34 protein-coding genes and 1 pseudogene (1 of these 35 cut by a window edge) are annotated in these 52,974 nt (G+C 34.2%); 27 read left to right on the top strand and 8 right to left on the bottom strand.

Annotation, left to right across the window (positions count from 1 at the left end):
• On the bottom strand, positions 1–730 hold the 5' portion of the coding sequence (locus tag LPB88_RS21565; RefSeq protein ID WP_230717730.1) for an ROK family protein. It extends 197 nt beyond the left edge of the window; only the first 730 of its 927 coding nucleotides appear in the window; its start codon is at positions 728–730; its stop codon lies off the left edge, out of view.
• Between the two features lie 463 nt (positions 731–1,193).
• On the opposite strand from LPB88_RS21565, the gene LPB88_RS21570 reads away from it, so the two are divergent.
• On the top strand, positions 1,194–5,321 hold the full coding sequence (locus LPB88_RS21570; RefSeq protein ID WP_255673729.1) for a hybrid sensor histidine kinase/response regulator transcription factor: 4,128 nt from the start codon (positions 1,194–1,196) through the stop codon (positions 5,319–5,321).
• A 228-nt stretch (positions 5,322–5,549) separates the two neighbouring features.
• On the opposite strand, the gene LPB88_RS23900 is transcribed toward LPB88_RS21570, so the two are convergent.
• The gene (locus LPB88_RS23900; protein ID WP_370635898.1) at positions 5,550–5,612 is read right to left on the bottom strand and encodes a hypothetical protein; all 63 of its coding nucleotides are present in this window, start codon (positions 5,610–5,612) and stop codon (positions 5,550–5,552) included.
• Positions 5,613–6,077: 465 nt separating this feature from the next.
• Entirely contained in the window at positions 6,078–6,266 is a 189-nt protein-coding gene (locus LPB88_RS21575; RefSeq protein ID WP_370635894.1) for a transposase, read from the bottom strand.
• Between the two features lie 896 nt (positions 6,267–7,162).
• Between LPB88_RS21575 and LPB88_RS21580 the strand changes: the two genes are divergently transcribed.
• From LPB88_RS21580 to nagB, 10 genes are all read left to right on the top strand, one after another.
• A complete protein-coding gene (locus LPB88_RS21580; protein WP_230717733.1) occupies positions 7,163–8,377 on the top strand; it encodes a glycoside hydrolase family 88 protein in 1,215 nt (404 codons plus the stop codon).
• A gap of 92 nt (positions 8,378–8,469) precedes the next feature.
• Positions 8,470–10,446: a sulfatase gene (locus LPB88_RS21585; RefSeq protein ID WP_230717734.1), complete on the top strand. Its 1,977-nt coding sequence runs from the start codon at positions 8,470–8,472 to the stop codon at positions 10,444–10,446.
• Entirely contained in the window at positions 10,376–13,027 is a 2,652-nt protein-coding gene (locus tag LPB88_RS21590) for a DUF4962 domain-containing protein (protein ID WP_230717735.1), read from the top strand. Before LPB88_RS21585 ends, LPB88_RS21590 begins: the two co-directional genes overlap by 71 nt.
• Before the next feature lie 299 nt (positions 13,028–13,326).
• Positions 13,327–14,457, top strand: a complete 1,131-nt coding sequence (locus LPB88_RS21595; protein WP_230717736.1) for a DUF4861 family protein — start codon at positions 13,327–13,329, stop codon at positions 14,455–14,457.
• A gap of 65 nt (positions 14,458–14,522) precedes the next feature.
• Positions 14,523–14,741, top strand: a complete 219-nt coding sequence (locus LPB88_RS21600; protein WP_230717737.1) for a hypothetical protein — start codon at positions 14,523–14,525, stop codon at positions 14,739–14,741.
• Between the two features lie 100 nt (positions 14,742–14,841).
• Entirely contained in the window at positions 14,842–15,015 is a 174-nt protein-coding gene (locus tag LPB88_RS21605) for a hypothetical protein (RefSeq protein WP_230717738.1), read from the top strand.
• Between the two features lie 111 nt (positions 15,016–15,126).
• Positions 15,127–15,267, top strand: coding sequence for a hypothetical protein (locus LPB88_RS21610; RefSeq protein ID WP_230717739.1), 141 nt, complete (start codon positions 15,127–15,129; stop codon positions 15,265–15,267).
• Positions 15,268–15,287: 20 nt separating this feature from the next.
• The gene (locus LPB88_RS21615) at positions 15,288–15,506 is read left to right on the top strand and encodes a hypothetical protein (protein WP_230717740.1); all 219 of its coding nucleotides are present in this window, start codon (positions 15,288–15,290) and stop codon (positions 15,504–15,506) included.
• A 2-nt stretch (positions 15,507–15,508) separates the two neighbouring features.
• Positions 15,509–15,691: a hypothetical protein gene (locus LPB88_RS21620; RefSeq protein WP_230717741.1), complete on the top strand. Its 183-nt coding sequence runs from the start codon at positions 15,509–15,511 to the stop codon at positions 15,689–15,691.
• A 63-nt stretch (positions 15,692–15,754) separates the two neighbouring features.
• Positions 15,755–17,680 carry a glucosamine-6-phosphate deaminase gene (gene nagB / locus LPB88_RS21625; protein WP_230717742.1) on the top strand — a complete coding sequence of 642 codons (1,926 nt, stop codon included), beginning with the start codon at positions 15,755–15,757 and terminating at the stop codon, positions 17,678–17,680.
• Between the two features lie 682 nt (positions 17,681–18,362).
• On the opposite strand, the gene LPB88_RS21630 is transcribed toward nagB, so the two are convergent.
• From LPB88_RS21630 to LPB88_RS21645, 5 genes and pseudogenes are all read right to left on the bottom strand, one after another.
• The gene (locus LPB88_RS21630) at positions 18,363–18,560 is read right to left on the bottom strand and encodes a hypothetical protein (RefSeq protein ID WP_230717743.1); all 198 of its coding nucleotides are present in this window, start codon (positions 18,558–18,560) and stop codon (positions 18,363–18,365) included.
• A 76-nt stretch (positions 18,561–18,636) separates the two neighbouring features.
• Positions 18,637–18,768 (bottom strand): annotated as a pseudogene (locus tag LPB88_RS23905) (hypothetical protein); the annotation flags it as partial.
• 572 nt (positions 18,769–19,340) lie between these two features.
• Positions 19,341–19,517 carry a hypothetical protein gene (locus LPB88_RS23910; protein ID WP_370635895.1) on the bottom strand — a complete coding sequence of 59 codons (177 nt, stop codon included), beginning with the start codon at positions 19,515–19,517 and terminating at the stop codon, positions 19,341–19,343.
• A 255-nt stretch (positions 19,518–19,772) separates the two neighbouring features.
• Entirely contained in the window at positions 19,773–21,317 is a 1,545-nt protein-coding gene (locus LPB88_RS21640) for an alpha-L-fucosidase (protein ID WP_230717745.1), read from the bottom strand.
• 12 nt (positions 21,318–21,329) lie between these two features.
• Positions 21,330–22,859 carry an alpha-L-fucosidase gene (locus LPB88_RS21645; protein ID WP_230717746.1) on the bottom strand — a complete coding sequence of 510 codons (1,530 nt, stop codon included), beginning with the start codon at positions 22,857–22,859 and terminating at the stop codon, positions 21,330–21,332.
• Positions 22,860–23,528: 669 nt separating this feature from the next.
• On the opposite strand from LPB88_RS21645, the gene LPB88_RS21650 reads away from it, so the two are divergent.
• From LPB88_RS21650 to LPB88_RS21725, 16 genes are all read left to right on the top strand, one after another.
• On the top strand, positions 23,529–26,711 hold the full coding sequence (locus LPB88_RS21650) for a TonB-dependent receptor (RefSeq protein WP_230717747.1): 3,183 nt from the start codon (positions 23,529–23,531) through the stop codon (positions 26,709–26,711).
• Positions 26,712–26,733: 22 nt separating this feature from the next.
• Positions 26,734–28,437 (top strand): RagB/SusD family nutrient uptake outer membrane protein, encoded by a 1,704-nt coding sequence (locus tag LPB88_RS21655; protein ID WP_230717748.1) that lies wholly within the window; start codon positions 26,734–26,736, stop codon positions 28,435–28,437.
• A 32-nt stretch (positions 28,438–28,469) separates the two neighbouring features.
• Positions 28,470–30,770 carry a hypothetical protein gene (locus tag LPB88_RS21660; RefSeq protein WP_230717749.1) on the top strand — a complete coding sequence of 767 codons (2,301 nt, stop codon included), beginning with the start codon at positions 28,470–28,472 and terminating at the stop codon, positions 30,768–30,770.
• Positions 30,770–33,520 carry a DUF4962 domain-containing protein gene (locus LPB88_RS21665; protein WP_230717750.1) on the top strand — a complete coding sequence of 917 codons (2,751 nt, stop codon included), beginning with the start codon at positions 30,770–30,772 and terminating at the stop codon, positions 33,518–33,520. The genes LPB88_RS21660 and LPB88_RS21665 overlap by 1 nt, the downstream gene beginning before the upstream one ends.
• Positions 33,504–35,930: an alpha-N-acetylglucosaminidase gene (locus LPB88_RS21670; protein WP_230717751.1), complete on the top strand. Its 2,427-nt coding sequence runs from the start codon at positions 33,504–33,506 to the stop codon at positions 35,928–35,930. The genes LPB88_RS21665 and LPB88_RS21670 overlap by 17 nt, the downstream gene beginning before the upstream one ends.
• Before the next feature lie 3 nt (positions 35,931–35,933).
• Positions 35,934–37,406, top strand: a complete 1,473-nt coding sequence (locus LPB88_RS21675) for an alpha-L-fucosidase (protein WP_230717752.1) — start codon at positions 35,934–35,936, stop codon at positions 37,404–37,406.
• A 21-nt stretch (positions 37,407–37,427) separates the two neighbouring features.
• Positions 37,428–37,580: a hypothetical protein gene (locus tag LPB88_RS21680; RefSeq protein ID WP_230717753.1), complete on the top strand. Its 153-nt coding sequence runs from the start codon at positions 37,428–37,430 to the stop codon at positions 37,578–37,580.
• A gap of 257 nt (positions 37,581–37,837) precedes the next feature.
• Positions 37,838–38,287, top strand: coding sequence for a sulfatase/phosphatase domain-containing protein (locus tag LPB88_RS21685; RefSeq protein ID WP_370635899.1), 450 nt, complete (start codon positions 37,838–37,840; stop codon positions 38,285–38,287).
• Positions 38,288–38,446: 159 nt separating this feature from the next.
• Positions 38,447–40,738: an alpha-N-acetylglucosaminidase gene (locus LPB88_RS21690; RefSeq protein ID WP_230717754.1), complete on the top strand. Its 2,292-nt coding sequence runs from the start codon at positions 38,447–38,449 to the stop codon at positions 40,736–40,738.
• 55 nt (positions 40,739–40,793) lie between these two features.
• Positions 40,794–43,424, top strand: a complete 2,631-nt coding sequence (locus LPB88_RS21695; protein ID WP_230717755.1) for a DUF4962 domain-containing protein — start codon at positions 40,794–40,796, stop codon at positions 43,422–43,424.
• Between the two features lie 41 nt (positions 43,425–43,465).
• The gene (locus LPB88_RS21700) at positions 43,466–45,706 is read left to right on the top strand and encodes a hypothetical protein (protein ID WP_230717756.1); all 2,241 of its coding nucleotides are present in this window, start codon (positions 43,466–43,468) and stop codon (positions 45,704–45,706) included.
• Positions 45,707–46,859: 1,153 nt separating this feature from the next.
• On the top strand, positions 46,860–47,324 hold the full coding sequence (locus LPB88_RS21705) for a T9SS type A sorting domain-containing protein (RefSeq protein ID WP_230717757.1): 465 nt from the start codon (positions 46,860–46,862) through the stop codon (positions 47,322–47,324).
• A gap of 81 nt (positions 47,325–47,405) precedes the next feature.
• A complete protein-coding gene (locus LPB88_RS21710) occupies positions 47,406–48,269 on the top strand; it encodes a DUF1566 domain-containing protein (RefSeq protein WP_230717758.1) in 864 nt (287 codons plus the stop codon).
• A 153-nt stretch (positions 48,270–48,422) separates the two neighbouring features.
• A complete protein-coding gene (locus tag LPB88_RS21715) occupies positions 48,423–51,212 on the top strand; it encodes a DUF4962 domain-containing protein (RefSeq protein ID WP_230717759.1) in 2,790 nt (929 codons plus the stop codon).
• Positions 51,213–51,410: 198 nt separating this feature from the next.
• On the top strand, positions 51,411–51,587 hold the full coding sequence (locus tag LPB88_RS23915; RefSeq protein ID WP_370635896.1) for a hypothetical protein: 177 nt from the start codon (positions 51,411–51,413) through the stop codon (positions 51,585–51,587).
• 139 nt (positions 51,588–51,726) lie between these two features.
• Positions 51,727–52,071 carry an L-rhamnose mutarotase gene (locus LPB88_RS21725; protein ID WP_230717760.1) on the top strand — a complete coding sequence of 115 codons (345 nt, stop codon included), beginning with the start codon at positions 51,727–51,729 and terminating at the stop codon, positions 52,069–52,071.
• Positions 52,072–52,974: the final 903 nt, after the last annotated feature.

Here is a 52,974-nt window from a genome sequence, read left to right on the forward strand (position 1 = left end):
TAGGATTGAATATATTCACGTATCCGGCGAGTCCCATTGCGATATATTCGGTGAAAATATTTACAGTTTCTAATGCAATTATATTTCCTTTATTATATTCATTTGCAATATATTTTCCATTTATTTCTAACGATAAGTCGGTAATCCCTAATTTTGATTTATATAGCTTAACAAGTCCTGTTGTTGAGGCTAGATCTTCCCAGTAATAATGTTGATTTCCAATTATAATTGGTATTACACCAAGTTCACCACCTAAACCATTATGGCCCTGAAATAAATTACCATTAATAAATATAGCTCCCCCAATTCCCGTTCCTAAGGTGATATAAATGTTAGTCTCATTATCTTTGAAAGAAAGTTCATATTCACCCATAGCCATTGCGTCTGCATCATTACAAACCTTTGTTAGAATTCCAAAACGATTAAAAATGATTTCCCCCAAGGGAATATTATTCCAATCTTTTATATTCTCGGCTCCTCCAAGTATAACATTATTATTGTTTATTAATCCCGGACTACCCACTCCAATTGATAGAATATTAAGTTTCAGTGAATCGGCAATACCTATGCAATCTCTAATAATCTCTAAAATATTATTTATAACTTTTTTTTTTGAGGTTTTAGCATTTGTAGGTTTATTTGAAGCCCAAATAAGTTTACCACTCGTATCAATCAAACCATACTTAATTATCGTTCCCCCGATATCGACTCCTATTGAACTATTTTTCATTTTTAAATCAATAATTATTGTTTTTTTATTTAAGCCTTTGCAAATGTGTACTCCGATGGATATACGATGGCATATTTATTTGGCAAAAATATTTGTTTATTTAGAAGATCATATAAATTCATGTTACACTCTTAAGGGGTATATGTTACCTATGTTAATTTCTTATTTCTAATTAGTAACAATAAAAACATTGAAAATAATTTTCAGGGAATTTATTTTCTAAATAAAACTTATATGTTTTTATTTAGAGTTAAGAAAGGTTTTAAGGATAGAGTAATTAAATATCATATGTTACATTTTTAGAGGTTATATGTTACATCCTGATGTTTGTTTTTGGTGGGTGAGTTTTAATGTTTATTTTTAAAAATTAGAAATTTTATTATTCAGTCTTATGTGCGGAATTTATTTGAGTGAAACTTATGAACATACAATTTTCAAATTTTACAATTTGAAGCGTTTCTGGATGAACTGCACTTTTTTATGCCTATTATTTTTTGTTGTCAATAATGTTTCTGGTCAATCTGAAGCAAATAATATAGCATTTAATTATTTGTCAATTAAAGACGGGCTGTCTCAAAACAGTGTTATGACAATTTTTAAAGATAGCAAAGGGATAATGTGGTTTGGAACCAGAGATGGAATTAATAGATATGATGGATATTCATTTGAGGTCTTTAGGCACGATTCGAAAGATTCAACCAGTATTAGTAATAATTCTATTAGAGCTATTTCCGAAGACTTATCTGGAAGACTTTGGATAGGTACAGCCCATGGACTAAACGTTTTTGATCCATCAACGGGAGAATTTAAAGCTTACTTTAATGTGAATAATAAAAAGCATTCTCTTTCAAATGATGCAGTACTATCTATTTTATGCGCTAAAAATGGTGATTTGTGGATTGGTACTGAAAATGGACTTAATCTTAAAAAGAGAAATGATGAAAAGTTTATAAAATTTTTGAATAATCCAAAGTCTCTTAGTACAATTAGTGATAATCATGTTTATACGCTTTTTCAAGATAGTAAAGGTGGTATTTGGGCTGGAACTAGATTTGGAGGCTTAAATAAATATAATAATATTGATGGTAGTTTTGAAAAATTCAAATACAGTCCAAAAATAAAAAATTCTATAAGTAGTAATTTTATAACTTGTATAGCGGAGGATAAAGATGGGTTGATTTGGGTGGGGACATCTATGGGATTAAATGTTATGAAAAAAGATAAATCATTTGATCATTTTTATCATAATATGGAGAATTCAAGTTCTGTATCAAATAATATGATTAGAGCACTAACCTTTGACAATTTGGGGAATTTATGGATTGCAACTTATCAAGGTTTAAGCTATTTAGAAATTAAAAAGAAGCATTTTCAAGTTTACAAGCATGTTGATGGGGGGTATAATAGTTTAAGTCATAACTCGATACGATCACTTTTATTTGATAAAAATGGATATTTGTGGGTTGGGACTTATTTTGCAGGTGTTAATATTTTTAATAGTAATTCTTCTAAATTCTCTTATTTTAGTTATAATCCAATGAATAAGAATAGTTTAGGTTTTAATATTGTTGGCGCAATGTGTGAGGATGATAAAGGGAACATATATTTAGGTACTGAAGGTGGTGGCCTTTTTTATTTTGATAAATACAATCATTCTTTTTCATCCAAAAACATCTTTTTTGGAAAAAAGATTAATTTTTATACCATTAAATCTATTCTGTTTGATTCAAAAAAAAGATTATGGATTGGCACATACGAAGATGGTTTATATATGGTTGACTTAAATAAAGGGAAATATAAATCTTTCAAAGAAACACCAAATAATAGCGAAGGATTATGGGATAATACAATATTGTGTATGTTAGAAGATAGAAATGGTAATATTTGGGTAGGAACAAATCAAGGGCTTAACTTATATAATTCTACAAATAATATTATAACTAAAAAACATATTACAAACTCTTCTTCGGATTCATTTCAAGATTCAATTATAAACTGTTTGTACGAAGATGAAGAAAAAACAATTTGGATTGGAACGAACTCAAATGGATTAATTAAATATATAGATGGATCTATTAAATATTATGTTCTTGATTCCAAAGATAACAATAGCATAAATAGTAATCATATATATAGTATTTCTCAAGATTCGGAAAAAAGATTATGGATTGGAACTTATGGTGGGGGACTAAATTTAATGAACAGAAAAAATGAAACTTTTAAAAGTTTTACTATAGCAGATGGCTTGTTAAATAATATCGTATATGGATTGGTAGAGGACGTATATAATAAATTATGGATTTCAACACCAAGTGGTATGTCAAGTTTTGATTATAAATTAAAATTATTTAAAAACTATACTGCTAATAAAGGGCTTCCTATAGAAGAATTTAATGAACATTCTATTCTAAAGCATACAGATGGAACGATTTATCTTGGAGGCTTTAACGGATTAATGTCGTTTAAGCCAAAAGAAATGAAAAATAATTTTTATCGGCCTCAAATTGTATTAACAAAACTTAAATTATTTAACAAAATCATTAAGCCTAATGATGAAAGTGGTCTATTAAAAACCTCTTTAGATAAATCAAAAGAGTTAATATTTAGCAGTAGAGATAATGTTTTTACTATAGAGTACACGGCTTTTAACTATCCTTTAACTGGGCAAAACAAGTATGCTTATAAATTAGAAGGATTTGAGGATAAATGGAACTATGTAGGAGATATGAGATCCGCAACATATACAAATTTAGATGCTGGAAGTTATGTCTTTAAAGTTAAGGTTTCCAATGGTAATGACGCTTGGAGCGATAATATAGTTTCAATAAATGTTATAAAAAAACCTCCTTTTTGGAAGACATTTTATGCTTATTTTATTTATTTGGTTTTTTTCGTATTTGTTTTTTATACAATTAGAAGATACATTTTAGTTAAATTGCATTTAGAGAATAGTTTGAAATTAAAAAAGTTGGAGCATAAGGAATTAGAGAAACTTACCAAATTAAAACTGAACTTTTTTACCAATATATCTCATGATTTTAGAACACCGCTAACTCTAATAGATGGCCCTTTACAAGAAATTTTAAAAAGTTCGAAAAATACACCGATGCATGATCAATTATTATTGATAAAAAAAAATGTATCTTTTATGTTACGTTTAATAGATCAATTAATGGATTTTAAAAAAATAGAAAGTGCAAAAATACCGCTGAATCTGTTGAGTGAACCATTGGTGCCATTTGTTAAGGAAGTCGTTTATTCTTTTGAGGAATTTGCTAAAACACAAAATATTAAATATGTATTTACAAGTAGGTTTCCAGATAAAAAGATTTTGTTTGATAAGTCTAAATTAGAAAAGGTATTGTATAATGTGTTGTCAAATGCTTTTAAGTTTACACCTGAAAAAGGTGAAATAAAGGTAGAGCTATATGCTGTAAATCAAAATAAATTTGGTCCTAACTATAAATTTGAAATTACTGAATACATAGAAATAAGGGTAATGAACACAGGTTCATCAATAAATGAGAAAAATATAGATAAAATATTTAAACGTTTTTATCAAGAGAAAAATCGTAATGTATATAGCCCGTCAGGAACTGGTATTGGATTGACTGTAGCTAAAGGACTTATGGAGTTGCACAAAGGTTATATTAATGTAAAAAGTGAAAAGGATAAAGTTGTGGAGTTTTTTATAGGTTTGCCATTGAACGATGTATACACTTCAGAAGAGAAAATAAACGAAATTCAATACTATAAGGATCAAAAAGATATAAATGAGATATCTAAAATATCTAAAACAAAAAAGTCATTAACTCATCAATATAATATAATGATAGTTGAAGATAATCACGATTTACTAAATTTTCTTGAACAGTCTCTTGCAACTGATTATAATGTGATTACTGCAAAAGATGGAAAGATGGCTTTGGACTTAATTGATGATAAAAATCATCCATCTATAATTATTTCAGATATCATGATGCCAAATATGTCCGGTTTAGAGTTGTGCAGGGTATTAAAATTTAATTCAAAAACGAGTCATATACCTATTATTTTACTTACAGCAAGAAGCTCAAAACTAATAGAACTTGACGGGTATGAAACCGGTGCAGATGATTTTATTTCAAAACCATTTAACATGGATTTATTAAAGTCAAAAATAAAAAGCATACTTAGTTCTAGAGAACGAATTGTTAATCATTCTAGAAAAGAAATTTTGTTGAATGAATCTGAAATAAACAGAACAAGTTCTGATGAAGCTTTTTTAAATAAGGTGTGTAATTATATACGTGATAATATTGAGGATCCTAATCTTAACGTGAATAATATTGGAGAATTTATTGGGATTAGTAGAGTTCATTTTTTTAGAAAAATTAAAGCAATAACTGGAAAATCCCCAGTAGTATTTATTAGAGATTTTAGATTATCTACTGCAGCAAAACTTCTAGAGTTGGATAATTACAATGTAAATGAAGTGTGTTATAAGGTTGGTTTTCAGGATATTGGTTATTTTAGAAGATGTTTTAAGAAAAAGTATAATCTTTCTGCAATTGAATTTTCTAAAAGAACAAAAAATGAAAATATTAACTAATAATTAGGTTCTCTTTTAGTGAGACAGTGTCTCCAAAAGTGTGTAAGTTGAAAAGTTGAGGCTTCGATTTTTATAATCGCAGCCTTTTTTCAAATCTAAGGTTAATTGGTTTAAAAACGATTCACAAATTTTGAATAGGCACCGACCATTTTTTAGTTGCTTATCTTAAGGCCAAATATACAGATTTCAGCACTGCATCATCATTTGGAATGACATTTTATTTTTAGTTTATTTTCGGATTTTACTATTAAGGTTTTCGATTAAATTTGTAAGTAAATGATTTTTTCTGATTTTAAATGGGAAGTAAAAAAAGACCGTTAGTTCGTCCCAGTTATCACACTATGATTTGATGTTGTGAGAATATTTACTTCCCCATTTATTTGCAAAATCGTTTAAGGATAGTTCTGTGGCTTGTGTTGTTGTAAGTATCTTTCATATCGGTATAAATTGCTTTTTATCCTTCCAAACAGCGTATTTATAAGCATCTCTAATGTGATGGACTGCACATATTTGTGTTTGAGATTCAGCAAAGACACTTCTTATTGTTCGGGTAAAACCGTTCAAGTATAGATAGCTGTAATAGTGATATCCTCAACGCGAGCTTTTAATCCGTTAAAACAATCATCCAAAAAGGATTGTTTTCATTCTTAACGAGCCACCCCTAAAACTTCTTTTTTTTTTTATTCTCGATATTGAGTCCTGCTGCTAAATAGATGATTTTATGGATGACTTTTAAGCCTTCTTTGTCTTTACAAACTAGCCATCCGTCCAAACAATTAAATAAAGATCTTGAAGGGGGCTGTCTTGCCAAGTAATTACTTCATTGGTAATTGTGTTGGTAATTCGAGATATAGGTATAGATGACATTTCACATTCATGCAATTCCTTGAGTTGTTCTTCAATATCACTAATAGTCATTTTTTTAGCATAAGGTGAGATGATCATATTCTCGATACCCTGGGTTATATTCTCTTTTGGGAATAGGGGATAAAGGAAGAATATCTGTCGCGAGGAACTTTAATTTCTTGTTAACTAAAAGAAGACTTTATGCTTTTAGTTCTGCGTCCATTGCGATAATTACCCTAGGTAGTTTTATCATGCTTTTGATTGACTAAATGAGCATCAAGTTCGGCTTCAGGCATGTAATGGGTGCCTATGTTAAATATAGTGCACAAGTGTGACTTTGCCATTTATTGAGGAGTGTTTCTAATTCAAATTATTTTTTTTAAATCATTTGTTTTGGCAATTACTTATATTTTTTTTGATTTGAAAAAAAATAGCTTTAATAATGGTACAAATGACTCCTTTTTATGTAACATAAAACCGAAAATTCGGATATGTAATATTTAAATTTACATCAACTTGTTTAAGGATTACTTGTCTTGAGAAAATCAAAGACAAATACAAAAAAGTTATTTAGCACTACTAGCTTTGTGAGTATATTGTTAGCTTATAGCAATGTTTAAATTATAGAAGATTTGAAATGGAAAGTATGGTTAAGGTTTCGATAGAGATTTCTCTTTTTGAAAACCTTGGACATTAATTAATATTAATAAAATTCTGCTTCGAAAAGAATAATTTACTATTCCTAATTTGCCCATTTGTAGTTTTTTATGGATAAAACTAGCAAGACGAGAAAGCCAGTGAGCTTAGCGTTAAAACTTGGAGAGGATACGTGTAATAGTTTGTAGTTAATGCACGTTAGGAGCTTAAGTGAAGCGTTACTCTTTATACTAGATACTCTTCAAAATGGATGATAATTAGAGAGATGTTTTTCGTGGAATATGACTAAATAAGAAAGCGTAGTTAATAATATATTTAAATTTAATAGAATTCTAAAGATGATTAAACTTACTAGACAATTGTTTTTTTTGATTTTTTTTACAATAATTTTTATCTCATGTGTTAAAGCCCAGTCTGGAAAAACAAATAATGATAGTGATATTTTGTGGCTTAAAAAAGGTTTGGAAGTGTCAAAAAAACAGCTTAAATTGGCGGCCAATTTCTATAAACCTGGCCAAAACCCAAGATCTATTTGGCCAGATAATACCAATAGACTTGCTTCTGTTAAAGATTGGACATGTGGCTTTTTTCCAGGTTCACTTTGGTATATGTATGAAATAACCTCTGATGATTTTTTCAAAGAAAAGGCAGAAAAATATACTGATGCCTTAGAAGAAGTTCAGTATTTTACAGATACTCATGATCTTGGTTTTATGCTCTATTGTTCATATGGAAACGGATATCGATTAACCAATAATTCAAGTTATAAGAAGGTTTTATTGAAGGGATCTGAATCATTAGCAACAAGGTTTTCAAAAACTGTAGGTTGTATAAAGTCGTGGGATTTCGGTAATTATGATTTTCCGGTTATAATCGACAATATGATAAATTTGGAATTGCTTATGTGGGCTTCACAAGAGAAAGGTGATAATTTGTTTAGAGACATAGCAGTATCACATGCTGATAAAACATTAGCGAATCATTTTCGAAAAGATAATAGTTCTTATCATTTGATTGATTATGATTCTAAAACGGGAAATGTAAAACGAAAAATGACCCATCAAGGATATTTAGATGAATCCGCATGGGCGCGTGGACAAGCTTGGGGACTTTATGGTTATGTAATGATGTACACTAAAACACATAAAAAAGAGTATTTGGATCAAACCATAAAAATAGCAGACTTTATTATGAATCATCCACGGTTACCCGAGGACAAAATACCCTTTTGGGATTTTGATGCCCCTCATATACCTCATGCTAGAAGAGATGTTTCTGCAGCAACTGTTAATGCTAGTGCTTTGTTGGAGTTAAGTAAGATAACAAATAATAACAACTACTTTTTATTTGCCGAAAGTACCCTGAAGACACTTTCAAATGATAACTATTTGTCTAAACCAGGTGAGAACTCTTTTTTTGTGTTAAAGCATAGTGTAGGTAATTTCCCTAACTATTCTGAGATAGATACGCCTTTAAATTACGCTGATTATTATTATTTGGAGGCCTTAATACGATACGCCAATATCAAGGGGATAGATTTAGGGAAAATATAATTTTTAAAGAATAAATCGAGTATTTAAATGTGATTAATTAGTGTTAACAAGTAAATGCTTGTTAATTTTTGCTTGAAAATAAATATATAAAAATGAATAAAATTTTAATCTTTCAATTTTTTGCTTTAATAGGTGTAAGCTCATTTGGACAATCTTTACCTCAAGACAGACCTAATATTCTTTGTTTGGTGATAGAAGACAGAAGTCCTTATCAATTCGGTTGTTATGGGAGTAAGGACATTAAAACCCCAACAATAGATGGTTTAGCTGAAAAAGGAATTTTATATACTAATGCGAGTTCAAATGCTCCACATTGTTCGCCTGCTAGGTCGACTTTAATCACGGGTTGTTATGCAACGACCTTTGGTATGGATGTACATAGAGAAACATATATAACACCTCAGAATATATTTTTCCCTCAATTGTTAAGAGATGCAGGCTACTTTTGCACAAATAATAGTAAGACAGATTATAATACCACAGTCAACAACGATAAACTTTGGGATGAGTCAAGTTCAAAAGCTACGTATATGAGTAAAGATCGCAAGTCTAACCAACCATTTTTTGCAGTATTCAATACAGAGGCAACTCATATGGGGTTAGTTAGGACAATAACAACTGAAGATAGGCCAGATTTTAAAAAATTTGGTATTGATGAAAATAATATTTTTTTACCTAAACATGTTCCTGATTTACCTGAAGTAAGGTCGGATGAAGCATATCAATTGAAAGCTTCTCAAGAGGCTGATTCTTGGGTAAAAGCCCATTTAGAAAAACTTAAATCGGAAGGATTGACAGAAAATACTATTGTTTTGTTCTACAGTGACCATGGTGGATGTTTACCTAGAGGAAAAGGATTTCCTTTTGAAAGTGGTTTACGCATTCCGTTGGTTATATACGTGCCATCAAAATGGCAAAAAGAACTTAATGTTAAGGAGGGGTTGGTTGTGACTAAAAATGTTTCATTTGTTGATTTTGCACCAACATTCCTAAGTCTTGCAGGAGTAAAAACACCTAAATTTATGCAAGGAAAAGCTTTTTTGGGGACGTTTGAAAAAACTCCTGAAAAATTGCAATATGGTTTTAGAACCAATCAGGAAAATTATCATTATGATCCAAGTCGAACAGTAAGTGATGGACATTTCAAATATATAAGAAATTATATTCCCTACAAACCTTTTTGCCTTCGAAATCTTTATCAGTGGGGTATGCCTGCTAATTTAGCGTGGGATGAATACGTCATGTCTGGTGAATGTAAAAATCCCGATTGGTTGTTGCCTTACAAACCTAAATCAAATGAAATGTTATTTGATTTAGAAAAAGATCCTTGGGAACTAAATAATTTATCTAAAAATCCAGAATATAAATCAAAACTATCTTATTTCAGAAAACAAGTTTCAAAACACATTAGAGCTTCCAAGGATTTAGGTTTTTGTCCTAGGGAAATGCGGAAAACAAAGAAAAATGGACTCTTTAATTGGGTAGAGGAAACTCATTTTCCTTTAGGAAACCTTTATAATGCAGCTGAATTGGCTAGTAGTGCTACTCTAGAGGATTTGCCAGAGTTATTAAAGTTGCTTGAAAGCCCACACGATGAGCTTAGATATTGGGGGGTAGTAGGGTTTTGTACTTTAGGATCACAAAAAATGTTAAAAGAAGTTCCTGATGACCTAAGAAAAATGTTGAATGATAAAGAGCCTGAAGTAGTTTCAATGGCAGCCGAAGCTTTTTGTTATTTGGGTGAATTTGATTTAGGGGTGAATAAATTAGTAAACTTATTGAAGGAAAATTATGACCCAGCTTATTCCTCATTAGAAACACTCACATGGTATCCAAAACAAAAAGAGATGCTTATAAAATATATTTCAACTTTTCAAAAAATTGCTGCCGAACATGCCAACGAGGGAAATGATAGAATGGAGCTTGGTGTAAAAGTAAGATCAATACTTGTAAATTTAGGAGCTTTACCATTAAGTGAACTTTATAGTAAAAAAGATATTGAAGAGGGAATTAAAAAAAATAAAGCAGGGAGAAAGTTTCTTTATCCAAGTGATATTTTTACCAATTAAAATTTTATACATCATTATGCAAAACTTATTTATGATATTAATGAAGTATTTAGGTTTGAACAAAAAATGTGGTCTCTTTATTTTACTTTTTAGTATTTCGGTTTGTTGTTTTTCTTTTCAAAAATTAAATCGAGATATCAATAATAATGATTTAAAAGAAATTGAAGAACATAATCCCTTACCAGAGACTATTTATGAGGAATGGCGCATATCTCCAAAACCAGCTAATGATGTAATTGTTGGACAAAATCCGACTGCATTACTTTGGAAATCTGAAAAACATTGGAATAATAAAGAGGTAACTTATAAGGTTTATTTAAGTCAAGACAAAAATTTCTCAAAAGAAAACACATTTGTAAGCTCTGAGCAAAAATATTGTTTTTTTAATCCCCACAAAAAGTTGGCTTCTGGAAAATGGTTTTGGAGATATGATATTATTGATGAAGATGTAATAATTGTAGGTAAGGTTAATTCATTTATTGTAGATCAAAATTCAATGATTTTTGAAACTCCCAATATAACAGAACTTCTTTCAAGAATTCCTAAAAGCCATCCGCGGATTATCAATCAAGGTAAAAATATTGATTCGATAAGGCTGAAGGCAAAAAGCCATCGTATCTATAAAACATTAATTGATTTAGGTTTGAAGGTCATGAAATCTGAGATATATAGAGGTCCTGTGGATGATCCCGATCCCGCAAAAGGCAAGGCTATTTCTATAATTACTAGTAAGGAAATAGGTTATTTTAACAGATTGTTAGAGGCATATGTATTGTCGGGAGATAAAAACATGTTAGACAATTTGTTGGAACGGACTGAGGTTTTTTTAGGATGGCCTACAGATGATCTTTTAGGGTCCCAAGTACTTATGTCACTTTCTACGGGATATGACGTGCTTTATGATGAGTTGTCTGATGTGTTTAAAAAAAAGATGCTAGCAGTTATAAAGAATCAACTTGTTCATGGATTGAAAAAATGGCCCGGTTTAATGGAAACGAGACAAGTTGAGAACCATTTTTGGCAAATGGAAGTAGCGGGGAATTTTACAGCGGCTTTAGCTACCATCAAAGATTTAGATGAAAGTCGTGAAATGCTTGAATACATGTATGAATTGTTTTTGGCGCGTTTTCCAAATTTGGCTAATCAAGAAGGAGGTTGGGCTGAAGGTATTGGCTATTTTGGAGTAAATAAAAGCTCTATTATTGATATGCCTTTACTATTAAAAAAGGTGTGTGGTGTTGATATATTTAAAATGAATTGGTATAAAAATTTAGCAGATTATTATATCTATTTTGCTCCAGTTGGGGGGCGTATTTCTGGATTTGGTGACATGCATGATAGGGTAGTAGACGGAAATGTGGGACACTCTATGATGATGATAGTGGGGTATGAAAACGAAGATAAAAAAGCATTATACAGGTTAGGGGCTTTATTAACCTGGAATAAAACAACCAATGAGAAAGAAAACTGGTTTGAAGATAAATTAGAATCTATTGAGCCTTGGTACCAAATCATTAACAGTATACAGTTGGATTCAACAATAGTAGAAAAACCAAAGAAAATGCCTTCTTCTAAGTTATTTAAAGGTGTTGGTATAGCTGCTTTACATACTAATGTTTTAGAGAGTGAAGTGAATACAGCTGTTTATTTTAGGTCTTCTCCGTTTGGGGCTAAAGGGCATATGCATGCTAATCAAAATTGTTTTAATTTATCAAGAAAAGGAGAACCTGTTTTTTATTCAACAGGTTATTATACAACGTTTGCAGATCCTCATTCTTTGACTTCTTACAGACATACAAGAGCTCATAATGACATATTGGTTAATGGTATGGGGCAAGCTTTTGGTCATGAAGGATATGGGTGGATAAAACGATTTATAGATGGAAAACGAATTTCATACGTATGTGGTGACGCTAGTAAAGCATATCGTCCAATAGTTGATAAACAGTTTATTGAACTTAATATGCAAAATGGTATAAACCCAGATGAACTAAAGTCTGGGTTTGGAGATGCCAAATTAAAAACATTTGAACGTCATCTTATTTTCGTAAAGCCAAACATAGTTATAACTTATGACGTACTTGAATCGGAAAATGAATCAGATTGGAGTTTGCTTCTTCATTGCATGAAAGAGCCTAAAGAGATTACTGATAATTCATTAAAATTAGTATTGGATAAAAGCTATGTTGAAGCATCTGTTTTTGGGAGTTCAGCAACTAAATTATTAATTACAGATCAGTTTTATTCCCCTGCTATTGATATAAAAAAGAAATATAAAAGTCTTCCGAATCAATATCATATAACTTCTAAAACGATAGAAAAAACAAAAAAAATGCGTTTTTTAACTATAATTAGGTTAGGAGATAAAAGCAGTGAAATATCCAATTTTAAAGTAGTAAATGAATCTGTTTTTCAGTTGGGAGATATTGTATTAAAAGCAGAGCTTAATGTTGATAAATCCCCATCAATTTCTATAATAACAGATCAAGATGCTTTTTATATTAATAAATTACCAGAAGGTACTTATGAAAATAAGGTAGTTTTAATTGAAAAGAATGGTTCGAAAAAAAAGATGTATTGAAATTTATGGCTGTATGCCTATCAAGTATTTAGACAAAATAGAGAATTCAAAAGAATAAATAATACAACCTTAATTTAAAACAACAGAAGGAAAAACTAATATAAAAAACTACAGATTAGTAGTCATTTAGACAACAATTGAGCGGTCATTAAAAAGACTTAAAAAGACTTAAAAATTCATTTTTGAAAGCCCAAATCTCGCCAAAGTAACTATAGGTGTTTTGGAACGAGTAGCCCAAATTAGGTCTTATTGTAAAAATTGTAAAATGCTAATTGTGAATACCTTTAAAAAAATAACTCATGAAATTCATCAAACTAATTGTGGGACTTGCTTTAATCTTGCCCTTAGCTCTTTTGGCACAAACAAAAGCCGCTTTTAGCATCCAAAACAATTCGGCTTTAGATCGAAATGAAGCTGTGGTGACTATAAAATGGGAGGCTGTTTTATCTTGTTATCCTCAAATAGATACCACTAACTTTATAGTAATTAATTCAGTTACAAAAAAACAAGTTCCTTTCCAGTTAGAACATCACGGACATACTGCCATTCAAAATTTATTGGTACAAATTGATGTTAAAGCAAAAACGACACTTTCTCTTTTAATACAAAAAGGAAAACCAGAAACTTTTGCTACAAAAACCTACGCTCGTTATGTACCAGAACGTATGGATGATTTTGCCTGGGAAAACGATAAAATTGCCTTTCGTGCTTATGGAAAAGCATTGGAAAAAGCAGAAGGGAATGCTTATGGCTATGATGTATGGGTAAAACGAAACAGCAAAATGATTCTTAACGAACGCTATAAACGGGCAGACTATCACACAGACCATGGCGATGGATTAGATTATTATCATGTTGGTTTTACATTGGGTGCAGGAAATATGGCTCCGTACATAAGTGATACCATCCGTTATTCAGGGAATTATAGTAAATGGAAAGTTTTGGACAACGGTCCTTTGCGCTCCTCATTTCAATTGAGTTTTGACAATTGGAATGCCGGGGGAATAAAAGTGAGCGCTACAAAAACCATTTCTTTAGATGCCGGTTCACAGCTTAATCGCATCGAAAACGTCTATAGTTTTGATGGTAATAAACCAATGCCTGTTGTAGTAGGAATTATCAGAAGACCCGAAGCCGGATTTATCTCACTAAACGAGCAGCAAGGCATTATTGGCTATTGGGAACCTACTTTTGGGAAAGATGGCACTACAGGAGTGGGTTCTATATTGACTACAGCCGTTACCAACATGACAGTTGATGCCACTCAAATATTAGCCAAAACAACTATTCAAAACAACGAACCTATTGTTTACTACACTGGGGCGGCCTGGGATAAGGCAGGCAAATTTACCAATGCAAAAGAATGGTTTAACTATCTGAATAATTTTTATCAGCAAATAAAAAATCCTTTAATCATAAAGGACAAATAATGATTAATTCTAACTCCACTATTCCCTTTTAATTCAAAAGAAAAAACAACTTTAACTATAAAAATATGTCAACAATTGAATGTACAATAACTCAGAATCAACGAAGCAGGGCTTTAATACCGATGCTTATTTTAACCAGCTTATTGTTTATTTTGGGATTCTTAATCTGGCTGAATGGACCGCTAATCCCTTTCTTTAAATTAGCGACCTCTTCACAGGCTTTTTTTGTAGCTTTTGCTTTTTACATCGCTTATTTAGTTATGGCAATTCCATGGTCTTGGTAATCGAAAAAGTAGGCTATAAAAACGGAATTTCTTTAGGCTTGATTGCCATTTAGCCGGCATTATAGCTCCTCTGGTATTGACAACTTTAGTATTGTCAAATATGAAGGACTATACTGCCGATAAGATTGCAGCTCTTGATAGTGTTGCTAAATCAGCGGCATTGGATACACTAGACCTGCAGTTGCAAATTCCTTATCTGTATATGGGATTAATCATGTTTATTTTAGCAATACTGGTTAAACTATCTCCGTTACCTGAAATCGATTTAGACTAAGATGGAGTTGTAGAACATCTAAGCATTTTTAAACAAATTCTAAATGTCTTTCAATTTTCCCAACTGGTTTTGGGCGTAATTACTCTAATGTTATATCTGTCTGCCTAAGTTTTGGCGGGAGATTCAATTGGTGGATTTGGGAAACAATTAGGCGTTTACGGTGAAGATGGTAACTTCTATTTGAAACTAACTTCATTTACCATGATTGCAATGGTAGTGGGATACATTTTAGGAATTAGACTTATTCGATAATACGTTTATCAGGTTCAGGCATGAAAAGCATCGAGTATTTTAGGTTTGATTCTGGTATTTTAATTGTTAGTATTTCTTCGTATATAATGGTTCAATTACTGGGAATTCCTGTTTTATTTCTGGTAATTATTCTGGTGGGACTTATGGGACTTTCTAATACATTATGCTGGCCTGCCATTTGGCCAATGGCCTTACAGGATTTAGGCGGTTATACCAAAAAAAAGCCAGTTCCATATTGATTATGGAAATCATTGGAGGAGCGATTTTTCCATTAATTTATGGTTCCCTGGCAGAAACAATCAATCTGGCTAATAAAGCAGATGGTGTTGCAAAAACAGCAAAAAGCGGAAACCAAATTGCCTATTTAATGTTGTTACCAACTTATTTAATGATTCTGTTTTATGCCTTTAAAGGACATAAATAGAAGTTGGCCAAGAAAATAATTCAGATTAAAAATATACAATAAACTAAAATAATTCAAAAAACGATGAAAAGTACAATAGACAAAGCAACAGGGTTTGAAAAACGATTTGAGAATATCAATACGGTAGTTTTCCAAAATTCAACTAGCGCCTCTAAAGCTGTAGCTCAAGAAATTGCAGCACTTATTAAATCAAAACAAAAAAATAACGAATCTTGTATATTAGGATTGGCAACAGGTTCTTCTCCAAAAGGATTGTATGCTGAATTAGTGCGTCTTCACAAAGAAGAAGGACTAAGCTTTAAAAATGTAATTACCTTCAACTTAGATGAATATTACCCAATGGAACAGGATTCTATAAATAGCTATGTGCGATTTATGAAAGAATTGCTATTGGATCAGGTGGATATTTTACCTGAGCATTATAATATCCCTGATGGAACTTTGACAAAAGAGCAAATCGCGGGTTATTGTGCTGATTATGAAGCTAAGATTGAAGCTTTAGGTGGGATTGATTTGCAAATTCTTGGAATTGGAGGAAACGGTCACATCGGATTCAACGAATCTGGTTCTTTGCAAAATTCAAAAACAAGATTAGTAGCCTTAGATCATATTACCAGAGTGGCAGCAAGTGGTGATTTCTCAGGATTGAGCAACACACCAAGAACTGCCATCACCTTAGGTGTTAAAAAAATAATGGAAGCCAAACAAGTAATCTTGATGGCTTGGGGGGAAGGAAAATCAAACATCATTCAAAAATCGGTTGAAGGTGAAGTAACCAATCAGATTCCTGCTTCTTTTTTGCAGGAACACAACAATGCTGTTTTTGTTTTGGATAAAGAAGCGTCTTCAAAATTGACCAGAATTAACAGACCTTGGCTTGTTGAAAAAATTGTTTGGAAAGCCAATTTAATCAGAAAAGCAGTTTTAGGCTTGGCATTGGATTTGCAAAAACCAATTTTGATGCTTACTGATGCAGATTATATTGAAAACGGAATGAGCGACTTATTAGCCGATTCAGGTCCTGCTTACGACATCAACATCAAAATTTTCAACAAATTACAAAATACCATCACAGGATGGCCTGGTGGAAAACCGAATGCGGATGACAGCAACAGACCTGAAAGAGCAGAACCGGCAAGAAAAAGAGTATTACTTTTTAGCCCACATCCCGATGATGATATCATCAGTATGGGAGGAACTTTTATGAGATTGCAGGAACAAGGTCATGAAGTACACGTAGCTTACCAAACTTCAGGGAATATTGCCGTTGCCGATGATGAAGCTTTGCGTTTTGCCAGTTTTGTAGTTGATTATAATAGGAAATTTGGAATAAAAAACATTGAGGCCGAAGAAATTTATAAAAAAGCATTAAGTTTTTTAAAGAATAAAAAAGCGAGTGAAATTGATATTACTGAAGTTCGTTATATCAAAGGATTGATTCGAAAAGGAGAAGCGCGTGCTACGAGTCATTTTGTGGGACTGCCCGATGCACAAATTCACTTTATGGAACTTCCTTTCTATGAAACAGGAGCTATCGAGAAAAAACCATTAGGGAAAGACGATATCCAAATTACGATGGATCTTATCGAAAAAGTAAAACCGCACCAAATCTATGCAGCAGGAGACCTAGCCGATCCACACGGAACGCACAAAGTATGCCTGGACGCTATTTTTGAAGCAGTGAAAGAATTGAAACCAAAAGATTTTATGAAAGACTGCTGGGTTTGGTTATACCGTGGAGCTTGGCAGGAATGGGGAATTGATGAGATTGAAATGGCTATACCTATGAGCCCAGATCAGGTTTTATTTAAAAGACATGGAATTTTCAAACACCAGTCTCAAAAAGATGGTGTAGTATTCCAAGGATCTGATGCCAGAGAATTTTGGCAAAGAGCCGAAGACAGAAATGGTGAAACGGCCCAATTATACAATCAATTAGGATTGGCACATTATGCGGCTATGGAAGCATTTGTGAGATGGAAATTTTAATTTTTTTTAATTTGTTGTAGTGAAAATGAAAAAAGAAGCCATCTCGAAACATAATTTGAGGCGGTTTTTTCATTTCTGTTAATTTGGTTTAATTTTTTCTTTTGTTTATAATCAGTTGTTCTTTACCAGAAACTTTTTTTCTTAAATTGTGTCGTAAAAACATTAATCCGAATTCTAATAATACTTTTTGGAGTCTTTTTATGAAAGTCGTCTAAATCCATTGTGGTGTTTGAATAGAGTGAACACTGATTCTACATTGGCGGTGCGTTCTTTTCTTTTCTTTTCTTTTCTTTTCTTTTCTTTTCTTTTCTTTTCTTTTCTTTTCTTTTCTGGATTCCCGTTTCAGTTAGCAAATTCTCTGGATATGTAAATAGAAACTGCACATTAGGTAAGTCATAGTTTTATGATTACAAGAGTATCCAATAACACCAAGTTAAGCTATTTTTATAATTTGCAAACAATTTTTATATCACATGATGTTAGTTAAAATAATAAATGTTTAAAATATAGAATATTAAAGTCCTATTTCGATTAAATTTTTTATATTTTATTCTTTGGAAACTCAGGAATAGCTCCCGTTCTGCACCTAAGTTCAGTTTGTTCTGGATCCTCCCCAAGTTCTTTTAGTAATGTAGTATTGAGTATTTTTATTCTGTTTATATTTTTATTATTATTAGCTAAATTATTTAAGGTCTGTTTTTAAATTGTATAATTCAATTTCAGGCCCATGATCTTTATCTGCTCGTGTATGGTAAACATATTTCCAATCCCCTTTTCTAATCATTGCAATTCCAGAGGGAATATAACCTGTATAATATTCACCAATAGACATGGATAAGACGGTTCGTCTAAGCATTGAAGCATTGAATTTCCATCCCAATTGTCCGGTGTTTTAGCTCCTGCTATATCCAAGCTATAGTTTGAACTAAATCAACGGAACCTTATGCTTTAACGTTTTACCCACCTTTCCAGCTATTTGCCCAACTTATGATTAAAGGGACTTTAGCTGAAGAATCATATAAAGAATTTTTCCACCAAAGACTATGTTCTCCTAAGTTTTCTCCATGGCCTGAAGTGTAAATAATTACTGTATCATCTGAGAAAGATGCATACTTTTATCACTTTTAATAATTCGCCTCCTTTTTGATCTCCCCATTCTACACGTGCATAATATGAATTTCTTACTTGCTTTACAATTTCATCTGGTACATTTTCGAATTTACGTATGTTACGGAGGTGTTTATAATTGAGTGGTAAATTCTCTACATAACCTTTAGGTACTTCTGGCATTGGAATTTTTCCCTTGTATTTATTAATCAATTCCCTTGTTGCTTGAAGTGGATAATGTGGTGTGATAAAACCTACTATTAAAAAAAAGGTTTATCGTGGGTAAAACGTTGCTTAATAAATGACATTGTATCATCGCAACGTTCCACATCTACAAAAGTCTCCATATCTTCGTCTGATGCCCCAATGAATGAAAATTCATCTCCTAATCCATTAAAATTGTCTTCAAAGAAATCTTTGAAATCCTTTTTCTTGGTTTAAAAGGAACCATATTTTTTTTCCTTCGTTAGGAGAAATGATTCCTCTTGCTTCAGTGTAATTGGACAAACCGTAATTATTTCCGTTATATTTCATATCACCAACTAAAATGGCATCATAACCGTTTGGCAAAGAGTTCTTGGAAGAGAAGGAAACCATTAGGACATCCAATTGTATTATTCCATACATTATGATAAGAGACATATTTACCAAAAGTTAACGTCTGTCTTGCTAGGACACAAATTGGAGAACTTGTGTAATGATTGTCAATTAAGAAACCACTTTCAGCCAAATTATCTAGATTGGGAGTATCGCCCTATGGATCTCCAGCACAGCCAAGAATTCCTGCATTTTGTTCATCACTAATTATCATAATGATATTAGGCTTCTTACTTTTTGGTTTTGAATTTAGTTTTTGATAGGGAGTGTTATTAAAACTCATTAAGTGCTGCATAGTTACAATGCCTAAAATAAGGGTGAATTTATATTTAAATAATTTTTCATTTTAAACAAGTTTTAAATATTCATTTGAACGGTAATTATGCTACTATTTAAGTATAATCTTAAACACCACAGCTAGATTATTCATTTCTATATCAGGAATAGTAATGTATAAGCAGGAATCGGTTTCTTCTACTTTGGCATCAACATTTGTTTGAAGTTCGATTACTTTTTGTATTTTACTTCCTAGAGGATATCTGTGTGGTGCAATTTCTCTAATTTTTATACGCTTTCCAACTTCAGGTTTACCAAGCATAATTAAATATACTGATTTACCATCTTTTGATTGGGTAAAACGATAGTCATTAGAAGTGTATACATTGGTGGTAGACATTCCTCCGTGGTTTCCAGTTGAGCTTCCCGTTGGTCCACCGCCATGTATAAGCCAAGGCCTGGTGTTATATATAGCTTCTCCATTACCCTTTAACCACATGCCCATTTCTTCTAATACTTTTTCTTGATCATTTGGAATGGATCCATCTGCTCTTGGTGAGGCATTTAGTAATAAAACACCATTTTTACTTACAATATCTATTAAAGAATGCAGAACCATTGATGTTGGTTTAATTTTGAGGTCATCGGTATAAGACCATGAACCAAAAGACATAGTATCATCTGTCATCCATGCAGGTTTATAAATTTCCGTATGCCCACCTTTTTCAATATCGTGAATTCCTACATCAATTGGTAAATCATACTGTTTATAAACTATACCAACTTCTTGTTTTGTATCTAAGGCATGGTTAAAGTAATATGCACAAAACTTTTGACGATATTGCTCTGGAATAAGATTTAACCAAGAATCAAAGTAAACAATATCTGGAGAATAGCTGTTAACAACTTCTTTTAGTTTTTCTAACCAGTACTCATCGAATTCAGCTTCATTAAGATTACCATATAGTAAGCGCAATTTAGGGTCGTTTGAAGATGTATGCCACTCTTTGTTATAAATAAAATGGCTATCATATCCTCCTCCATTGTCAGGCATAGCATTGCGTTGCATATTGCGTTCATGATGAAAACTTGTAAAAAATTTCAATCCTTGTTTTGTTATTTCATCTTTAAGTTCTTTGGTAATATCTCTTTTAGGTCCCATATCTTTCGAATTCCACGGATTTACTTTAGAAGCCCACATTGAAAAACCGTCATGATGTTCAGCAACTGGCCCTCCAAATTTTGCTCCAGCTGTTTTTATTAATTCAGCCCATTTAACTGCGTTGAATTTTTCAGCTTTAAACATAGGAATAAAATTATGGTATCCAAATTCAGATTGATCTCCAAAATTTTCTTTATGGTATTTAAAAGCGGGATCAGTTTTGTCATACATACTTCTAGGATACCATTCGGAGAATTTTTCCGGAACCGTAAATACTCCCCATGTGAAATATATGCCAAATTTGGCATCATACAACCATTCTGGCATAGATTTGTGTTTGGAAAGAGATTCCCAGTTTTCAGTATAGCTATTACTTTTTTGAGAAGCTTCTTTAACGTCTTTTCGTGTTTCTTTATGTATTGAGCAACTAAATGAAGAAGCTAAGATGATGATTGATGTAGTAAATAATATTTTTCTTTTAACTTTTAATACCATGCTATTATAATTTTATTTTAATGTTACTGCCCATGTAAAGGCATGTTTTCCTGTTGGTTTTGTGTTTTTGGTGTTAATTTCTAGCCCTGATTTAGATTGGTTCCATAGTATTTTTTGATTGGAAGCTAGTAATCTAACTGCTTTTATATCTTTATTCAAATATTTTGATTCGGTTCCCATAGATTTAATAATTAACTTCCCTTTCGGCCAACCCAAAGCATGAACGTATAGAGTTTTACCATCCTTAGATTGTGTAAACCTCAAATCTTTACTAGTGAAGATTTTTGCTTCTTTAGATGTATTTCCCATATCCTCAGCAAGGCCTCTACCTTGGTCGTACAAATTAGGTCCTTCTCCATGAATAACCCATGGTCTTGTAGCATAGATGCCTTCACCATTTGCTTTTAGAAAATCACCAATAGCATAGAATATCTTTTTTTGATCATCTGGAATTGTTCCGTCAGATTTAGGACTAGCGTTTAAAAGTAAGATACCATTCTTGCTAACAATATCAATTAGTTCATGAATAAATTCATGTTCTGGTTTCAATTTAATTCCCTCTACCCAACTCCAAGAATATGTGGATAAAGCATCATCAGTTTGCCATAATTTAGGGGTAGTTTTTTCTTGTTTGCCTCGTTCAACATCTAGCACAGCAACACCTTCAGGAAGATCATTGTTTTTACGAGTTATTATGACATCTTTTTCCCATTCCTTTTCTTTGTTGTAGTAATATGAAGCCATTTTTAATTTATAAGCATCAGGAATATCTTTTAATTCAAAATCAAACCAAATTTGATCTGGCTTATAATTATTGACAACTTCTTTAATTTTTTCAAACCATATTTTATATGAAAGTTGTGGATTTAATTGACCATATAAATCTGCATATTCTGGATTTCCAGTATCTAAACTGTCTTGTTTGGTAAAATATAAACCACTAGCGTTATAGGAATGGTGGAAACTAGTAATTACTTTCATATTACGTTTTCTTATGGCTATTACTAACTCCCCCACAATATCTCTTTTTGGCCCCATTTCTTTTGCATTCCATCTATTTATTTTACTGTCCCACATAGAAAAACCATCATGGTGTTCAGCTACTGGACCTGCAAACTTTGCCCCAGCTCTTTGGTAAATGTCAGCCCATTCATCAGCATTAAAATTTTTACAAGTAAATAACGGGATAAAATCTTTATAGCCAAAATTTTTCATAGAACCATATTTCTTCCAATGGTGATCTTTTACACGTTGATATTTGTCCTTTGCATAAGAATACATTTTCCTGGGGTACCATTCATTTTCATAAGCAGGAACCGTATAAGGCCCTAGATGAGCATATATTCCAAATTTAGCATCTTTATACCACTCTGGGATATTTTGTGTAGATAAAGACTGCCAATTTGATTCAAAGTTTTTGAAATGTAATTTGGAAGTATTGATTTTTTTAGTTTCTTTTTTTTGTCCATAGTTGTAGGAAGTAAATAGCAATAAAAAAATGGACATAATTTTAAAATATGGTTTCATTTTGGTGTTTTTCATAATTGTAAATATGTGTGTTCAGATAATTAATTGTGTTTCTTTACGTTTAAAAAAATAAGATAATTGAAACTGTTTTTATAAGAATTTACAGGTAAAATATTATTTAGAATTGTTGCTGTTTTACAAAGTTTTAATTTGAAAAAACCAGAAAAAATTAAATCGACTATTATCAAATTCTAACCTCTGTTCAATTATATAAAATAGGATAAGATTGATAAATTGATTGTTTAGAATCTCTTTAGTTTTTTTGTTAAAATTATAGTGAAGTTTGTTGTTTTTTCAATCTAAATGATACAAATTAACAAGCTATTTGTTTCAATTAATTGATTTGATTATTGCTTTGTTTCAGCTAGTTTAAGTGAAAACACGATGTTACAAATAACTCTTTAATAAGTAACATTTAAACCTTTATAAAAGAATTTTAGATCAATAAATTTACAGTATTGAAATAAGTTGTTAAGATTTTTTTTTTGCTACTTTTTTAAGAACTTTTTTATGAATATGATTTTAAATCATGTAAATTAATATTGTTGAGTAATTTGGAAAAACCGGTCAATTTGACCACCTAATTCCGGAGTAAATTGACCACCCGTTCCGGAGCAAACTGACCACCTAATTCCGGAGCAAATTAAACACCAATTAAATATTAACCAAAAACTAACCAAAAAAATGAATAGTCAAAAAATAAGATGTTTAAAACTCTTTTGCATAATTTTTATTATGTGTTCTGGGTTTACAATAATGGCTCAAGAACTAGTTTGTACTGGGCAAGTTGTTGATAGTGAAAAATTTCCGTTGCCTGGTACTACGGTTTCAGAAAAAGGAACTACTAATGCTACTATCACTGACATTGATGGAAAATTTAAAATAACAATTAAAAATGGTGATTTAGCAGTTTTGAAATTTACTCATATGGGGATGGCTCCTGTAGGAATTAAATTAAATGGACAAAAAGTATTGAATGTTACAATGAAGGTATCTTCTGATAATGCTTTAGATGAAGTTGTTGTTGTAGGTTATGGTAAAGTTAAAAGAAAAGATGTAACCGGAGCAATTGGGTCAGTAAGCGGGGAAGAAATTAGTCAGGTTCCCGTAACTAACGTAATTGAGGCTTTAAAAGGAAGGATTGCTGGTTTAGTTGTATCCAGTTCTTCTGGGGCTCAGGATTCAGAAATATCTGTGCGGATTCGTGGTGGTATTTCAATAACTCAAGATAATTCCCCTCTTTATATAGTAGATGGGTTTCCTATGGAGAATGGTTTTGTTGGGATCAATCCTAACGATGTAAAAAGTGTAGATGTTCTAAAGGATGCATCTGCAACTGCAATTTATGGTTCGAGAGGTGCTAATGGAGTTATTATAATTACAACTAAAGAAGGAACTGTAGGTATTGGTACTATTACTTACGATACTTATATTGGTGTAAAAAAAATATCAAATAGAACTCCGGTGCTTTCTCCTTTAGAATTTGTATTGTACGACTATGAGAAGTCATTAGGCGGTGCTGATTGGTTGGAAGTATATGGTCCAATAGAAGATTTACAAAAAAATTATGCTGGTAGAAAAGGTGTCAACTGGCAGGATCTACTTTATGATGGGAAGACTGCGATTAATCAAATGCAAAGAATAGGTTTTAGTGGGGGGTCAAAAGAAAATAAGTATTTTATATCTTATACTTATAATAATGATGGAAATATTGTACCTGATAGTGGTTATAGCACGCACTCAATTCGTCTTAACTCAAGTCAAAAAATAAGTGAAAAACTAACTATTGGAACAAATATTACTTTTTTCTCTGATAAGTTAAGGGGTGTTGGTCCTTTTAATGAAACAGGTAAAGCGTTAAATCAATTAATTCAATTTAGACCAACAGCCGGAATAAACTATTCAGATGAAGATCTTATATTAAATGATATTGATCCTATTAATGATATTGGCGAAAGTGTTGAACTAAATCCTTTGGCAGATGTTAAAACTAATATTCGTAATAGAGCAAAGAAAAATTATAGTTTTGGCTTTAATCTAAATTATGTTTTAAATAATAATTTCTCTTATACATTTAATTTTGGATTTAGTGGTAAGCAAACTGAATCGAGTACATTTTTCACATCTCGATCTGCACAAGCAAAGTTAAGTAATGGCCCATATGGAAGTCTAAGTCTTAGTACAGATGATAATTATTTTGGAAACCAAACACTTACTTACAAAAAAACAATAGGAAAAGAGCATAGTTTGGATATACTTATTGGACAAGAAATAAGAGTTGAAAAGAGTAAGTTATTAAGTGTTTCAGCTGGAGGTTTTCCAGATGATAATTTTGGTGTAGACTATTTTAATTTGGCTACAATTCCTAATTTACCAACAAGTGGAAAGTTCTCTAATAAATTAATTTCTTTCTTTGGGAGAGCAAATTATAAGTTTTCTAATAAATATATATTGACTGCAACCATGCGTGCGGATGGGTCTACTAAATTTGGAGCTAATAATAAATGGGGATATTTTCCATCTGTTGCTGTTGCATGGCTGGCTGGAAATGAAAAATTTATTGATAATTTAAATGTTTTCTCGGATTTAAAATTCCGCTTATCCTATGGGGCTTCTGGAAATAATAGAATTGATAATTATCGTTCATTGTCTTTATATAGCGCTGGATGGACACCAATCGATAATGGAGTAAACGCAAGTTTTAGTCCTTCATTAGCAAATCCAGGTCTAAAATGGGAAACAAACTTATCAACAAATCTTGGGATGGACGTTAGTTTTTTTAAAAATAGACTAAATGCAACATTCGATTTATATAATATAGTTACCAAAGACCTACTTCTTGAGACAAGAATACCTTTAAGTTCTGGTTATGAAACAGCGTTAAAAAATGTTGGGTCAACTCAAAGTCGCGGATTGGAAATTGGAATACAAAGTTTCAATATTAAGAATAAAAACTTTACTTGGACAACCAATTTTAATATTGCCTTTAATAAAACTAAAATTTTAGAATTAGCGAACTCTGACCGATGGGAAATTTCGTCTGGTTCTGGGGGTAATGGAACAGGTACGGATTTTATCATAGAAAAAGGAGGTAGTGTTGGTAAAATGTGGGGTCTTCAATATGATGGTCTTTATACTACTGATGATTTTGCATGGGATGGAGTTAATTCTAAATGGGTTTTGAATGATGGAATACCAGTTAGTAAATTTTATGTACCACAACCAGGAGTGACAAAGTATAAAGATATAAGTGGTGCTAATGGTCTGCCTGATGGGAAAATAGACGAGTTAGATAAAACTTTTATAGGGAATGCTAATCCTGATTTCACAGGAGGTCTAATGAATACATTTACATATAAAAATTGGGATTTGTCATTTTTTTGGGAGTTTAAATATGGGGGTGATGTTTATAATGCTAATTTATACCAACTTATTCGCAATACTAGAAATAAAAGTACTACAAAAGATGTATTTGATAAGCAGTATAGAATTGTAGATTTTCAGGGAAATAATCTTTTAGATACGGGAAATATAGATGCACTAAAAGCTATTAATGCAAATGCTAAATTGCCTTCACAAAGAGCATCATCTGTTCCTTTTGATAGTTATATGGTAGAGGATGGGTCTTACGCCCGTTTAGGTCAATTGACATTAGGATATAGGTTTAGCAAAGAAGTACTGAAACAATTAAAACTAAATCAATTTAGGCTGTATGCAACAGTATATAATCCTTTGACAATTACAAAATATTCCGGTTATGATCCTGAAGTAAGTATGAATAGCAATGGAGGTATAACTCCAGGAATTGATAGAGGTAGTCACCCACGATCAGAGTCATATGTGTTTGGGTTAAGTGTATCCTTTTAATTAACGTTTTAATATTTGAATTATGAAAAACAATATAAAAATTAACTTAAATTTTATTAAAGCTATTTTTCTAAAAAGAAGTTTGGTAGTAAAAGTAATTTTAGTATTCTTATTAAGTTTTGTTTCTTGTACAGACTTTCTTGAAGAAAAACCAATTACCGCATATTCAGCTGATCAATTTTATGATTCGACAGAAAAGTTAAATTCGGCAGTGCTAGGTATATACGATGTTCTTTCATCTAGAGAGCTTTTTGGGACCAATATTGTCCTGTTAGGAGCTGATACAGACATAGAAATATTAAGAGGTACTACTGTAAATGGAGCAGCAGGTACGATTGAAGAGGTAGGGCATTACAATACTCAAAATAAAAGTACGATTGTTGAAAGTTTATGGGCGAAATTTTATGATGCAGTTAATAGATCAAATGCTGTAATTAGTAATGCTTCTAAAATGCCTTCATCAAATGCAGATGAACAAAAACGTATAAAAAAGTACATAGCCGAAGCAAAAGCATTAAGAGCTTTTCTATACACCAATATTGTAATAAGTTGGGGTGATGCACCTTTAAGAACGGTTGCATCTGATCTTTCTCAAAATTTGTCTTTAGAACGTTCACCTAAGTCTAAAATCTATGCTCAAATAGTGAAGGATTTTGAAGATGCAATTCCAGATCTTCCTTGGCATGATGATGTAAATGCTGATAAAGGGAGAATCAATAAAGGTGCTGCAATGGCCTTATATACCCGCGCACTATTATTTGCGGGTGGATATTCTTTATATCAGGATGGAACTGTAAAAAGAGCTGATAATTACTTGGAATATTATGAGAAGGCTGAGATAATTAGCAAAGAGCTCATTAGTTCAGGTAAACATGTTCTTAATCCGAGCTACGAAAATATTTTTAGAAACCTTTGTGGTAATATTATCGAGCCAAGTGAATCGATGTTTGAAATTGATTTTGGATACCTTGCAGGACAAGGTAGCCATGCAGGGACCATAGGGGGTAGTTCTACAGGTGTTGCGATTGCTGGTCATTCAGCTTCGTATAATGTGGCTCCTAAAATGTTTACACATTATTACATGTACAATAAATTTGGTGTAAATGATTTGAGAAGAAGAGTTAGTATAGCAGATTATAAGCTTAATGGTCCTAATTTTACAGAAGTACCTATTTCCGTAAAAAGTTCTTCTACTTGGTCGTGTGCAAAATGGAGAAGAAATTGGCATACATCAGTACCTACTAATTTTACATTAACAGATGTTAATTATGTAGTTATTCGCTACTCAGAAGTATTGTTAATGCGTGCAGAAATACTTAATGAATTGAATAATGGCCCAACACCTGAATCTATTGAATTAGTGAATAAAGTGAGAAGACGAGGGTATGGTACAAATAATATAGGAACTAATGCTGATGTACCATTAAATTTCACGACTGATTATACTACTTTCCTTAATTTTATTACCGAAGAATATGCACGTGAATTCTATGGTGAGGGTAATAGAAAATTTCATTTAATACGTTGGAATTTATTGGGTAAACGTATTGCCGAGATGGCTGCTATTTTTGGAGATCCAGCCACAAAAGACTTTCATGGTTTAAGAGTGTACTTAGCAGGAAATTTGTTTACTGCAGGTAAACACGAACTTTATCCTATTCCTTATCGAGATATTGTTGAAAGCAACGGAGCTTTAATACAAAATCCTGGATATTCTGATTTTTAATTAAATAAACATAAATAAACATAAATAAAGTTATGATTAAAGTTAGTTGGTTGTTGTTTTTTATAATCATTCCAATCTTTTGTAGTGGTAATGATTTTAGAATTGGTAATGCAGAAGTCACTGTTAGTATTTTTAATAATGTAGTTTCCATAGAATCAAAAACGGTCGAAGAATTTAAAACTTGCAAATTTGAATTAACGGGTCAAATTGATTCTGTTAAAAAAGTGTTAATTAAAGATAGAATTTGGGGAGAAGGAGAGAGATTGTCTATATATCATGATAAAATATTTGAAACAACGTTGACATTGTATTCAAATAATCCATTTCTTCATGCTACTACAATCGTTAGTAATAGATCGAACAAAATTATTGAGTTTTCAAAATTTTCTGTTGCGACTATTTTGATTCCAGTTAAGGCTAACTTTAAGCAGCTTAAAACTTTAGGAACAGGTGGATTAAAACCTATTGAAAGTGCAGAAGGAAGTTTTACATATAGTTTACTGACTAATCCAGAAAACCAAAATGCAGTTTTAACAGCTTGGTTAACACAGCTTCAGGGAATTGGGACTGTAGAACCACAGCTAGTTAAGCAAGATAATAATTTAACATATAAAATAGGCGTAAATCTTGATTTTGGATATTACAAAGTCAATCCAGGGGAAGATAGAGGAACCGATATAATGCTACTTGGTTTTTTTGAGGATGGTCGCAAAGGATTAGAGTTATATGGGAGTCATTTAGCTAAAGTATATGATATAAAACTACCACCAAAACCTAATGTGTATTGTACATGGTATCATCGAGATCTTAACGGTTCTGGTGCTTCTACAGAAAAGGATATTCAAACCAATGCGATTTTTGCAGCAAAGAATTTAGCTCCATTTGGATTGGATACTTTTCAGATTGATGACCACTGGCAAAGTTCAATGATTGATAGTTTAACTGCTAAAAATATAAAATTAGGAAAAGGTCCCATTAAATCTTTTTCTAAAAGCAATTTTAACTATCCTTTGGGCATGGCAAATACAGCTAAAAATTTGAATCAACAAGGATTTACTTCTGGTATTTGGTTTATGCCTTTTGCTGGAGATGTGCGTAATCCCTATTTTGATAAAGAAATATTTGCTAAAAATTCAGAAACGGGATTGCCATATGAAGTAAAAAATTGGTCAGGAACATGTATTGACGCTACTAGCCCTAAGGGAGAATTATTTTTACGAGAACGATTTAAAAGGATTTATGATTGGGGATATCGCTATTTTAAAATTGATGGATTGCACACTGGAGCTCCAAGTGAGAATATTTATGTGAACCGTGCTTATGAAGGTAAACCAATTTTTGGAAAGGCAAAAATTTATAATCAGGATATGACTTTTGTTCAGGCATTTAGAAGAGGAATATCGATTTTAAGAGAAGAAGCTCCTAAAACATTTTTATTAGGTTGTACTGTTACTCAAAATATGCTTTCATTTGGAGCATCTTTCGGAATGGTTGATGCTATGCGTGTTGGACCAGACAATGATTCAGCGAGAAAGGGTGTTTGGAGCAATGTAACCAAAGGAGCTCACTACTCAGGTAATCTATATTTTTTGAATAATAAAGTTTGGTACAATGATCCCGATCCTTGTTATGTTAGAGAAAGCAACCCAATAGAGAAAGCTAGATGGATGGTTTCTTGGCAGGCTATTAGTGGCGTTATGGGAACGTCAAGTATGCAATATTCTGAATTATCGAAAGAGAGACTAGATTTGTTAAAACGTGCATTGCCTACTCATGACTATAATGCATATCCTGTAGATATTCTTGAAAATGAAAATCCCAATATTTGGATTGTTAATAATAATCGTATGAATGTTATTGGGCTTTTTAATTGGAAAGAGAAAGAAGAAACAACTATTAATTATAACATGAAAAAAATGGGGTTAGACCCTAATATTTCTTATGAAGCATTTGATTTCTGGGATAACAAATATTTAGGAACAATTAAAGGGAGCTTGAAGTCTATTTTAAAACCAGCTTCCTGCCAAGTATTGGCTGTAAAGCCAGTTAAAAATAATCCACAGGTTATAAGTACTTCAAGACACATAACACAGGGGCTTATGGATGTAATTACAGAGAAATGGGAGGAGTCTACAAAAACTCTTTTAGGAACAAGTAAAGTTGTGGAAAATGATATATATGAATTGAGGATAGTTTTGCCCAAAGGGTTTTCGGCCCCTAAAAATGCAATGTGTAATGGACGAAAAATGGATGCTAAGGTAGATGGAAGTATAGTTCGTATCTCCTTTATTCCCACCAAAACAGATGAAGTGAATTGGAAAATAATTTTTTAATGATTAAGATCAATATGTCAAATAATAAGCGTTTTTATTACTCTAAGATAAGACGGTCTGCTTTGTTAATATTGTTTACAAGTAGTTCATTTTTTGCCTTAGGTCAGTCTATTGTATCTTCAGAGCAAACTATAGATAAATTCTCTATTTATGAAAGTATATTAGAAAAACCAATACCAGAGGGTTTGGTGGATGAAAATTCTCCTTGGTTACATTTTAGAATTCCATTGCCAGCGGTTACAAAGAAAGGTGGGCAAAGCGAACTTGGGCATCGGTTTTATTATTTCCTGTTATCTCAGGATCCTACCTTTACCCGAAATGTTATTAAAAGTAAACCTAAGCGCTGGTCATTTTTTAACCCTTACCGTATACTTGAGAACGGCGTCTGGTACTGGAAGTTTGGATATGCTATGGATACTGCTCCCGAAAAAATTACCTGGTCTACAAAAAACTATTCTTTTACCATTACTGGGAATGAGCGAAAAGTTGTCCCACCTTCAGCAGAGCAGGTCTTAAATCGTGTTACACAAACCAAGGGGCCTCATGTGGTTTTATTAAAGGAAGAAATAGGCAAGTTATTGCCAGAACAGTTTCCGGAAATCAAGGAGGAAATGATAAACAATTTTAATAAATTATTGGAAAAGCGGCCTGAAGTTAAAATTGTTGTAGATGAAAGTTCTTATCCAGACCGCTTAGGAACTAACGACGCTGCAAAAAAACATCGTTTTTTTCAACTGGCAACATTTAAGCAGTATAGTGCCCTATCACAAAGAATAGAGTCTCTACTTCGCGCTTATTTGTTAACTGGACGAGATGAGTTTAAAAAAGTTGGACTAGATGAGTTCTATAAGCTGGATCATGAATATCATACCACCATGATTAAATACGGTAAACATCCTGGATATCCGGACGATTTTGTGTTGGAAGCTCATGTAAAACTAATGACACTTATACTGGATGCTTTTGCTGGTGATTTAACTGATGAGTGGCGTAATAAAATTGTTGATCTTCTATTTAAAGTTAAAAAAGAAGGTTATCTGAGTTTTGATAAACAACTTGAATTTTCTGAACACATTGCGTATAAGGCGCATTTGTGGCAGGCTGGTGTTCAAACACTACTGATGAGTGCAATTGTTTTGAGTCCCTATAAGGAAGAGGCTAAAACATGGCTTGAATATGTCTACGAACTATGGCTTTACCGCAATCCTGCTGCTAGCCGGAATGATGGCGGCTGGCATGAAGGAAATGGCTATTTTGGAGCCAATGAACGTCAGTTATTGTTTACTCCAATGGTAATGGGCAAACTGATGGATTATGATTATTTTTCACATCCATGGTATCAGAACGTTGCTAAGTATTTATCATATTCGAATCCGGTTGGAAATCCCGGGCTTGCATTCGGAGATGGTAATGGCTATGGAGGATCAGAACAACTAAGCCTTATTGAAGGTTTAGCTTATTTACATCCAGAAAATTATTGGAATTTGTGGCGATTAAAATCAACTAAAATTTTAGATAATAAATGGTTTATTGATAAAGTTGGAGAAAATGAAGCAGCTTGGTCTCTCTTATCCATCTGGCAACACAATAAGAAACCCGACTTAGAAAATGTTAAACCACCGGAAAAATTGGCGGAAGTATTCCCTGACTTAGGTTATGTGGGTATGCACAGTGATTTGAGTGATCCATCAAAAAATATGTTGGTAAACTTTTTGTCTTCTCCATTCGGACAACTTAACCATGGTCATCCTGCACAGAATGCTTTTAACGTTGCCTATGGAGGTGAACCTTTGTTCTGGAGAACTGGCTATTATAATTCCCTGGACAAACATAAAGTTTACGATTTTAAGAATTCCAGAGCGCATAATACTATTCTGGCAGACGGAATGGGGCAATCCTGCGATATTTCTGGATATGGGTGGATTCCGCGTTTTGTAAGTGGGATAGATATTTCATATGTTCTTGGAGATGCTTCAAATGCTTATACAGGAGTTTTCAATTTGTCTGAGAAATTTCAAAAGGACGAAGGTTTTGTGATATCACCTGAAAATGGATTTGGAAATCCTGGAGTAGAAAAATTTAGAAGGCACGTAGCCATGCTCCGACCTGGTTATGTTATTATTTATGATGAACTGGAGGCCAAACAGCCGATAAACTGGACATTTCGTTTAAATGCCATTCAGAATATGACCAAGATGGCAGATAATGTTGTTGCAACGAGTAATTCATCTGCTACAGCTACCGCCAGTTTCTTTTGTAAAGAAGCTTTTGATACGCAGGTCACCGATCAGTTTTTTGGCGGTCCTGCTGTTGACTGGAGAAACAGACAGGGTAAAGATTCTAAAAATTATCCTGATCAGTGGCACAGCTCTATCACTACAAAAAATAAACTTAAAGCCACACGGTTCATTACAATTATTGAGGTGGAGCCGGGCACTGGCAAGTTGTTGAAATCAAGTAGTTTACAATACAGAGGTACTGATCTGGTGACCTTTGATTTAAAGGGGTATATGGTTGCTGCACAGTTAAATCCGGATCAGCCATCTTATCTCGAAGTGAAAAGTAAGAATGGAAAATGCGCATTGGTAACAGGGCAGGCTGCCGAAAAAGTAACTCTTGGTACCGAGACCAGAACAGCAAAAATCAAAGGGAGTACACTATTTATAGAGCAAGATAAAACAGGAAAACAGGTTTTTACTGAAAAAATTGACCAGTTGCCCGATGTACTGATTTATGGGAATACTTATTAATGCAATAAAAGAATATATGATGAATGATAGTTTATTTAAGATCAGGTTTAAACAGGTACACTTAATCACTGTGGTACTGTTGGTATTACTGATGGATTGTAGTATTACAAGAGCGGCGGTTTTGTCTACCGACACGAAAGAATCAATACAATTAATAGCAGCTAAAGAACTTTTGGAGAGAGTGGTTCCTGGTATTTCCGAACAGTTTATTCTTCAGATAATTCCCTCTGATAATGGTAAAGATGTGTTTGAACTGGAATCAAGGAGTGGAAAAATTGTCTTGTCAGGAAACAATGGAATAAGCATTGCGAGCGCATTCAATTATTATCTGAAAAATTACTGTAATTGCCTGTATTCACTCTGGGGAGATCAGATGAAGGTGCCAAAAAATTTACCTGCAGTTTTAAAAAAGGTACGTGTATTTAATGAAAAAGAGTTTCGTCATTTCTTCAATTATTGTACTACCAATTACAGCGGAACCTGGTGGAACTGGAATGATTGGCAAAAAATTATTGATTTTCTGGCAATGAACGGAATCAATATGCCATTGAATATTATCGGTACGGAAGCAGTATGGTACCATACGCTGATTGATATGGGGTTTACAGATATAGAGGCACGAGAGTATTTAGCAGCTCCAGTTTATTTAAATTGGCAGTGGATGGGAAACCTTGAAGGTTCAGGGGGACCACTTCCTAAATCATGGATCGATAGTCATGAAAAATTAGGACGTCAGATTTTGGAACGTGAACAATCACTGGGGATGACACCCATAGTTCATGGTTTTTCAGGAGTAGTACCTCGTATTTTCAAGAAGAAATTCCCGGATGCTAAAATAGATATGAAGCCGGAATGGGGAAGAGGTTCTTTTATTGGGACAGCAACACTTGATCCCATGGATCCTTTATTCCCGAAAATAGCAAAAAAGTATTTGACACAATTGGTCAATCGCATTGGCAGTAGTCATTTATACATTACTGATCCTTTTCACGAAAGTAATCCACCAGTAGAAGGGGATGAATATTTACAAGATGTAGCCAAATCGATTGACAAAGTTTTATTGGAAGTTGATCCCAAAGCAGTTTGGGTAACACAAGACTGGACACTGCGCCCACAGATTATTAAATCAATTCCGAAAGACCGGCTGATAATTATGTCGTTAACAGGTGGGAAATGTGATGAGTATAAGGATTGGGGCTATCGTTTTACTTTAGGGCAGTTAAATGGCTTTGGAGGAGAAACTTTTTTACATGGACCTTTGACAACTGCGGTTGAAAACGATTTCGCTAAAATGAAGGCAAAATCGCCAAATTGTGTTGGAACGGGTCTATGGATGGAGGGGATTGAAGGTGATCCAGCAAATTATCATTTGATGCTGGATTTGAACTGGGAAAACGGAGCCATTGATTTGCAAAAATGGATTGCTGGCTATTCCAGTAGAAGGTATGGAGCCATATCAGCATCAGTTGAAAAATCAAATAATGAATTGATAAACTCCGCATACAAAAGGGGCAGTAAAGCATTTAGTTCAATCATAGCTTCAAGACCTGCAGTTTTTCCTGTAAAAACGGGACCTGCATCAAGAACCTATGAAATTTCTGGTGGACTGGACAAATATGTAATGGCTTGGATGTATCTGCTGGAAGAAAAAGACAGGTTTGCTGGCTCAAAGGGTTATCAATATGACGTTGTTGATCTTGGGCGTCAGGTCCTATCTTTTTTAGCGCAATATTACCAGCGTGACATTGCCATTCATTTATACCGTAAAGATCTGGCAAATTTCAGAAAATCACGCGACCGCTTTTTGACGCTTATTGATGATATGGATAGACTACTGGGAACAAATGAACATTTTTTATTTGGAAAATGGGTGTCCGATGCGCGTAGCTGGGGTACCACCAAAGAAGAGTCTGATTATTACGCTAAATATGCCGCTATTCATCCAACACTCTGGGGGCAGGACAATCCTAATTATTCACGTCCAAACTGGTCCGACTATGGTTGGCGAGAATGGAATGGATTGGTTGGAACCTATTATAAGCATCGTTGGGAATTTTTTCTTAAAGCGGTTGAAAAGGAACTGGAAAAAGGAAATATCTATCAGGAATGCCCTCGTGATAAGTGGGGAAGACTGGAATTCCGTGGAGATAAAACCCTGAATGAACTTGCTGACTGGGAGTGGGCATATGGAGAAAAATTGCCAGAAATGATTGCGAAACCACAAGGGGATGCTGTAGTGGTAGCTGCTGAAATTTTTGAAAAATATAAAAAGGTCTTATTGAGTTTGCCTCCGGTGGGGCCTGAATTCGGAAAACTCTTTAAAGAAGGAACTATAAACAAAGAAAGAACAATCGTTCCAATAGATGCAAAGATCAAAGAAGCAATAAATAAACAACCTTACATTAACTAAATTATGAGAACTTTTTTTTTAAATATATTATTTTTTATAAGCCTGACATGTCTTGCACAGCAGGCGTCAAAATCCCAAGCACATTATACCGAGGATTGGGAATCACTTGGTAAGCATACTGCTACACCGGAGTGGTTTCGCGATGCTAAATTTGGGATTTACTTTCATTGGGGAGTTTATTCTGTTCCAGCTTATCACAATGAATGGTATCCCAGAAATATGCATATTATAGGTGAAAAAGCTAACAAACATCATATTGAAACTTATGGGGATCCTACAAAATTTGGATATCATGATTTTATTCCCATGTTCAAGGCTGAAAATTTTGACGCCAACCGATGGGCCATTTTGTTTAAAAAAGCAGGCGCCCGCTTCGCAGGGCCCGTAGCTGAACATCACGATGGATTTTCGATGTGGAAGTCGAAAGTGAATCCCTGGAATGCTGCCGAAATGGGGCCTAAGCGTGACATTGTTGGCGAAATGGAAAAAGCCATTAAAGGCAATGGTATGAAGTTTATCACTACTTTTCATCATGCCCGTCAATGGAATCAGACTACAGGAGCACGTTCTGAACAATTTTACAATGACCTGAGAAAAAATTATCCGGCACTGCTTAAAGATGATAAGCAAAAGCTGCTTTATGGCGAAATGCCGTGGGAAACTTTCCAAAAATTTTGGTTTGATAAGCTGGTCGAGGTTATAGATACATATAACCCCGATTTGATGTGGTTTGATACAGATTTGGACAGGGTAGGTGAATCTATGTTGAAAAAATATTGTGCTTACTATTTTAACCATACACAGAAAACCGGGCAGGAAGTATCAATTTTTTATAAACATAATGATCTGCCCACTACGGTTGGTGTACTTGATTATGAAAAGGGGCGTGCTGATGTTCTGGCTGAACTACCTTGGCTTACTGATGCATCGGTGACTAAATCGAGTTGGGGATTTACAGATAGGGTGGTTGGCAAAGACCGGATATACAGTGGTAAGGCAATGATTCATACCTTAATTGATATTGTAAGTAAGAACGGTCAGTTGCTGTTGAATATCGCACCGATGGCCGATGGTACTATCCCGAAAGAACAGGAGGAAACTTTACTAGAAATGGGCGATTGGTTGGGACAGTACGGCGAAGCAATATACAGCACTAGGCCTTTTGTTGTGTTTGGAGAAGGACCAACCAAGTTCGGAAAAGCTAACCCGGAAGGCAGTGCTAAAGACATTCGTTTTACACGTTCAAAAGATGGAAAAACACTCTTTGTTATTTTTATGGGCTGGCCAGGGAAGAATGTCCCTGTTCAAATCGACTCACTTAAAGATGCAAAAATAGACATTTCAAAAATTCAATTGCTTGGTGCTAAAGATCCTGTTAAATGGCAGCAAACATCCCAGGGCTTATCCGTAACCTTATCGGCTGATCCACCGCGATTGGGAGAAACAGCAACAGTTTTAAAGCTAAGCTTGAAATAAGTTTAAAATAAATGAAGTGATATGAAATATTCAAGATCAAATAAATTAGCGATCAATTGGAAAGCCAGTTTCTTTATGTTATCTGTCTTTCTGATGCTGAGTATTTTAAATGCACAAGACAAGGGACGAAGACCAAATTTTATCCAGATTCTAACTGAAATGAATGGTTTTTAGCCCAAATTGTTGCCGGACAGTTTAAAAAGTGGTTGGAAGAAGTAAGGGATAAAGATACGCCTTTTTTTATAACTATATGGTTTCACGTACCGCATAGACCAATCAATAGTGATCCCAAGTTTCTTGAGCTGTATAAAAAGACAAAAGCGAAATCTGATTCAAGTATGGTTCAGTATTTAGTTAAGGTACCCCAACTTTATGAGGCTATAGGTACTATTGTAAAATCGTTGAAGGAGGCTTGAGCATATGAAAACACAATTATCTGTTATGCCAGTGATAACGGTTCTGAAGGTGGAAATGAATATGGAACATTTAATACTTCATACAGCCCTTATGCTGGTAGTAGATACCGTGGTCAAACAGGCGGTTTATCAGGTCGTAAAAGGTTTACACATGAGGGAGTAGTAAGGGTTCCAGGAGTTATAAGCTGGCCTGAAGGTTTGAAAAGAAATGGAGTTAAACCTGGAAATGTTTTTGGAGAACCAATAATTGGATCTGATATTTTTCCAACATACCTTGAATTAGCGGGAATTGATATTCCTAAAAAGGACAAACAGCATGGGGTTTCAATTGCTCCTCTTATTAAAGGTGAACCTTTTAAAAGATCAAAGCCATTGCAATGGCGTAACCAAGATGTTATCAGGATGCGAGATGGCATTTGGAAAATGATCGTAGATCCTTCAAGGAAGTCTTTGTGCTCTTTATAATCTTAACATTGACAAACGTGAAACTACTGACTTGGCAAAATATGAACCAGAAGTGTTTGAAAGAAAGCGCTTGTGGAATACGATAAAGATTTACTTAGCGAAGGGCCAGATTGGAATAAAAAAGATGCTAAAATGAAAAAGTATATACCTGATTAGATTATGATAAATTACTGTTTTAATATTTTGTTTTTGTTTTGTTTTATAGGCACAGCCCAGGGACAAGTTGTAGAGGTTAAAAGCAAACCGGATGAGCAGATCGGAGCTTGTGAACAATTAATATATCGGGTTACACCTTCAGTTGCTCAACATTTTAAATCTGAAATTATACCAGCCGATAATGGGTTTGATGTATTTGAAGTTGAATCTGTAAAAGGAAAAATAGTACTGCGGGGTAACAATGGAGTTAGCCTTGCCAGTGCTTATAATTACTATTTGAAGGAGTATTGCAGGTGCTTGTACTCGCTCTGGGGTAATCAAATGAGGCTTCCGGATTTACTTCCTGAAGTACCTGAAAAAGTGAGAATTGTAAATTCCAGAAAAATCAGACACTTCTTCAATTACTGTACCTATAACTATTCTGGTACATGGTGGAATTGGAAGGATTGGGAAAAGGTGATCGATTTCTTAGCAATGAATGGTATTAATATGCCGCTTTCAACTGTAGGTGTTGAGGCCGTATGGTATCATACGCTCATTGAACTGGGACTTTCAGATGATCAGGCCCGCACATTTCTGGCTTCGCCGGTTTATTTAAGCTGGCAGTGGATGAGTAATCTGGAAGGTACCAGCGGTCCCCTTCCAAAATCTTGGATTGATAGCCACGAGAAGTTGGGAAGACAAATTATGGATCGTGAGATTTCGCTGGGAATGACTCCGGTTGTTCATGGGTTTTCCGGACATGTGCCTGTTGTTTTTAAAGAAGTCTTTCCTGATGCACGGATTAGTATTAAACCAGGCTGGGCTAAAGAAGCATTTAAAGGGGCGGCACAGCTTGATCCGCTCGATCCATTGTTTAGTAAAGTTGGTAAAGTCTACTTGCGTAATCAGATTGAGCGCCTTGGAAGCACACACTATTATATGACAGATCCTTTTCATGAGGGGCATCCTCCTGTTGAAGGAAAGAAGTACTTGCAGGATGTTGGCAGGGCAATCAGTCGACTACTTTCAGAAGTTGATAATAAGGCAATATGGATGATGCAGGACTGGTCACTACGGGAAGATATCGTTACGGCTGTTGATAAAGATAAGCTGATTATAATGAACTTGGCATATAGCCCGCAAAAAATCGCTAAGTATGCAAATCTGGGTTATCGGTTTACAGTTGGGCAGCTGAATAATTTTGGAGGGCGTACATTTATGCATGCTGATCTGCCCGATCAGGCAGGTAATATTCCTTCAAAAGTTATTGCCGAAAACAAAAATTGTGTTGGTAGTGGAATGTGGATGGAAGGAATAGGAGACAATCCTGTAAATTATCATCTCTGCCTTGAGATGAATTGGCAAAATGGAAAGGTTGATTTGAGTGAATGGCTTAAAGACTGGTCTGAACGTCGTTATGGAGGTGTCTCTACAAAGGCCACCCAGGCATGGCAATCACTAATGTCAAATGTTTATGCCATAGGTGGACGCGGATTCGGATCAATAGTTGCTGCGCGTCCTGCAATCAAAAGCCCTAAGTCGGGACCAAATCGGGGACCTGGAATTGATTATGATCCGAAGATACTGGTAAATGCATGGAATTTACTATTATCTGAAAATAAAGAACTGAAATCATCTGCCGCTTACCGTTATGACATCGTAGATTTCGGACGGCAGGTATTATCCAATCTCGCCTTATTTAAACAGCGCGAAATGGCACTGGCCTATATTCGGAAGGATAAGTTACTGTTTGAAAAAACTTCAATGAATTTTTTAGTATTGCTTTCAGATTTAGATAGATTATTGGGGGCTGAGGAGGCTTTTGTATTCGGAAAAATGTTGAAAGATGCGGAGCGATGGGGGGTAAATACAGAGGAAAGCAATTATTATCGTCGTTCTGCGGCAGCACTTCCTACCATATGGGGTAGTGATACAGCTGAGCCCACACTTTTTGATTATGGATGGAGAGAATGGAGTGGATTGACAGGTACATTCTATAGTAAGCGATGGGAGATCTTTATTAAAGAATTGAAAATTAGTTTGGATAAAGGTGTGGATTACAAGGATCCTGAAAATCATGTGTGGGGAAGACCTGCATTCCGAGCGGATGGAGTGCTGTCCAAAATCGCTGATTTTGAAATGGAATATGTTGCAAATCCACCTCAGGCTATTAAAACCACATCAACGGGTGATGGAGTAGAAATAGCGATTGAACTTTTTAATAAATATAAAAATGAACTGATGGCCCAACCAGATAAGTCTCCAGTTGAATGGGGGAAAATGACAAAAGTTGAGTATGATATGGGGAATTAATCTTGTAAGTAAAACAAGGTAAACATATAAAATAACATTTAAGCAAAACGAACCAATGAGAAGAAACTTATTAAGTTTAAAGAGTACTTTAATAATCATCCTATTTAGTTTCATTTTTATTTCAGCCAAAGTGGTTAGTTCTATTAGAAATGAACCCGATGAAAAGGTTTTGCCAGGCGAAATCTATTTGAAAGCAAAGGCCATACATCCTTTTTTTAGAATTGACGCATTTCCTGCCAATATGGAAGTTGATGTTAATCCTCCATCATTTTTATGGCCTTCAAGTCGACAGGAATTTACTGAGCCATTGAAATCGTATGATTTTCAGCTTAGTCAGGACCGTTCGTTTGCTCAGGTTGTTGAAGAAACAATTGGACAAAGCCCATCGTTTTACTTGGCCAAAAAGCAGTTGGCTGATGGCACTTGGTACTGGCGTTACCGTGAAACAGGCAAGGATTGGCTAGGACCTTATAGCATTACTGTTGGAGTGGGTTCTCGAAAAGATTACCGTCCATCTGCGAGCGCTTTTGTAAATGCTGTGAAAGGTGACAGGCCTCGCATGATTATTCGTAAAGAGCGCCTTCCGTATGCCCGTATTGCATTTAAACAAAATGGGATTACCGACCAGATTTTGAAGCAGGCCGAAAGCTATTTTGGGGTCGAACTTCCAAAGAATGAATGGGGCGGAAAATTTCACAAAAACGGTAAACAGATATTCACGGGTGGTAAATTTCCAGACGGTCATGTTAAGTCTATGATAACTGCTCCGGTGTGGACGGGTGCAATTGAGAGCCTTTGCAAATCGTACCTATTAACGGGAGAAGACCGCTATGCAATTGAAGCCTTACGGTGGGGAGAAAAAGTGCTTTCTTTCGACCTGCTTACCCCAAACAACCTTACTTATGATGGCAATCCGGTTCCCGATGGTTTCGATTTTGCCATGTACCTTAATGCAGTTTCCAGTATTTACGATTGCCTTTATGATCGGATGTCGGTTGATCAGCGGAATGATTACCGTAAGAATCTAGCAGAACGGCTTCGTATTTATTATGAATATTATTGCAATAGATTGGAAAATAGGTGCATCGATAATCACTCCTGGCAGATAAGCTTGGCCTCTTTTGTGCGCGCAGCCATTACGGCCAAAGGCGATATTCCTGAAGCCGATAAATACCTAGCCTATGCCTATGAAATATGGGCAACTATCGATCCGGAGCAGAGCCGCACCGACGGAGGATGGTTTGGTGGTGGTTATGTAGGGGTGAATATCGATGTATGGACCGAAGTGCCCGCTTATTTCAAGCTTTATACTGGTTATAATTTTTATGATACTCCTTTTTACCGAAATCATGCCTATTATTTCCTATACAGGCAGTCGCCAGGCTCGATGGAGGATGGATTCTCGGGCGATGGTTATGGTGGAGAAGGTAAAGGGGTAGGCGATAAATTAAAACTTTGGCTTGGTGTTTTGGATGCCGATCTCGATCTACCAGTAGCTGGTTGGCTAGCTTGGGATACTTCTTTAAGAAATAACAATAAGTGGAATACTTTTGCGTGGGTCAGACAGGTTGAGGGAATGCCTCTAAGCAGGAACGGAAATAGGGAACTGCCTGGAAACCTTCCACAGTCGCGCGATTTTCGCGATATAGGTGTTGTAAACATGCACAGGGATTTGTTACACCCCGAAAACGATCTGCATGTAGCATTGCGATCTTCACCTTTCGGAACATTTGGTCACAACTTAGCCAGCCATAATTCGTTCAATGTTATATATAAGGGAGATTTTTTGTTTGTACCCTATGGACATCGGTTTGGCGGGGCAAAAAATAATGCGGCCTGTTACCGAAATACCCGTGGTTTTAATAGCGTGTTGATTGATGGCAAAGGGCAGCCTTTCAGTCCCGAGGCTTATGGGTGGATTCCTCGGTTCCTCGATGGAGATAAAATCACTTATGCCTGTGGCGATGCTTCAAATGCCTACCGTTCCGAACCATTCGAACGGGAGGGCAATGCTTTCAAAGCGGCCGGATTAAATATTGATGACCATATTTCGAACGGGGTATTGAAGCGTTTCCGCCGACATGTAGTATTCCTCAGGCCATCCCTTATTCTGGTTTACGATGAACTGGAAGCAAAAAAAACTGTTCGTTGGGATTGGGTGCTTCATTGTCGTTACAATATGAAAGCTACTGGTTCGGTGCTGAAAGTTGATGGAGTTGATGCTGAAGTGGATGTGCGGGGAAGTATCCCGATGGTTACTGAAGTAAAAGATAAACCCATGTTTATGCCAATTAATGTGGATGGTCGTGGTGGCGAAAAGGCTGGAGCACCATACCCGATAAAAGGAACATATGCCTGGGTATCCTCCAGTTCAAAAACAGATAAGATTCGAATCCTGTCGTTCGTTCAGGTAGGTAATGTTAAAAAAATTGAAGAGACATCAAAAGGGGTTTACCGTTGTGGTGACTGGAAAATTGAAAGTGAGATGAATCCTTTACAAATGGCAAACCTGAAAATTACAAATACCGATGGTTCAGCTTCCTTTTTACTAAAAAAAGAAGGAACAGGTGAATCTGTGATTAAAGAAACCTTGAAAGGAAAGATTAAAGAGATCAAGACAGTGGACGAATTGCCTTACCATGCTAGAGGGTTAAAACAGGTTTCTAATATTAAGAACAGTAAATAGTAATACTAAAAGATATTAATTATATAACAAACAATCAGAAAATGAAAAATAAACAAAAACTATCTCAACGGCTATATCATAGTTGGTTGATTGTCTTTATAATTTGTTTTTCGGTAAATGTCAGTGGTTTTTCTAATGACAGAACACCGGGGGGAAATGAAAAACCACAAACCTTAGAGAATAGATTTCTTAAAAGAAAAATTGGAGTCGTATCAGGAGTATTAAAGACAATTGATCTTTATAATAAAGTAGCTGACAAAGTACTTTTACCAACTACCGTAGATGAATTTGTGATGAGGCTTTCAAAAGATGCTTCTAAACAATCGGAAGATAATTATCTGAAGTCAGCTGATTTCAATGTCATTAGTTTAAATGGTAATAATCAGGAAATTATTGCTGAGCTTGAAAATAAGCAGTTCCAGATGAATGTTAAAATTCACTATACTTTAGATCCCGACAAATTTTATGGTCATAAATATCTTGAAATTACTTCGGGACAAAAGTGTATTATTGAATTACTAGATATTGAGTCTATCTCATTTGAGGATGCATATCAGCCTTATAAAGCAAAGGACATGATGTGGACTACAACTAAGTTCCTGCCGGCATTGGGTCAGCCATTATATACGACTGGTTCTGCAAGTTTCTGGGGAGTAGAATTTCCTGCATCGTGGAATCGCGTGGAAGGTAAGACTATCCATTGTGGGTATCAAGCGGCAATTGAACTTCAGCCAGGTAAAAAATATACAAGTTATAAGGCTGTTTTTGGTGTTGGAGATGATCCGAAGTTTATCAAAGACACCTTTCTTGACTATATTGATCAGATAAGAGCGGTTCCATTCGGATTGCATGTACAATATAATTCGTGGTTTGATTTTGGAGGTTCAATTTCTCAGCAGAAATTTTTAGAATCTTTAGAAAAACTGCATCATGAATTGGTAGAAAAGCGCGGTTGTAAACCTTTGGATGTATATGTAGTTGATGATGCCTGGCAAAATTCCCGCCCACCCAGATCTCCACTTGATGACTGGAGTACAGGAATGTATAAGGTAAATGAAAAGCTTTTTGATCCTGAAATGAAAACTGTACGTGAAGAGATTGAGAAAAGAGGATCTAAGATGGGGCTTTGGGCTAGTCCCGCCTGTTTGTTTGGTGCAACAGCAAACCTTGATGTACTTGAGGAAAAAGGATTTGAGGTATTGGTAGGTAAAAAACAGGGTAAATCTGGGAAGATCGCTAAATCTATGTCTATGACAGGTGAAAAATACATGAATTTGCTTGAAGAAGCTTTGCTTCGTATGGTAAAGATGGGGGCGGTTTATTTTAAATTTGATGGTATATTTGGTCATTTGGGTACCCGTTTCTTTGAAGTAGTACCAGGCAGAGGAACCCCAGTGATGTCGGATCTGTTGCCTGAAGGCGTTACTGCTGATGATCCGCGTTTGAACGATCCTAAGTTTGACGAGATGAAACGCTATTATATAACCAGAGGAACAGAGCGACTCATCAGCATTTATCAGAAGATGCGTGCAATTAATCCAGAGATTCGTATATTGAATCATAATGGCACTACGATTAGTCCATGGTGGTTTATGACCATCGATGTGCTGAGCCTAGTAAACGAACAGGACGGAGCACAAGGGACTAACCGCAATGAACAAATGTGTTACCGCGACGCAATTTATTATCAGACTACAGTTACCGATAATAACCAGATTCCTCTTAACTCTGTTTTTAACCATGAACCCGCTAAGGATGGTAAGCGTTTTGGTGATGCGGATAAACAGGCCTTTCAGAATTACTTCATGATGGCCATATCCAGAGGGACGGCAATGGTAGAATTATATGTCCAAACAAAAACATTGCTTCCTGAGGACTATGATGTCATCGCAGATGGCTTGAAATGGTTATATAAAATAAATCCGGCATTTAAAAAATCAAGGATGCATGGTGGAAATCCATTAGGCACACATACATTTAACGAATCAAATGTAGCCCTGAAAGATACAAAAATCGATACTGAGGCTAATGTCTACGGTTATACTGGTTGGACAAAAGATCTGGGCTACGTGTCTATCCATAACCCTAAAGCGACTAAAGAAACATACACCTTTAAACTTGACCGAAGTTTTGGGCTTATGCCAGACACTAAAGCTACATTCAGATTAAGTTCGCCAATGTCTGAAAATTTAAAAGGATTGAAAAAGGATTGGAAATATGGAGATGTAGTAACAATTGAATTAAAACCAAAAGAAGTGATGATTCTTGACTTTCAAAAATAAGGCTTCGAAAATGAGATAATTAACAAATTAATTTGATTAATGGAATGAACAAAATTAAGAGTTACAGTTTGACTTGCATGTCCGTAATAAGCTTGTTTAACGAACAATTCTACGCTCAATTAAAAGAAGCTAGTTATTAATATACATAATGAATTTATTAATGTTGATTATAATAATAACAAAAAGATTCTAAAAATAAAAGATTCAGCAAATATTTTTTTTTGAAGCACAGATTTTAGATGATAAGGATTGTAACATAAAAATATTGAACGATCATTCATTTCCAAATACTAGGTAAAGCTTTATCAATAGAAGTTACTTCTAATGGAAGTAAAACATTTATAATAAGTGTATTGTCTAAAAATCCGTTCGTTTATATTGAGACTATAATTACCAATAAAACTGATAAAGATATAAATATAGAAAAATTAGATATTCTGAAAGCGAAGGTATTAAGGGGAATTAGTGCGAACGAACTAGATGCTTTTTGGTACTGGTGGATTAACTCGTCTAAATGAACAACCAAATATGCGCACTAGGCATAAAAGTACTAAACCATAAGAAAGAAGGAAGTTTAAGCTCTCCTGGTGGCAGTAGTTATATGTTTTTATCGGTAACCAATCCAGAAACTCGTCAGGGTGTAGTGGGAGGATGGATTTCGTCTGATCGAGGAAGTGTCATCAGTGTAATACAAAGCCAAAAATAGTGAGTTAAAAAATGGACACAGTTACGACAGAGCTTTTTAAAGATTATTAGTTTGAACTGCTTTGAAGTTTAGTGCAGCATTATAGATTTAAACAAGTGAAATTCAGAATCAAATATTTTTTTATTAAACTAACCCACTGTAAATCTATGTTTAAGCTTGTTTGATTGGGTAAAATATAGGACTACTAAACGAGCTTTTAAAATCCATACATCACTTGATTTTGATAGGTTGTTGATTAAAAAAAACAAATTTATAGCCTTGGTAAAACTAAAGGATAACCCGTAAAGACATTCCTTTTTTGAACTCTAATATAGAAACCTCTAATAAAATTAAAAAACACCAATATTGGTAGCAATTAACTACGCTTTATGTTACATATGTCTTCATTTTTTTACTTTATTAAGTGTGAAATTGCCCAAAAAACATAGTTTATAATAAAATCAATTTATGAAAAAAAATATCTTTAAATGTATTGTAATCATTGGATTATTTGTATTAAGTACAAAAGTAAGTGCTCAACAAGCAATATCAACTTCAGGAGAAAGTTTTTCTAATGAAAACGGTTTTGTAAGTTTTACCATTGGTCAGGTAGTTTTCGAGTCAATAGACAACTCAGGTCAGGGAGTTCAGCAACCTCCTCGAGAAGTAGTTTTGTCGACAACTGAATTAGAATTAGAAATAGTAGCATTTCCTAATCCAATGGCAGACATCCTTTGTTTAAATATAACCGATGGTGATTTTGCAGGGTATACATACCAATTGGCAGGTATTGATGGTAAAAAAATTATTGAAGGTAAGTTAAGCGGATTAACTTCTGAGATTCATGTAGGGAATTTAAGTACCTCACTATATCTTTTAAATATTACTAAAGAGGGAAAATTAATTAAATCAATTAAACTAATTAAAAACTAAAAAATGAAAACTAAAATTATTCTTTCGTTGATTCATATTTTTTTATTCATTGGATTTGGGCATGCTCAAGTACCTAATAAGATGAGTTATCAAGCAGTTATACGTGATGCCAAAGGAACTTTAATGAGTGAAAAAAAGATAGGAATGGAGATTACTATTGTAAAAGGAACGAACCCCGAAGTAGCTGTTTATACTGAAACACATAGTGGTCTTACAGATAAAAATGGACTGTTAACGTTGATTATAGGTTCAGGCACTACTTCAGCACGTCTAAATGATTTTAATGCTATTGATTGGTCAAATGGCGAATACTTTACAAAATTTTCAATTGATTTAAAAGGAGGTAAGAATTACAGTATGTGGTCTACTACTACACTTATGAGTGTTCCTTATGCTTTTCATGCAAAGACAGCTGAGTCTATAGCAGGTGTAGGGGCCAATTCAGATCATTATCTAGGTCAAGTTTTTGAAGGAGGAATCATTTTTCACATTGATTCTACAGGTAAACATGGTTTAATTGTTAGTATGACTGATTTAGCAATAGCTGAAACATGGAGTAATAAACCAAAAGAGGATGTAGGAGATACTGCCCGAAGTAGTTGGAATGGTAATGCTAATACAACAGCTATTGCAGGCAAGGGAGGCACAAGCGCAGCATTACTTTGTCAAAATTATTCGAATGAAGATTATGGAACTGGTCAGTTTTCTGATTGGTATTTACCGAGTATAAATGAACTTGAAAAATTATGGCTCAATATTTACGATGTGCAAAAAACATTAAGTACAGACAAAAAAGAGAATACTAAAGAACTTACTAGAGATTATTACTGGTCATCCACAGAGAATAACCGATATACGGGATGGGGATTCAATTTCTACAATGGCAACTCCTATGCAAATATCAAATTTAGTAATGGTAAAATACGAGCTGTTAGAGCATTTTAAATGATAAAGAATTATACATGTAATAAATTTAACAACGTGAGCCAAATATCTGTAACTAAAAATAACTCAAGGCCTATTAATGGTGTGAGCACCGGGAATTGTTTTATGAAAGTTGAGATTGAGGATGTCATAGAAACCTTTAAAATTCTAAAAATGAAAAGAAGCCTAATATTTTTATTTCTTATATTTAATTCTATTGGTGTATTTGCTCAGGCTGAGCTTCCTATGGATTTGCCATATATAATGGGTGATGTTTCAGTGCCCCAGCCTCAAGGTATTGTTGACGAAAATCCGGTATGGTTGCATGTTAATATACCTATTTTAGATGGTACTGAAAGTACAAATCAAGAAAAAAAAGCTAAAATAGAGAGGTTAAAATTTCAAAGGAGATTTTATTTTAAACTATCCAAAAGTTCAAGTTTTACTGGTAAAGTGTACGAAAGTGGTCCAAAGCGTTATGGATTTTATTCACCATACGAACAATTGTCGGAGGGAACTTGGTATTGGAAATATGGAATTGCAGATCCAGATACACCTGATCGGCCAGTGTGGAATTCAGCTGTTTACTCATTTGTCATTACGGGTAAAGAAAGACTGATTCCAATTCCTCCAAAGCCAGAAGAAGTTTTAAATGCTATTATTAGTCGTTCTCCACCAGTGGGTTTATTATTTAATGATGAGTTCACTAAATTAGTTCCAACAAAAGAATGGCCAGAGTTAGCTAATTTTATATTAATAAAGGCAGAGGATAATTACAATAATGATGTCCCAATGACCTACACTGTTAGTGAACAGGACGCTATTAATGAAGGGTATGTTGATGCAAATGGTAAACCCAATGCCGAACTACTATTTTATAGAAAACTTAATTTTGCGCTTTTTGGGCAGAAAACGAGGTATATTAGAGACTTAATGTCAGCTTATTTGTTGATTGGTGATATTAAATACCGAGATAGATTGATTGAAAAAATTGCGGAGTTAACGGTTTTTTATGAAAGTACTAGTTTTTATTTCCCTTCAATAAATGCTACAATACCAGTAAAAAACCAATGGGGATCAACGCCACAAGACCTAAAAAAGGAGTTTATTGATCTTATGCCAGAAGCACTTACTGAAAATGAAAAGGAAACTATTATAGATGAAGTATATCCTGTTACAAGAATTACACCAGAAAAGGCAGAATATATAGAGAATACAGGTTTTGACCAACATCTATGGCAGGAAATGGATACATCAATTCTTGAAACATTAATATATGCTAGATATTCACAACAAGCGCGTGAAGAATTTAAATATTTATATGAAATATGGCTATATAGAGCTCCTGTATTAAGCAGAACTGATGGAGCATCTCAGGATGGCGATGGTTATTTGGGTGTACATGATGATTACTTGACATTTATTCCTTATTTATTTTATAAGTTAACGGGGCATAATTATTATAAAGGAATTAAATGGTTTGAGAACCTAGGGAAATATTTACATTATACAAACCCTTTTGCTACTAATCCAACTGGTTTTACCGATGGTGATGGTCCAGCGGCCACCATGCCATCTACTATGGAAGCTATGGCTTATATGGTTCCTGAAAATAATTGGAATTTATTAAGACATAAAATAGTAGGTAGGCTTGATTATAAAAATTTTAATGCAAATTTCGGCAAAAAAACATCAGCTTATTCATTACTTTCCATGTGGAAAAATATAGCAAAACCAGATCTTTCTAAAGCCATTATTCCAGACACTTTAGCCGCAGAGTTTAGCGATTTTGGTGAAGTTGGGATGCATACGACTTTTTTAAACAAGAATGAAAATTTTCAAGTAACCTTGCATTCGTCTCCTTACGGTTCAATGTCGCATACACATCCTGCACAAAATGCTTTTAATATGGCATTAGGTGGTCAAGATATGTTTTGGAAGGTAGGATTTTACAACGGAGGAGGTCCTCATAATGTTTTAAATTATAAAGCGTCTCGAGCCCATAATACCATAATGGCAGATAGTTTGGGACAAGGGTTTCATACTAGTGCCTATGGATGGATTCCAAGATTTGTAACCGGTAAAAAAATCAGTTATGCTTTGGGAGATGCCAGCAATGCTTACAATGGTGCTAACTGGTATGTAGATGAAATGGGAAGATATCAAAATAGTGAGGGAAAGGATGAAGTTACTCGTGAGTCCAAGCCGGTAAATAGGGTGTATCATACACGTGAATTTGGGTTTGGCAATCCTGGAGTTACAAGATTTAGAAGGCATTTGGTCATGTTACGTCCAAATTATGTGTTGATATATGATGAATTAGAAGCCGAAACAGCAATTTCATGGCAGTTTAATTTACACTCTCGAAGGTTCATGAAACAACTGGGCAATGGTAGGTTAATGGGAGTTAATGATTTTGGTGCAACATCGGCTAAGCTTTTTTGTACAGCACCAATTATTACGAGTTTGGATTCAAAATGGTTAACGAATTCGAAAGAACCTGGTTTTGTTCAACCGCCCAAAAATAAATATTGGTTATTGAAACCTTGGGATGATGAAAATAAATTAGAAAAGCCAATTCCTAATCATTATCATGCGACAATTGGTACCGCAGGGAAACATAAAAAAATGAGATTCCTTACCGTTTTTGAGGTGCATAGTGGGAAAAATAACACTTTTGTTCCAACGGAACTGCAATATACAGGTACAGACTTGGTTACTATTCAGGCAAGCGGTTATACTATTAAGGCACAGTTAAATGCAGAAAAGCCGTCCTTTTTAGAAGTTAAGAATTTGGATGAAAGTGCCGTTTTAATAACAGGTCAGGGAGCCAATGAAGTGATTGTAAATGGGCGAGTGAATAAAACGAGTGTACCTGGTGCAACATTGTTAATTGAAAATGGTGTTATACAAGAAGATAAGGACAAGTATCCTGATGCTCTCATTTACGGTAATAAATATTAATCAATTGTTTATTAATTTGTATTGACCTTATTTGTGCATCCTTAATGGGGTTCTCTACATTTTTTATGTAATAGTATTAAACCATTTGATTTTTATTAAACAATTTAATCAATCCATATTGTGTTGTTATTCATTAAATAAATCTGGAATTGGTGGAGTACTTTGTTGTGCTGGAGCGATTGTATTACAAGGATTGCCATGATTAATCTCATTGGTTTGTATTTCGTTTTTTATGTCAATCATGTTCCCGACTGTTTATGGAATAACTTTAAAAAAAATATGGGAGATGAAGCCGAAATTGGTTCAACTGGTTTAGTGATGGCTATCGTGGGTGGTGCTTTAATGCCTGTTTTACAAGGTAGCATTCTAGATTGAGGAGGTGCTGGATTCTCTGATGTGAAAATTTCAGAATTCATTCCTGAGGTTAATTTTTCTTTTATCTCAACTTTAATATGTTTGTCTGTAGTTACTTTTTATGGCTACAACACTTTTCAACTGTCAAAAAAATAAAAAAATGAATACAAGACGTCATTGCTTTTCATGTGATTTAAAAGATGATTATCAACTAATTGCTGAATACAAAGCATACCATGCGACTGGAAAAGCATGGCCAGAAATTACCAAAAGCATTAAAGATGCTGGAATTATAGATATGCAAATTTACCTTATCGGAAACCGCATGTTTATGATTATGGAAGTAAACGATACTTTTGATCCAATTAAAAAATCTGAAATGGATGCTACTAATCCGAAAGTGAAAGAATGGGAAAACTTGATGGGGCAATTTCAACAAGAACTACCATGGGCAAAAGTTGGGGAAAAATGGGTTTCCCTAGAAAAAATATTTCAACTAGTTTAACACTTTAAATATGCCAAAATAAAAATAGCTATCTGAAAACGAGAGTCATTTTTATATGACATCGAAAAAAAAGGTAATGTATCAGATCTGTTGGCGAACCCGATTATAGAGGGCCATCAGAGAGGATGGAAAGTCTTTAAAATCTGAACAAAACTCTTAATGGAAGTAAAGATTTGATCTTATCTCAGAGCCATATAAGCAAATTACCAGTATGGCATCCTTGCATCCATTAGCATGGTTATTATTGAAATTTAGAGGAATATATAGTATTTCGATTAATAGAAAATAGTACTGAGGTTTTTTTGTTTTAACTCAGTAGTGGTGGCTGCATTTTGATAGTTTTTAATGGCGCCGTTTAATTTCGGGGCGAAAGTAGGCGCCCCGATTTTATTGAAAAAACTACTGCTGTTAGTGTGTTAATTATAATTTTAAAGATATATGAATAATTACCCCATAGTTATGTTTTTTTCTTTCCATTGTCTTGCTGTGCCATTGGATTTTAAATACGTAATGTATTAATCTCTCTAAGATTGTGTCTTATATGGTTTTCTTAAATAAATTTTATCCAATCCTGTGAAAAGGATCCTGGAAGTAATGATAATAATGTCCTTATTATGGAAGTATTCTGTGCTTATCTTAATGATCATTAATGGACAATGTTTGGCGATCTGGCAGGAGGACCGGCATAGAAAAATAATCGGTTTGGTTTTTAATCTCTTTAGAATACAGGGAGTTAAGGTCAGAAATAGAAGCGGAATGGCACAAGGGATGGGGCCTAAAAAGATCATCCGTTTGACAGACCATACCTTTTAGTGCCACAGTCAAATGAAATTACCAGGCAGATTGTGGAAACAGCGCCAAGAATCTAAAAATTTTTACATATGAAATATATTGTTTGCGAAC

Origin of the sequence: Flavobacterium sp. JAS (assembly GCF_020991455.1) — a bacterium.
Classification (GTDB): Bacteria; Bacteroidota; Bacteroidia; order Flavobacteriales; family Flavobacteriaceae; genus Flavobacterium.

Bases quoted from the DNA above. Each gene is read 5' to 3' on its own strand.
- LPB88_RS21570 (WP_255673729.1), top strand. From the start codon at position 1,194: ATGAACTGCACTTTTTTATGCCTATTATTTTTTGTTGTCAATAATGTT.
- LPB88_RS21575 (WP_370635894.1), bottom strand. From the start codon at position 6,266: ATGATCATCTCACCTTATGCTAAAAAAATGACTATTAGTGATATTGAA.
- LPB88_RS21580 (WP_230717733.1), top strand. From the start codon at position 7,163: ATGATTAAACTTACTAGACAATTGTTTTTTTTGATTTTTTTTACAATA.
- LPB88_RS21585 (WP_230717734.1), top strand. From the start codon at position 8,470: ATGAATAAAATTTTAATCTTTCAATTTTTTGCTTTAATAGGTGTAAGC.
- LPB88_RS21595 (WP_230717736.1), top strand. From the start codon at position 13,327: ATGAAATTCATCAAACTAATTGTGGGACTTGCTTTAATCTTGCCCTTA.
- LPB88_RS21600 (WP_230717737.1), top strand. From the start codon at position 14,523: ATGTCAACAATTGAATGTACAATAACTCAGAATCAACGAAGCAGGGCT.
- LPB88_RS21605 (WP_230717738.1), top strand. From the start codon at position 14,842: ATGAAGGACTATACTGCCGATAAGATTGCAGCTCTTGATAGTGTTGCT.
- LPB88_RS21615 (WP_230717740.1), top strand. From the start codon at position 15,288: ATGAAAAGCATCGAGTATTTTAGGTTTGATTCTGGTATTTTAATTGTT.
- LPB88_RS21620 (WP_230717741.1), top strand. From the start codon at position 15,509: ATGGAAATCATTGGAGGAGCGATTTTTCCATTAATTTATGGTTCCCTG.
- nagB (WP_230717742.1), top strand. From the start codon at position 15,755: ATGAAAAGTACAATAGACAAAGCAACAGGGTTTGAAAAACGATTTGAG.
- LPB88_RS21640 (WP_230717745.1), bottom strand. From the start codon at position 21,317: ATGGTATTAAAAGTTAAAAGAAAAATATTATTTACTACATCAATCATC.
- LPB88_RS21645 (WP_230717746.1), bottom strand. From the start codon at position 22,859: ATGAAAAACACCAAAATGAAACCATATTTTAAAATTATGTCCATTTTT.
- LPB88_RS21650 (WP_230717747.1), top strand. From the start codon at position 23,529: ATGAATAGTCAAAAAATAAGATGTTTAAAACTCTTTTGCATAATTTTT.
- LPB88_RS21655 (WP_230717748.1), top strand. From the start codon at position 26,734: ATGAAAAACAATATAAAAATTAACTTAAATTTTATTAAAGCTATTTTT.
- LPB88_RS21660 (WP_230717749.1), top strand. From the start codon at position 28,470: ATGATTAAAGTTAGTTGGTTGTTGTTTTTTATAATCATTCCAATCTTT.
- LPB88_RS21665 (WP_230717750.1), top strand. From the start codon at position 30,770: ATGATTAAGATCAATATGTCAAATAATAAGCGTTTTTATTACTCTAAG.
- LPB88_RS21670 (WP_230717751.1), top strand. From the start codon at position 33,504: ATGGGAATACTTATTAATGCAATAAAAGAATATATGATGAATGATAGT.
- LPB88_RS21675 (WP_230717752.1), top strand. From the start codon at position 35,934: ATGAGAACTTTTTTTTTAAATATATTATTTTTTATAAGCCTGACATGT.
- LPB88_RS21680 (WP_230717753.1), top strand. From the start codon at position 37,428: ATGAAATATTCAAGATCAAATAAATTAGCGATCAATTGGAAAGCCAGT.
- LPB88_RS21690 (WP_230717754.1), top strand. From the start codon at position 38,447: ATGATAAATTACTGTTTTAATATTTTGTTTTTGTTTTGTTTTATAGGC.
- LPB88_RS21695 (WP_230717755.1), top strand. From the start codon at position 40,794: ATGAGAAGAAACTTATTAAGTTTAAAGAGTACTTTAATAATCATCCTA.
- LPB88_RS21700 (WP_230717756.1), top strand. From the start codon at position 43,466: ATGAAAAATAAACAAAAACTATCTCAACGGCTATATCATAGTTGGTTG.
- LPB88_RS21705 (WP_230717757.1), top strand. From the start codon at position 46,860: ATGAAAAAAAATATCTTTAAATGTATTGTAATCATTGGATTATTTGTA.
- LPB88_RS21710 (WP_230717758.1), top strand. From the start codon at position 47,406: ATGAGTTATCAAGCAGTTATACGTGATGCCAAAGGAACTTTAATGAGT.
- LPB88_RS21715 (WP_230717759.1), top strand. From the start codon at position 48,423: ATGAAAAGAAGCCTAATATTTTTATTTCTTATATTTAATTCTATTGGT.
- LPB88_RS23915 (WP_370635896.1), top strand. From the start codon at position 51,411: ATGATTAATCTCATTGGTTTGTATTTCGTTTTTTATGTCAATCATGTT.
- LPB88_RS21725 (WP_230717760.1), top strand. From the start codon at position 51,727: ATGAATACAAGACGTCATTGCTTTTCATGTGATTTAAAAGATGATTAT.